This is a genomic window from Shewanella gelidii (assembly GCF_014647855.1).
GTDB lineage: Bacteria > Pseudomonadota > Gammaproteobacteria > Enterobacterales > Shewanellaceae > Shewanella > Shewanella gelidii.
The window spans coordinates 1-57,671 of the sequence record NZ_BMPZ01000006.1; the positions used below are offsets into that span (position 1 = coordinate 1).

Below are 57,671 nucleotides of genomic sequence, written 5' to 3' on the forward strand. Positions count from 1 at the left end.
ATCCGTAACTTGGTATTCACCGGCGTCAAAACGATTTCTCTTGCGATGGCCCAAATATAGGCAATCATCTCTCTAGCAATCGCAGTGACAACAACATTGTAATGTTTGCCTTTGTGCATGAGACGCTGATATCGGCGGCACAGCCTCAACTGTGCTTGCCACGCGATATCGACAATCTGTTTTGGTAGGCCTTCTTGTCGCTTTTGAAGCTCCGTTGAAATGTTGGCTGGGTATCGATAAGAATGAGCGCCTTCGACAAGTAACCTTCGCGCTCTCCCGTTACCGCATTTGGTAATCGGTCCAGTATTTCGTTTTCCGCCGCTCGAATGCTCTGAAGGCACCAAGCCTAAATAGGCGACTTCAACAAATTCTTTGTGAGTGTCTAAACCTATGAAAAGTATGCTATGTTTGCTCATGCTGATCTCCAATTTTTAGTTTCTTTAACAAAACTATTATGGCTCTGGCTTCAGCTAACCCACGATTGATTGGAGATCAGCATCTTTAGTGGGGAGTCATTATGTTTAAGTGCTATAGGGAGTTCGTTTGAAGTATTCGGCAAAATTGATCATTTTAATTTACTCATTAAGTTTCTCTGTTCTGGGACAAAACCAAATGACGGCTTCAGATGTTACTGGCTTCTTTTTGAATGAAATGAAAAACAAAGAATATTTTAATGCTTCTGAGTATGTGTCACAGGAAGAGCTTTCTTGGTTAAAAAACTCTACAATCCCATTGTTAAAAAACGATGAATTTCTAGATTCCTTTGAACTTGATAAATTGTCAGATCAAGGAATAAGTGACTTAACAGAGTCAGAAATTTTTGCTTTATGGTCAATGCTTGTTTGGGAGCGCAGAGATAAAAGTTTTGGTAGTTTCCAACCAGCAAATGTTCTCGGTGAAGTCTCAGAAAGTGAAAAAGTTTCACATGTGGTTGTACGAGATATTGTTAATCCTATATATGAAGCCGTAGTTTACACATTAGTAAATGAAAATGGATCTTGGAAAATTAAACTTCCGAGAATTATTCGAGGAACTGTTACAATTTACCAACGAGTAAGCACTTAACAAGACACAGCAGGCAGATTTCAAGCTGGCTCTTGGTCGTGCCTCGCAGATTGTAGCCAGCCAAGTTGCTCCCGCTTGGGGCGTTAGAAGTACAAGGATGCACATGAGCACTATTGATTATTCAAATTACACTCTTGATGAATTATTTGATGTAAAAGAAAATATTTCCCATGACTCTCCTAACTACCCATTGTTACTTGCTGAACTCGAAAACCGAAAGGAAGAAGTGACTGAAGCAGTAAAAAAGTCTGAAGAAGAGGCTTTTTCGTTAGCCGAAAATAGAGTGAAAATAATTGGTTGTTTTCAATTGATTGCCTCAATAGTAATTTTGTATTTTTTTATTGATTCATTATTAGATGGCGGTTCTTCTATTGAAGAATCACTGTACTATATATTTTTTATTACCTTAAACGCTATTGCAGGATTTAGTGCTGTTAAAGAAAAATATGAGTGGTATTGGATATCCATTTTTAACCAATGCATACAAATACCAAGTTTTGCTTTAGGTTCAATTTCTGCAAATTATTCCGGATTAGGTGGCGTACATATTGGTGTAGTTTGGGGTGAAACAGTTGAGTTTATTTTATCCGCACCATTTTCACCTGGTTTTTTATACCAAGAATATACTGGCACTTTGCCAACGCAATCATTTGCTATAGATCTCCTAGCATTTGTTTATATTGCAGCATTGCTAACGGTTGGCGAGGCTAAAAGTACTGCTAACAAGATGCTAAACAGTGACAAAAGTTAAATTACAGGTGAATGAACATCTATCGTCTATTAGTAATAGTTTTGGTACTACTAAACATCTCTTGTTCTGAGAATAATGTTGATTATGAAGAAGCGATCTACGAATCTCTTTTTCTTGAAATAATTGGTAATGCCTACGATAAAGCATTTCTAATTAATAGTACTGATCTAAAGTGGTTTGAAACCTACGATATTGAAAAAATAAAGAAACACAACGAAACAGTTGGCATTGATGCAGGCCTTCTAGAGAATCTCTACGCTGTAAATAGTAAGAGCTACCCAATTAAATGGCAGCCGATTATGACAACTATTGTAATGTTACCCAGTAGTACACATGAATCCCCGAATAGAGACGTACGGTGTGGCATAACTCAGAAAAATCGAATATATCGTAGCTATCATACAGTATCTAAAGTGGTTTTTTCAGATGATGGGCTCTCGGCTTTAGTGGCGCACGGCTATCATTGTGCGCCGTTAAGTGGCGCAACTGAGCAACTTATTCTTTTCAAAAAAAGTGGTAATAGGTGGCTAGTAGAAAAAGGTATTCGCTTGTGGGTATCTTAAAATTTAACAAGGCAATCTTGCCTCGTTCGCTTCGCTCAAGTATAGCCAAGCGTCGCTCACACCTTAATGCGGCGTTACCGTATATCCACTTGCCAAACATTCCCTAATGAGATTTATCACTTTAAGATCTTTAACTCTAGCAAGTTTTTGCCCAGTTCCTTGCAGACAGGGTGGGGCAACACCAAACGGCACGTTTCTGCGTTACCGTATTCACTCAAGTGCAGAACACTTCTTTCTTAGATTCGTCAAGGTACACAGCGACGGTATAGGTTGAAAAGTAAGATAGGAATTCGGGTATCTACTGGTCACTGTCGTTTTTGTTCAATCTTTCCTATCACGCTTTTCCTACTATTGTCGTCATAGAAAAGGGCACGTCATTCCTGATGTCGTTCCTTCTTACGTAATAACGCAGCACCAATAGTTAGGAAACTAGCCATGTTAGAAATCAAAACAATCAACACATTAGAAGAAATAAACGAACTAAAAAGACAGTACTTTGAACAAACTACAGCTCCGCTTGATGGGATGTGGCACTTTGGTTTTGTGCCTACGTCCTCTCATTTTGGTTTTTATGAGGACGATACTTTAATTGGATACTGTTGCATTAACGCTGACGGTTATATGTTGCAGTTCTATTTGTCACCGACAGCCGACATTCAGGCGAGAGAATTGTTTACTTTGATTGCAGAGCAAAACAGCTTAGTAGTTGATTCCATCCAAGGTGCGTTTGTGAGTACAGCCGAGCCCCACTATCTATCGCTTTGCTTAGATAACTCCACTTCATTTAAAGTGAATGCGCTAATGTATCAGCAAGTTGCTCCTTATGCTTCTGAAAGCGCATCAGGTTTAGACTTAACGCTTGCAAATCAAGATCAACTGGCTGAGTTCGTTGAATTTGCGGTGAGTAATATTGGTGCTTCCGCACAATGGTTGTCTGAGTACTTCAGTTATCTAATTAAACGAGAAGAGCTTTGGGGGTATTGGAAGGAAGATCAGTTAATGGCGACGGGAGAGTGCCGCTTATTTGATGAACACCAAACCGAATATGCAGACTTAGGGATGATTGTCGCTGAGTCAGAACGAGGACAAGGGATCGCCACGCGTGTACTCATCCGTTTGGTAAGCATAGCCAATGAACGTGGTTTAGTTCCGATTTGTTCGACTGAAAGTGGCAATCTGGGCGCTCAAAAAGCGATTCTCCGAGCAGGGCTAAAGCCTTTAAACCGTATTATCCAGATGGAATTTGACCACCAATAAGTGGTTAATTGATAAGTCATTGCACCGATCTGCTCAGGGCTTATTTGTTAAAATGCTAACCTGGCATATAGTGATAGTAGATGCCGCGAACATATTGAGCATATTATGATCCATTGGCTAAGGCCTTCAAAGATACCCGAAGTTGCAAAATACATTGAGTGTTACTGGCTTATCGAAAAGCACCCAGATGCCAAGAGCATCGATTACCCGAAATTAAACCCTGATCCATCCGCTCATCTGATCATTTCTCCCACCAAGCAGACTTACCACTACGATATGAACCCTGGGGCGGTTAACGGTAAAGGCAGCCACTGGTTGTTTCCCCATCATCAGACACTTCAACTCGATCACTCAAAACCTTTTGTCCACCTTGGAGTCAAGTTTCATATTGGAGCTTTCTATTCACTGAAACTATTCTCAGCTCAACGGCCAATACTTGATTGCGTTGAAGAAGTTCAGTTAAGTGCACTGTTTACTGATCTATTTGAGGATGAGGTGCAATTGGTTGAACTGGCACGAAATAATCCAGAACTGTGTTGTGAAAAACTAGATAGTCTTTTTTTGCCATTGGCTTTGAACAGCCATGAGGACCAACATAGTCAGATAACACGCAGAGCCCTTCAAACGCTGGGTTCGGGATCAATTTCTGAACTGGGCAACCAGCTATATTGTTCACAACGTACCTTAGAAAGAAGCTTCAACAGGGTGACAGGTTTAACGCTTAAACAGTGTCAGTCTATGAATAAACTTGAGGCGATGCTGGAGTACCTTTACCAACGCGAGTCAGATGATATCGATTGGGTTGATATTGCATTTCGGTTTGGTTTCAGTGATCAACCTCACCTCATCCGCTACTTAAAGAAACAAATTGGGCTAACACCTAAAACATACGAAAAAGAGCGTGGTTTAACGATTGATGTGTATGGCGGTGTTCGCTCTACGTAATTTGTCGGAAATGTTCAATCAAGTCGTTTGTCGTTCACCTATCATGCCCTGAACGATTTGATGAGACCGCAATATGAACCACTTAACCCCAACACTGCAACAACTTGGGTGGAAGCCTTTTTTTCAGCAGCAAGTTAATCTGGAAGAGTTAAGCAACCTAAGCATTGGCCGAGTTGTTGAACAGCACAGAGACCGCATTGTTGTCGTGTCCCCGAAGGGACAATCAAGTTTAAGACCTATGCCTTTTGATCAAAGTGTCTGCGTAGGCGATTGGGTACTATTCGATGACACATTGAGAATATGCCGAAGTCTGGAGCGACAGTCGATATTTAAACGAAAGGCTCCTGGCACTAAAGTGTCAGAACAGCTCATCGCTGCCAATATTGATACCGTCATGATTGTCTGTTCTCTGAATCATGATTTTAGCCTGAACAGAATAGAGCGGTATTTAGCCATCGCACGAGAAGCTATGGTTGAACCTGTGATCATTCTTACGAAAGCTGATTTATGTGAAGATGCTGATATTAAACGACTACAGGTTCAAGAACTCGATCCTACTCTTGTCGTTTACACCATAAATACGTTGGATAACAACGATATCAAGCAGCTTGAAAGTTACTGCTTTGACGGCAATACTCTGGCGTTTTTAGGTTCGTCTGGCGTAGGAAAGTCAACTTTGGTTAACGCCCTCGTCGGGTATGAATTTCATCAGACGGGAGGAGTCAGGGAAGAAGATAGTAAAGGAAGGCATACCACGACTCACAGAGCATTAAAAGTGCTTCCCCAAGGGGGGATTCTTATGGACACTCCTGGAATGCGGGAACTACAACTGAGTCGTTGCGAACAGGGAGTGAACCAGACTTTCAGTGAGATAACTGAACTTGCAGATAAATGCCGTTTCTCTGATTGTACGCATAGGTCTGAACCTGGCTGTGCGATACAACAAGCAATCAAAGGTGGACTCCTCTCAGAGCGACGCTTACTTAATTATCAGAAACTGAAGCGTGAGCAGGCTCTGAATGGAGCATCGTTGGCAGGAAAAAGAGCGAAAGATAAAGCATTAGGGAAGTTAATAAATAGTACCCAGAATGCGTCTCGACGATATAAAAAAGGCCATTAACAGTCATTTGCTTCAGTACAGCGTATTGAAGCGTCAAACTATGGGTTAGAGGTCGTTTAACTGCGTGGATATATACCACTTAGGAAACAACCTCACGCCCCTAAGATTTATTTATTGAGGAAAACATGATTCGTTCATTACGTTTAGACGATGTGGATAACGCTGTATCTATTTGGTTTTCTGCATCAATTAAAGCGCACGACTTCATTTCTGAAGCGTACTGGTCTTCCCAGAAGAGGAACATGCGAGATGTCTATTTACCCAATTGTGAATCATGGGTTTATGAATCAGCTGGAAGTATTCTTGGTTTTGTTTCTTATTATGAAGGGAGCATACCTGCTATTTTCGTTGATCCAAAGTCACAATCCTGTGGTATTGGCACGCAGTTACTCAATCATGTCAAAGATAAATACAGTGAACTAACGTTAACCGTTTACTCAGAAAATGAAAAAACACATCAGTTTTATCGTCATCATGGTTTCATTGATTTAAGTAAATGCATTTGTGAACATACAGGAAAAGAGCAGTTTAAAATGTGTTGGGCCAAATTTTAAATGGATAACTTCCACCAGTCAGTCATAGTGCCAACTTTGTTTGGCGCATTCAATTGTTGTTCCCATTGACCTAGGCCTTCTGAGACACGGTGGTCGTTGCCATTTGAGGAGACTAAAAAGTAATCTGAAGGATATTGATTGGCATTTTATGCTACAGGGCTTCGGCTGCTGATTTAGCGTATAAAACGCGTAAATGCCACATATTAGTTTTGAATAGATACCATGCTCTGGCTACTTTACAAAATCATGTGTAGAAGCCAGACGAAATTTCCTTTTGCCCAATCTATTTCTGATTCGCTTTTTGAATACCTAATACACAGTATTTTGTCTTTACCCTATCGCTTTATTTATATTCTCCAGTTTTTCATTCGGTTGCTATCTAAGCAGAAGCTCGACTTGGGTTTGATTTCATAGGATTGAATTCGTGTTTCATATTTGAGTTGGGCATACTTCACAAGAGTAAAGACCTACCCATAAGAATGAGGTGAACTGTGTTACGTGCCAATGTCAGTTTTTTGATGTCGATGTTTTTAGCAAGCCTACTATTTGGCTGTGCGGTAAAACCTTCTGAACCCCTCGATAAAGAATTTAACAATTCTGTTCTGAAGAAAACAGACAAAGATAATGCTCAGTTGATCTTATGGCGTAATTGGAGATTTGTATCGGGTGGCGTGTGGTCAGCATTTTATATTGATGAAAAGCGGATTGGTGAATTGAAGAGTGGTTTGTTTGTTCTGGAAGTGGAGCCTGGCATGCACATTCTATCCAATGTTTTTCCTTCAGAAATAATATTGCCAGAACAGCTGCCTTCAAAAGTTGCCAGATGTAATATTAAGATTGAAGTGAAGGCAAACAAAACATATAGCTTCTACCAAGACTCATCATTCAATAATACATCCCTGCCATCAGGATGCTATCGAATGAGTGGCTTGTTAGAAGGGGTGCATCCCGATGCTTATGGTCAAACCGTTTATAAGCCTCAAAATCGTCTGATAACAAAGCGCTCCGATGATGTTGATTCTCAGTCAAAAGCTCAAGTTACCAATAAAAAGAAACCAGCTAAAATTTCCAAGCCCACAAGCCAACATGTGCGTACGGTTCAGCCTGAACCAAGCAAACTGGCCAAGATTAATCCGGCCAAGTCTATAGCAAATCAACCTAAACCAGCTGTACCCGCGACGGTAGTAAAGAAGCCCGCGGTGATAAAGCCAACCCAACCGTCTGCATCGAAAAACGTCGCTCAACGACCAAAAGGGGAGCCAACAAGTTATGGTGTCGAAAATACACTTACTGATGGCGGTTACCAATGGAAGCAAACCAAGGCTGAGTTGGCGGTGTTGCCAGCGCAGTTACGCGGTGGTTATCAACTTTTTAACGAGGTTTATTTTTATGATGAGGGTTACTTTTTAAGATTGAGCTGGCGAGAAAACCCTAACTCAGGTCAACAGGAAAATGGCTCGATTAAAAATGGCGCATGGAAGAAGATAGGCAACAAAATTGTAACCCAAGAATATTTATGGTCGATGGGGAATCGCTATGCGTATCGTGAAGTGGAATATATGTTGTCTAAAGATAAGCTGACCCGGGTGAAAAATACGATTTACTATTTTAGAGATTCTCGTTACCACAAGAAAGGGGAGGTCGATGAACTTCCAATCGGCAAAAACGCTTGGCAAGCCACCAAAGGCCGTGGTCCACGAAAGTTTAACGAATATTTAAATGGCGAATTTAGTATGTATATTGGCCAGCAGACTAAAGATGATCTTAATATTAATTTGGCTAAGAAAAATGCGCTGCGTCCTACAAAGTGGAAACAAAACCAGTCGGTACAGCCTTGGCAAAACCGCGAATGAGTCGAGTTGAGTTCATTTAATCAATGGTAGTGAACGCAAGAATCAAAGAAAGCATTGATTGAGCCGTACGATTGATGAGTTTGTTGTTACCAGTAAGCTCTTTATTTTGAGTATCGACTATTGAACATTTTTAATAATATTCGTGTTGCAATTCATTTTTATACAGATTGTTGATGAATTGAGCATCTGAACTCAAAAAAAGGTTTTTATGCTTTACAGTGAAACGGCTTGGATATACTATGCGTCTCGTTCGGAGGGGTGGCAGAGTGGTCGAATGCACCGGTCTTGAAAACCGGCAACGGTTTACCCCGTTCCAGGGTTCAAATCCCTGCTCCTCCGCCACATTAAGGAAAAGGGCTACCAGAAATGGTAGCCCTTTTTTGTTGTTGAGAAAAAGCAGCATATACCTAAAAAGTACTAATTTACAATACTTTAAATTAACGGGTCTCAATATGCATGTATGCAGTTTTTCTTTTCAAATGCGTTATGATGCGATAAATTGACTGTTTACTGATGTCTTTCTTATCAGTGTATAGTGGTTTCGCTGTAAATTGAGGTGTAACAATTGGTTTCTGTATTTTTAGTTGATGATCATGAACTTGTGCGTACCGGTATTCGACGCATTCTTGAAGATGACAAAAATATCAAAGTGATTGGTGAAGCTGGTGATGGAGAAGCTGCCGTTCAGTGGTGCCGAAATAACGAAGCCGATGTTATTTTGATGGATATGAACATGCCGGGTATTGGTGGTTTAGAAGCGACGAGAAAAATTTTACGTTTCCAACCCCATGCCAAAATTATTGTGCTGACGATTCATACTGAAGATCCATTCCCAACCAAAGTTATGCAAGCGGGCGCCTCTGGATATTTAACTAAAGGTGCAACGCCACCAGAAGTGCTGCAGGCAATTCGACAAGTCGCTCATGGGCAGCGTTACCTATCGCCAGAAATTGCACAACAAATGGCTTTAAGTCAGTTTTCTCAAACGGAAGAAAATCCATTTAAAACACTTTCTGAAAGAGAGTTGCAGATCATGCTGATGATCACCAATGGTGAAAAAGTCAATGATATTTCTGAGCAACTAAATTTGAGCCCAAAAACAGTTAATAGTTACCGCTATCGTTTGTTCGCTAAGTTAGGTATTAGTGGCGATGTTGAGTTAACTCGTTTGGCGATACGTTATAAAATGCTGGATACGGGTGAGTTCTAACTCGTTAGTGATCAAACTGGAGCTGGATCCAAATAAATTTAGTCTGTAGAAACGGCTAACCAGCTTCTGTTTTTAGCCATGTTTATCAGCGATTAGCTTCAAAGTTTGTCTATACAAGAACGATAGGGAATCCAATGCCCAATTGCTTCAACCATAAAGCCTTTTTGAAATCAGTCTCGTCTTCACCCGGTGTTTATCGCATGTACGATAAACATGAAACGGTGATTTATGTAGGGAAAGCTAAAGATTTAAAGAAGCGTCTATCTTCCTATTTCAGAAAAAACTTAGATCATGTCAAAACACAGGCTTTGGTGTCTCATATACATCAAATTGACGTTACGCTGACCCATAGTGAAACCGATGCACTCATTCTTGAGCATGATTATATCAAGCAATATCAGCCTAAATATAACGTGCTCTTGCGTGATGATAAGTCATACCCTTATATATTGCTGAGCGGGCATAAACACCCTAGATTGGCATACCATCGGGGGCCACAAAGGGAAAAGGGGCGTTATTTTGGGCCGTATCCCAATGGTGGTGCCGTTCGTGAAAGCCTCCACCTATTACAACGTATTTTTCCTATTCGGCAGTGCACCGATATTTACTACAAAGCTCGTTCTCGACCCTGTTTACAATTTCAAATTGGTCGCTGCAGTGCGCCGTGTGTGGATAAGATTTCTGAAGCTGATTATCAGGAGCAGGTGCAACTTGCTTCTTTGTTTCTAAAGGGAAAAGATCAACAAGTTATCAGTTCATTAGTCGAAAAAATGGAAGTCGCAGCGCAGTCTCTACAATATGAGCAAGCCGCACGTTTTCGAGACCAAATTGTTGCGCTTCGCAAAGTTTCTGAGCAACAAGAAGTATCGAATACAAGTGGTGACATGGATGTGATCGGTGTTCATTACGCGTCTGGCGTAGCTTGTTTTCACTTACTCTTTATTCGCTGTGGTAAGGTGTTCGGTAGTCGAAGTTACTATCCTCAAATTCCGGAACAAACCGACTTAGGTGAACTACTGCATAGCTTTATGATGCAATTTTATTTAAATGCAGATATTCAAAGGACAATGCCGAAAGAAATTGTTCTTAGTGAAACATTTGAGGGACAGCAGCAGTTAGCGGAAGCAATATTGCAAGCATTGGGCAAAAAGGTCGTAATTAAAAACCAAGTGCGAGCTGAACGAGCGAACTTTTTACGCTTAGCTATCACCAATGCGCAAAACGCCGTGGAAACGCGCTTATCCCATAAAAATACAGTCGAGCAACGATTTTTATTGTTAGAAGAAGCGCTAGAAATGAGCACTCAAATACAACGAATGGAGTGTTTTGATATTAGCCACACCATGGGGGAAAGTACCGTTGCATCCTGTGTGGTGTTTAATCGCGAAGGACCCGATAAAGGAGAGTACCGCAAATACAATATCAATGGGATTACGGGTGGCGATGATTATGCGGCGATGAAACAAGCCGTTAGCCGTCGATTCGATAAAATTACATCCACAGGGAAAATTCCGGATGTTCTGTTTATTGATGGTGGCCTAGGCCAGCTTAGAGTTGCTCAAGAAATCATTGATACCCAGTTTGCCCAAATTGATAAAACCCCATTGGTTATTGGAGTCGCAAAAGGAGAGGGGAGAAAATCGGGCCTAGAAACATTGATATTAGGGGAAACTGAAAGCACTTTTACGCTCGCGGCTGACTCACCTGCATTTCACCTCATTCAACAAATTCGCGATGAATCACATCGCTTCGCAATTACAGGACACCGTGCAAAACGTCAGAAGTCACGTAATACCTCGTCCCTTGAAAGTATTGCCGGAGTTGGGCCGAAAAGGCGCAAGGCGCTTTTACAAAATTTTGGTGGCTTGCAAGAGGTTCGTAATGCCAGTGTCGCAGAGCTCAGCAAGGTGCCGGGGATCAGCGTTGAAATGGCGCAATTGATCCATGATCAACTCAGAAGTTAGTGATGATTATTATTCACGCAAACTCGCCAGTTTTGTTAGTAAAACCCCAGTCTTGATGTAAATTTTGACTATTCGAGTGAGATATATTGATAGGGCTCATGATTTAGGGCAAGATTGGCGCTGCTTTTTGACTAACTGGTTTTATCATGCCGTTTAATGTACCGATTGCATTGACTTTATTCAGGCTGCTACTTTTGCCTGTTTTCGTAGTTTTCTTTTACTTGCCGTATGAATGGGCACCGTTTTGGGCGGCCTTTGTATTTTGGCTAGCTGCGGTGACTGATGCACTTGATGGCTATGCGGCTCGAAAACTGAAGCAGTTGACTCGATTTGGCGCGTTTTTAGATCCAGTTGCAGATAAAGTGATGGTGACGACGGCGCTAGTCTTGTTAGTTGCCGATTACAATAGTTTGTGGATGACGTTGCCAGCTTTGCTCATGATTGGCCGTGAAATCGTTATTTCTGCGTTAAGAGAGTGGATGGCTGAAATTGGAAAGCGTGGCTCTGTAGCGGTTTCTTGGGTTGGTAAATTCAAGACCGCCGCGCAAATGGCTGCAATAACCGGTCTGATCTGGAAGCCGAATGAGTTTATTATCATTCTTGCGTATATCACTTTTTATATTGCTGCTGTATTAACATTTTGGTCGATGATGACCTACATTATGGCGGCGTGGAAAGACTTGATTGCCGAAGAATAATGCAATCAACGAACTGAGTTGCGCAATAATGGCGCAATGAGATCGATAATTGCGCAAACGGATATAAACCGTGTAAACAAGCGTTGACTCTGCCCATCAAATCGGTAGAATTCCATTCCGCAGTCAAGGGGGAGTCAGCAAACCGCTGATTTTACCGAGATAAAAGCCCGCAACATTCAAGCGTGCTTGATAAATGCAAAGGCGACATTAGCTCAGTTGGTAGAGCGATACCTTGCCAAGGTATAGGTCATCGGTTCGAACCCGATATGTCGCTCCAATTTTTTGATTGGAACAAAGGCGCGATGGCAGAATGGCTATGCTGCGGATTGCAAATCCGTCGATCTCGGTTCGACTCCGGGTCGCGCCTCCACAAATTACAATTTGGTGAGTGTTCTCGACACAGTATTAACTACCGATAATACGCATCACCAAGTTAACGAGTTTGCCCGAGTGGTGGAATCGGTAGACACAAGGGATTTAAAATCCCTCGCTGAATAAGCGTGACGGTTCAAGTCCGTCCTCGGGTACCATTCTTCCTATGAAGAACAAAATAGCCAGCTAAAAGCTGGCTTTTTTGTATCTTGAGCTCAAGTAAGCGACCTCCAGGTATCCAATCTCAAACGCCGCTCTTCGTCCTCTTCAAATTGTGAAACATTTTAGTTTAATCAATTTGAAGGGCATCAATATCAATCCTTCGTTACTTACAGCAGCGGCGTCGTTCTGTTATGAATAAAGCTTAATACTTAGCGGATGATTTTATCGGAATTAGGGTAGACAATTGTGTAATCAACGGCGGTTTGATGAAGTGTCACTCAAAATTCAAATATCTTTGCCATAATTAAGTGTGTGTGGATTGATTGAATTAGCACAAGGTGTCTTTTGGTTGGAGGAACAGCGTTAATGACAAATAGAGTGTTGGTGATATTGTTTGCGCTTATACTGTCTTGTCCAGCCCTTGCTAATGAGCAGCAGGCTCGGCAAACACTAATGCGCCAGCTTCAATTACTTGCGCTTGTCGATGATGATCAGTTTAACTTTGAACAGCAGCAAGCCCAATTGTCTCAAGCTCCTGACACCGAATGGCGTTCATTAAGCGTGAATATTGCCTTTGATATCGAGCGGTTCTGGTCTCGTCGTGGCGTGCCGATTTCAAATGAGAACAAATTTACTGATAATGAAGACGAAAATTTTGCGATTGCCAGTGAACCCAATGTAGAAGGGTACCTAGCAACAACGAATCACATCGCAAAATTATTGTGGATGCAGCAAAAAAATTCGTGGTTGCCCATTGAAGTGAACCGTTTATTGAGACTTGGAGATACGCACCCGCAATTAAATGTTTTAATTAAACGACTATGGTTGCTTGGTGATTTAGCTCAACTCCCTGTCGAACCTTCAAAAATTACCCTTCCTGTACACCAAGCTCTAATGCGATTCCAGCGGCGCCACGGGTTAAAAGTGGATGGTGTTGTAGGCCCAATGACGCTTAAGTGGCTGAATACAACCCCTTTTCAAAAGGCTAAACTGCTGGCCAATAATTTCGTAGAAAGTGCTACATATAGAACATCGATTGGCAGTCGCTACTTACTGGTCAATATTCCTGCTTTTGAAATGGTTCTCGTTGATGACAATGAAGAGCAGTTGAGATCTCGCGTTATTGTGGGGAAACCTTATCGGCCAACCCCAATTTTGAATAGTCAGATTTCTAACATCGTATTGAATCCCCCTTGGCGTGTTCCTCGTCGAATTATCTATAGAGACTTGCTGCCTCATATTCGAAAAGATGGCACCTATATAGAGAAGCGTCAGTTTCAGGTATTTGATTACCAAGGCAACCTGCAGGACAAAGGTGCAGAGGAGTGGCAGTCGCTCGCTTTAGGCAAGTTTCCCTATCGCCTTGTACAAAAGCCAGGCTCATTGAATGCTTTAGGGCGATATAAGTTCCACTTTGCCAATCGACATAGCGTGTATCTTCATGATACACCAAACCCTGAATTGTTTAATGAAGCGAATCGTGCGCTTTCGTCTGGCTGTATTCGTGTGGAGTCTGTGACTGCGCTTGCGAATTGGATGGCATCTAATCTAGTGAAAGACAAACAAACTTGGGTAGATCTGCAGTCCACAAATCAGACAACCCAATGGTTCTCGCTTAAAAGTAACTTACCGGTACATCTTGTATATTGGACTGCATGGGTTGATGAGGTGAATCAACCTCAGTTTCGTAATGATATCTACAATCTCGCCGAGAAGCGTCTAAATACCCAAAATGTGACACTAAACAAGCTCGCTTTAACTCACTGATAAATTGCGTTTTAATAATTTATTATTCGCTGTAGCTGAAATATTAATTTTCGTCCACTTGAAATTTTCTAACTATCGCGGTATTTTGCCTATCAAATTGGCTAAAAAAACAACTATAGGCTTGGATGCATTTTAGGGGTTTTAGACGAAAATGGTGTTCCAATGACTATAATTTGTCCTTCTCGCAGACAACTTTTGCTGGGCTTAAGCGGTGCTGCAATGTGTTCCATTATTCCCTCCAAAGCGATGGCAAGTCGATCGACGACTGGCGCACGTACACTAAGCTTTTATAATCGCCATACCGGTGAGCGTGGCGCTGGAACCTACTGGCTTGATGGTAACTATCAATCAGAAGCGTTAAATGATTTTAGTCACTTGTTAAGGGATCATCGTCAAAATCAAGCTGCACCGATGGATAAACGGTTGTTTGATATGCTGCATGCATTGCAAGACCACATGAGTATTCAAGAAGAAATTCACGTTATCTCTGGTTACCGTTCGCCAAAAACAAACCAAATGTTATCAAACGCTAGCTCTGGAGTTGCAAAAAAAAGTTACCATATGCGGGGTATGGCGATGGACATTGCAATTCCAAGTATCAAGCTTTCCTCCCTGAGAGACGCAGCGCTTAGTTTAAAACTCGGTGGTGTAGGCTATTATCCTAAGTCGGGCTTTATTCATGTGGACTGTGGCCCTGTACGCAGCTGGTAATATTCCGAGTCCTTTTTAAGTTTGGCCGACACTCTTTTTCGCTAAAGTTTTGCTTAAGCCTTTGACCACTTTAAGCTTGTAGTGGCTCTGGGGCTATGTTAGTATTCGCGCGCTTTAAGACGAGCCTGCATTGGTCGAGAATGCTGGCACCTATTTATTATTTTATGATTTAAGTGAGAAAAACATGTCTTACACTATTAACGCACAAGTCCGCACAGATCTAGGGAAAGGTTCGAGCCGCCGCCTACGTCATGCTGGTCAAGTTCCTGCAGTAATCTACGGTCCAGGAAAAGAAGCTGTATCTATCAGCATCATTCATAAAGATGTTATCAACCTTCAGTTAAACGAAGACTTCTACACGACTGACCTAACTTTGGTTATTGACGGTAAAGAAGTAAAAGTTCGCGTACAAGATGTTCAACGTCACGCGTTCAAGCCAATGGTTGAGCACTTCGATTTTAAATACGCTTAAATTGCGAATTTAACTCGATAAAAAAGCGCCTATTTGGCGCTTTTTTTGTAGCTAAAATTTATATTACTTAGAGATAAAAGCTGTAATAAAGGTCGAGAGATTGGCCTAGCGTCCCTGAGACTGCTTCTAAATAGAGCTGGGATAGAAGAAAGTATCTTGCTGTGATTTCATAGCCAGGAGTTAAAACACCAACGCCATATTTGACCATTAGTTTTTCACCCAAATATCCGCTGATCGCAAACCGACCATCATCGTTCGCATCAAGTTGAACATTGTTAAAACCGAACTTCTCTGCAAGCTCTGATGTATTACTGCCAAAGCTCTCAATTGCTTTGACACCTAATTGACTGGTTAATGCCTGCGCAGCGCTCAACATCAGCGCATCTGAATCTGTGCCTTGGTTGTTTAGTCCTTTGCCTTTGACTATATATGAGATGATCTCTGCTTGTTCTTTTGTTGGGTTAGAAAATAGTTGTACGATTGGCTTTCTGGGCGTTCCAGACACTCTCACACCCACGGTAATGTCTTCTTCTTTGATTTCTCGAGTTGCTTCTATATTAAGATTGGGTAGTTCACTTGGTCCAACAAATTGCAACTCGCCACGATCAATGTTGAGTGTTTGCCCCATAAATTTATACGTGCCATGAATCACTCGTATATCCCCAAAAACCAAAGGCGGGCGATTTATTTGTTGCTCAATACTTAACGTACCTTGAAGCCGTCCTTTGAGGCCAAGACCATTGATTGACACATTATCATTAACTATTAACTTCAGTTGTGCTTCAGTAGTCATTGCCTGAGTTTGCTGTTGTTCTTTGGCAATTGAATCATCAAAAATGACATCGCTCGAAACATCAACCGCTCCCTCTGGGAGTTGCTCAATTGTAATCGCTCCGGAGGGAACCATGACTTCTCCTTTCACGCTCAGGTGATCAGGGGTGAAGGAGAGTTCTATATTCGGGGAAATGGCTAATATCGCAGTAGGGGGCTGAATAATCGTAAGGTCTGTACCTTGGACACGCACATCACCTTTGAGTTTGCCATTTGGCCATTCAAATTGTGCTTGAACCTGACTTTGGCCGTCGCCCATTTGCCACTGACCCGATAGTTCTGCTCGCTTGCCAAGTAATAGGCCCTGGATTTCAATGTGATCGAGTAATGTTGGGTTTGCTCGACTGGCGATCATGCCTTTGTTTAACGAGAAATCTCCTTGAAGGATGGGTTGGCTAAGAGTGCCTGAAAGGTTAAGTTTGCTGGAGAGTTTACCCGCGAGTGTTTCAGCTCTTGGGACAAAAGCGCTTAACAGCGCGAGATCTACCCCTTGTAGATTGAGTATACCTTGCAACGTTTTTTCAGTGTTTACACCTATATCTATCTGGCTTTGAAAATTTTCAAAGTGATCGGATTGGACTTCGATGCTCGATCGTAGCCATTCGTCATCTAAATCAATTTTGGCGTTTAGCTGTTGGTATTTTAACGCGACCGGATTTTCTTCGTCATGATGAATGGATATCTGCCCTGGTTGAAGTTCAGTATTTAACTGAAACTGGGGGGCTTTGTTTGGCTGCCACAGCGCCAAAAGAGACATCTTACTGTGACCTTGCCATCGGACTGCTGCAGGGAGCAGAGGTTGAGATATCGCTCCAATCTCGCCATCAAAGGTAAGATTTAGTTTCCCTTGTTTTCCTAAAGCTGAAGCCGGCTGAAGGCAAAGTTGGCTTTTCGGGTGTACAAGGCAAAATGGATCAAAATTTAATTCTTGCTGCTCCGGCTTCCATGAAAGATGAAGTGGTTGCTCTATTTGCCATTGGCCTAACACGCTATTGACTGAAAAATTACGGACTTCAGTCTGCCATTGGCTAGTGCTTTCGGAATTGTTATAGATAGCGCTATCGATGCGAAGATCACCAAAACTATGGATGCCGACTTTCTGTTTAAAATCATCCCCTTTAGTTGCTAGCGTTAAAGAGCTCAATTCAATATCGCCAAGTTTGATTTGACGCGCATTGAATGAACCTGCAAATCGATTATTACTATTCGGTAAATAAAACCCTTTAATTTTAGTTTTTGCTAGGGAAGCTTCACCATAATTCAGCCCAGAGGCTTGTGCATTTAAAGTGAATTGTGGGTTTTCTTTGATGCCATCGATGTCAATTTTTGCTTGTAAAGAACCCTGTAGCTCTGGATGCCAATAATATAAATCAGGTACAGACAGCCAAGATTTGACCTGCCATTGTTCACTGGCTTGCCCTTCGATTCTTAATGTTGAACCTAAGGCTCGGGCATTGAAGGCTTTCGTTTTCAGGTTTAGAGCGTGATCAAGTGTAATATCACCGACCACAAGAAACGGGAGTTGCTTAATGTGGCCTTTTAGCCGGGCTTTATTAATTTCTACTTGCCATTGGTTTTCGAATGGCCTGTCGTTGTGCTGAGAACCGGCAATGTTTTGCATGTTTTCAGCAATAAGTAGTGTTCCATTTGAGTCTAGTGTGCCTGCAATATGTCCTGCAAACGCTTGTGTTTCGGCAGTAACTGTATCTGGCTGGATGCTGTTGATAAGTTGATAAAGCTCAGTTAATTGCAAATCCAGATTTGTGTTCTTTGTTTGCCATGTGAATGTTTGAGCTGTTGTCTGCTTTGAATGTTTAGGGGAGTGAGCGCCGAGCGATAGCTCGGCATCAAGTAAAATTTGGCTCTGGGAGGTTTGCAATTCAAGTGCTCGAATTGACAGCTCGGCTTTGCTGTCCTGTGGTGTTATTTGGTTTTCAAATTTGCAGCTAAAGTTGTGCCATATCGTGTTGGCAAACTTGCCTTGGCTGCTAAATTCTCCTGACTGCTGCAGAATGTCGCCGCTTATATTGGCTGAGAATTCACTCACTTCAATCGCAGAAGTTTTTAACTGGCCTTGATACTTGCTATCGCTGATCTCGAGGGAAAATGGATGCTTTGGATCAGATACATCAACCTTACCTTTAAATGAGGTGGTGTTTTCACCAGCTAAATGCCCAGAGAAATTTAAGTTGGACAAATCGTCTTGAGCAAAAATCGTTAGCTCGTGTTGGTTAAAAGCCTGAAACCATGTTGCTTCAGGTAACCAAGCGAGAAAACTTTTACTAAACTGGCCGTTAGATTTTATTTTCGTACCGTCAGTCTGAAGCGTACTTGAAATACGCAGTGGATAGTTGTGTTCAAAATTTACTTGCCCTTCGAGTGAAAGCTGCCCGATGACGTGGCTCAGCTCGAGGGAGGTGATTGACAATTGTTGTTGATGGAACTGACCTTGTAGCTCCAGACTCTCGAAATGATCGCGAATACCGAATAGATCAAGTTGGCTATTTCGCATGAAAGCCCGTTTTATTTTGAGCGGGAAGGGCATCGTTATTTTGGGTAATACGCTTGGTTTTGGGGTCAAGTTTTTAGTTTCGACTTTATTGACTCGGCGCGGCACTATTTGGTTTGAAGCGGTTTGCGATTCGACGTTTTCTCTTAGAGTCATACGAAATCCATCGCTTCTCAAAGCGTCGATGTTTAAACCTTTATGGTCCCAAATGGCTTTAAGTTTTAACTCGGTAGCATAGAACTGATGTTGTTGAACATTGACTCGAATGTTGCCGATGTTTGATTCATCGAGTGCGATGGCAAATGGAAGTTGTAAAGACTGCTCTTTGGGCTTGGTAGTTACTGGCTTGTCCGTGATGGCATCAGGTTTTGGATTTAAAGTCACTGAAATATTTGCCGCTGATGTTTTTAAGGAGCGGATGCATAGCTTATTTTGCAGGAGGCACAAAGGTTGCCAATGTAGCGCAAGGTCTTGAAGGCTGATATCAATTCCTTTTAGGTGAATCTGAACATCTTTTGCACGTAGCTGTTTGTTCAGTGTGCCACTCACTTGTTCAATATGTATTGAATGGGTTAAAGCGTTGACAATAAAGGCAGTACTTCGCGTACCAAACTCTGTTCCGACAGCGAGTGCAAGCACAACAACAAGAGTGATCGGGATGTAGATGAAGCCTCTTATACACCACTTCATTGCGCGCTTGAATCGCCTCGATTGACCCCCGGTGTTTTTAGCCTGTTTTGCTGGCTCCGAGGGCTTACTGGGTTTGACTATGGTCATATTTCCGCCCCCATGGTGAGGTGAATGCGCCAAGGTCGATCGAGCGTGTCGGTTTCTTCTAAACCTACGCCAACGTCGAGTTTAATGGGGCCAATCGGTGAAATCCAATGAACGCCAGCGCCTACCGATACAACGGGGTCAAACTCTTTCTTGTCAAAAGCATTACCACCGTCAATGAATGTTCCTACACGCCAATTTGGGGTGACATAGTATTGGTATTCAAGGCTTGCAACAGCCAAATAGCGGCCACCAATTACCTGTCTCGTTAAGGTGCCATTCTCATCGGTATAATCAATACTTGGTCCAAGTTCTTGATAGCTATAACCTCGAATGCTTTGATCGCCACCAGCGAAAAAGCGTAGGGAAGGAGCCAAATGTGCGAGTTGCTCGTCTTTAGCAAAGTTAATCCCTAAATCCATTCGAGAGACCAGTCGATGCTTTTCATAAAATGTATCAACCCACTTAAACTTAGAAAGTAATCGAGTTAGCCTGATGGAAGAGCCTAAAGCTGGATCTGCATATTCAATCGAATAATACTGCCGAAATCCTGATTTCGGATCTAAAGAGTTATCACCACGTACGACTTTAGAAATGCTAGTGCCAAAGAGTAGCATTTTAGGGTCATATTCAATATCTTGCTGAGTATAAAACTCCCGTATTGTTTCGACTGAGTATGCCCAAAGCCAACGGCTATCGAGGCGCTGCTGCCGCACGAGTGCGAGAAGCCTTTTGGATGATTCGAGTTCCCCTGTGTGCTCAAATGCTCGCTTAGTGGAATTATATTCTTGGGTTACGCCATACTTGTCTCTGAGCAGGCCCACTCTGAGTTTGAGTTGATCATCAATTGGGTGACTTAAAGGAATGGTGTAGGTGGTTAAAAATTTTGGTCGTTCTGGTGACCATTCTAACGTTGTCTCTTGGCTGTGGCCTTTTTTGTTTATTTGTGGCGTTCGCCATGTAAAGCGAACTCTCGGCTCAACCGTGTTTTCCGTGGTATTACCAATATCAGCGCCAAGGCCAATTTCAAACGCATGATCCGGTCTTGGCGATAATTCAACTCGCACAGGAAGTTGTTGATGTTGAGCTTGCTCTACTTGGGGTAACACTTTAATGCTACTGAAATAACCGGTATTTAATAGTCGGCTATTTAGGGTTGAGAGCTGGGATGAGCTATAGGGGGTATCTCTCGGGAATGGGACTAATTGTTGTAAGAAACCAGTCTCTAAATCTGAGCCCTTAAACGTCACGTTGCCAAAAACATAGCGTCTACCTGATTCAAATGCGAGATTGATTTGAGCGGTTTTGGTGTCTCGGTTAATTTTAATTTCCGAAGTTGTGTAAAGCCCATCAAAATACCCTTGAGATAGGGCAAGCCCGACAAGCTGTGATTTTAAAGCGTCATACTGCCCGTGATTAAGAATGTCTAATGGCTTGATTTGCAACTGATTGAGCCAGCGCTCAAATACCGGGTCTTGTTGCATTTCACCGTTTACAGCGATATCTACCCACTGCAAGCGAGTAGGCTCTCCCAATGCAATATCTAACGTGAGTTGCCAGTTAGTTGGTGATGTTTTCGAGATTTGTTGAGTAAGGTTTGCGTGGTAGTAGCCCAAAGCTTGGAGCGCCGCTTCGATTTTTTCTTCTGCGTTAAATAAAAATGCACGCCTTAAGACTTTAGAATCTGGAAGATCACCAAGATGTGCTCTTATGTTCCGTTCAATTTGACTATTCACACCAGAAATCTGGACTTCTAGCCAAGGTTTATCCGCAGCGCTAACTCCGCTAAATAGACTGGCGATTGTAAGAACCAATATGATAAGAATAGGTTGTTTTTTAAACACAAATAAAGAATATGATTGAATTTTTATTGATAGTTTCATGGTACTTGAATTGCGGTAACAGGCAAGTAATTGTCAAGAAGTTTGAGTTACTGGAATTGGAACTTGAACCGACCTCTATGAGGGCTTCATTTTTCGAGTTATTCCCCGTAAAGTAATCTTTTTATTGGGGAAAGGATTATAGTCAGTGAACAGACTTAATTTATGGTTCAAAACCTTGTTGTGCTTGCCCATTTTGGCGGTGCCTTTGCATGGAGCATGTGCAGATAAACCCTTTGCCATCGCGATTCATGGTGGTGCAGGAACGATATCGAAAGCAAATTTAACTGAAACACAAAAGCAAGAGTACAAAGCGAAATTACAACAAGCTGTGAATGCGGGGTACGATATTTTACAACAAGGCGGAACGAGCCTTGATGCAATTCAGGCCTCTATTAATCTGCTAGAGAACAGCCCATTATTTAATGCCGGACTCGGTGCGGTGTATACATTTGATGGGAAACACGAACTTGATGCATCTGTAATGGATGGTAAGAGCATGAATGCTGGTGCAGTTGCTGGCGTGAAGCATATTAAAAATCCAATTGACTTAGCATTAAGCGTTATGCGCAATTCTCCCCATGTGATGCTGGCTGGTGAAGGCGCTGAAGAGTTTGCGCTCACCCAAGGGTTTCAATTTGTGCCCGCAAACTATTTTGATACCCAGAAGCGCTATTTGAATCTTCAAGATGCCAAACAAAAGCTACACCGTGCCAAGGAAAGCGGGAATGATTATCAGGCTTCAGTGCAGCGGCTCGATCTCGATTACAAGTTTGGTACCGTTGGCGCGGTTGCTTTAGATCAGCTTGGAAACCTCGCGGCAGGTACGTCGACCGGTGGAATGACAGCGAAGCGATATGGCCGTGTTGGAGATTCACCAGTAATTGGAGCTGGAACATACGCTCAAAATGGTGTGTGCGCAGTTTCTGCTACGGGGCATGGCGAATACTTTATTCGTTATCAAGTTGCTGGGGATATCTGTGCGCGAATTAAATATAAGAAAGATTCGCTCATAAAAGCATCCAACACAGTGATCAAAGAAACATTGGTAGAAGCTGGAGGAACCGGTGGTGTCATCGCAGTTGATCATCACGGAAATATTGCCATGCCCTTTAATACGGAAGGGATGTACCGAGCATCACGAAAAAGTGGTGAGAAGGAAAACGTTTTGATTTGGCAATCAGAATAAGGTCAAAGGAATGGGTGGACTGGACACTTTGTCATGAGTCCACCGAGGTGACTCACTTTGAATGAAACAAATAATGGGTTAAATAGAGCCTGTTTTAAGGCGAATAACTTCTGTGTATTGGCGCTTATCGGCAGACTAGATTGAATTCATCGATTAAATTTAATCCAATTTTCTAAATAGTTAGCTAAACTAAATTTTGTAACAGCTACTTTAGGGAATAATTATGGACTCAATCAAAGTTAGTGATCATATGGATCGTCAACCCGTGTTACTTACTGAAGACATGTCACTCGCAACCGCAGTGGAACTGTTGCTAAAACAAGGAAAACTTGGTGCGCCAGTAGTGAATAGTAATGGTGAGTTAATCGGCTTCCTTTCGCAGCAAGATTGCCTAGCGGTGATGTTAAAGAGTAGTTATCACTGTGATTTGGTTGCTATTGTAAAAGATTGTATGCGTACGGATGTACTTTCAGTTCAACTTGGCGATAGTGTTTTACATTTGGCTGAGCAAATGTTGGGACAAAAGCCCAAGGTTTATCCTGTGATCAACCAAGGGAAGGTCGTTGGAACGATCAATAGAACAAATGTATTAGGTGCGATCAACACCTATATGCAGCAGTGTTACTTAACTCCAGCGTAAAGCTGCAATTAGTCATACCAAAGTGCCCAGTTCCTTGCTAGGATCGCTTCTTTTGATTCTGGCAACGGAATTTAGGTTTGAACGCAAAAATATCACCACTCTCAAAATCCTATCTAAAACAGTGTTATCAAGCGGATGCCGCGCGAATTAGACGTCGGTTGTATCGTTTAAACAAAGAACCTGAATCGGATAAGAAAGCGAAAACGATCACCTCACTTGAGGAGCAAGCTGTAGCCTCTTATCAAAAGGTACAGCAACGTTTGGCTTCGCGCCCGATCATTCGTTACCCCGATAGTTTACCTGTGTCTCAAAAGCGAGATGAAATTGCGGCTGCAATAAGAGACAGCCAAGTTGTGATTGTTGCTGGTGAAACTGGGTCAGGTAAAACCACACAGCTGCCTAAGATTTGTTTGGAACTTGGCCTAGGTAGTCGAGGTTTAATTGGCCATACGCAACCACGCCGACTTGCAGCACGAAGCGTTGCAACCCGTATTGCAGAGGAAATGCAATCGCCACTCGGTGAGGCGGTCGGTTTTAAAGTTCGGTTTGCCGATGCAATTCAACCGGAAAGTTACATCAAGTTGATGACCGATGGTATTTTACTCGCGGAATTGACCAGCGATAAATTTCTAGATCAGTACGACGCGCTCATTATCGATGAGGCCCATGAGAGAAGTTTAAATATCGACTTCATTTTGGGCTACCTGAAGCAAGTTCTTAAAAAGCGTCCTGATTTAAAAGTCATCATTACCTCTGCAACGATTGATGTAGAACGATTTTCGAAGCACTTTAATAGTGCACCTGTGATTGAAGTCTCTGGCCGAACATTCCCCGTCGAAACTCGCTATCGGCCGCTCGTGGTTGATAAAGAGGAAGGGGGAGAAAGCGATTTAGATCTTATTGACGGTATCTTTGCCGCAGTGGATGAACTGGTGTGCGAAGGGCCAGGTGACATCCTTATTTTTATGAATGGCGAGCGAGAAATCCGAGATGTCGCAGAGCAACTCAGCCGGCGTCAGTATCGGGATACGGAAGTGCTGCCGCTTTATGCTCGACTGTCTTATGGTGAGCAATCCAAAGTATTCAAAAGTCATGTCGGCCGTCGTATTGTTTTAGCAACCAACGTCGCTGAAACCTCATTAACTGTACCGGGTATTCGTTATGTGATCGATCCCGGTACCGCACGCATGAGTCGTTACAGCTATAGAACGAAGGTTCAACGCTTACCAATAGAAGCGATTTCACAGGCAAGTGCCAATCAGCGTCAAGGTCGCTGCGGCCGTGTAGGGCCGGGGATATGTATTCGTCTTTATGATGAAGCGGATTTCCAAGGTCGCCCGGAATTTACAGATCCTGAGATTCTGCGGACCAATTTGGCCTCCGTCATCTTGAAAATGTTAGCGATAGGATTGGGTGATATCGCTGCGTTTCCGTTTATTCAGCCGCCAGATTCTCGGCATATCCGTGATGGCTTTTTATTGCTTGAGGAATTACAGGCCGTAAAAAACAGTAGAGGTCGTTTACAACTGACTCAGCTCGGTCGTCAGCTCGCGCAAATTCCGGTTGACCCTCGATTAGCTCGTATGGTTGTTGAAGGCCACAAGCAAGGCTGTTTAAGAGAGACAATGGTTATCGCATCAGGTCTGTCTATCCAAGATCCTCGCGAACGTCCTATTGATAAAAAGCAGGCTGCCGATGAATACCACAAACGTTTTAACGACAAAGATTCAGACTTTGTTTCGTGGCTTAATTTGTGGGATCACCTTCAGATCACCAAAAAAGAAGAATCTGCGAGTCAATTTAGGAAATCATGCCGTAGAGAGTATCTTGCGTATTTGAGAGTGCGTGAGTGGCAGGATCTCTATACACAACTGCGGCAAGCAGTGCATGATATGAAATGGAAGCTATCTGAAGATCAAGCAAGCTATGAAACCCTCCATAAAGCAGTTCTTTCCGGGTTTTTGAGTCATATCGGCTTTAAAGATGCCAACAATGAATATTTGGGTGCTAGAAACCGTCGCTTTTTTGTATTTCCGGGTTCTCCTTTAGCGAAAAAAGGACCGAAGTGGCTTGTTGCAGCAGAGCTGACAGAGACATCTCGGTTATTTGCGCGTTGTTGTGCCAAAATCCAGCCGGAGTGGCTTGAGCCTTTAGCTGAGCATCTGGTTAAAGTGAACTATCTCGAACCGCATTTTGAAGCGAAGCAAGGCAGTGTCGTTGCACTTCAGAATCAAGTCTTATATGGCTTAACGATAGTGAATAAGCGCTGTGTTCAATATGGACCAGTTGATCCCGTAGAGGCACGACATATCTTTATTCGTAGTGCTTTGGCTGAAGGTGAGCTGAGAACCAAAGAGGCCTTTTTTAAGAAAAACCAAGTTTTGCTTGATGAAGTTGAGTCGCTTGAACATAAATCCCGCCGACGCGATATTCTCGTCGATGAACAAGTGCTTGTTGATTTTTATGAGCCAATAATCCCGCAAGGGATTTATAATGCGCCGCTGTTTCATCAATGGTGGAAAAAAACCAAACCAAAGCATCCTGATTTACTGGATTTTTCAGTCGACTTATTGATGCAGCGCAGTGGTAGCCATGTGTCTGCACTTGATTTCCCCGACACATGGCAAAACGGTAATTTAAAGTTAGCCCTAAGCTACAACTTTGAACCCAGTGCTGAAGATGACGGTGTATCAATCCACATTCCTGTGGCTTTGATCAATCAAATTCAAAATCAAGACTTTGATTGGTTAGTGCCAGGTTTAAGAGAAGAAAAATGTGTTGCTCTGATTAAGTCACTCCCAAAAAGTCTACGGCGAAATTTCGTTCCTGCGCCAGATTATGCTCGCGCTTGCGTGCAAGCAATGGAGCCAATGTCGATGCCTATGGTGGAAGCAATGTGTAAACAATTGCTGCGCATGAGTGGTGTACGCGTCACAGCCGACGATTTTGATTATTCCCAGTTAGCTGCCCATTTGCATGTGAACTATAAGATTGAGGATGATCGCCAGAAAATAGTGGCGCAAGGTCGTGACTTTGATACTTTGAAAGATCAAATGCAAGGTGTTGTCGCGAAAGCGATTCGTCATGTTGCTGACAAAGGAATTGAGCAAAAAGATATTACGGAATGGAGTTTTGGTGAGCTACCTAAGCTCTTTAAACAAAGTAAAGGTCGTTATGAAGTTAAGGCTTTTCCAGCTTTGGTCGATAATAAAAGTAATGTCGCCATCAAATTATTTGATGACGAACATGATGCAAATACCGCACACAGAGTCGGTGTTCGACGTTTGTTGTTACTGAATATTCCATCTCCGGTGAAACATCTTCAACAGAAGTTACCGAATAAAGCCAAGTTAGCGATGTATTTTAACCCATTTGGGCAAGTGCAAATTCTCATTGATGATGTGATTGCTGCTGCAGTAGAACAACTGTTGGATGAAAAAGGATTTGATATTCGCAATGAGATCCAATTCACGCAAGCAAAAGACTGGGTGCGGCAAGAGTTGAATGAAAAAGCTGAGCAGATCTCATTAAAAGTAGAGAGAGTACTGACACTGTATCAGGCAATTAAGAAGCGCCTGAAAGGCAAAATCAGTTTAGATGTTGCATTTGCAATGAGCGATATACAAAACCAACTTGATCAACTTGTGTATAAGGGGTTTGTAGAGCAAACCTCATGGCAGCGCTTGCCTGATCTCATTCGTTACTTATCTGCGATAGAAAAGCGCTTAGAAAAATTACCGGTTGATCCGAGCCGTGATCGTTTGCATATGCAAAGTATTAACAAGCTTCAAGACATCCTTAAAGCTGAGCAGGCAAAAGTTCCAAAGTCTCAGCCGATGCCAAAAGTGCTGATCGAGGTGCGCTGGATGATCGAAGAGTATCGCGTTTCTTGTTTTGCGCAAACATTGGGAACTGCTTATCCCATATCTGAAAAACGAATTTTGGCTCAGTTAAAGACATTATAAACTTTGACATTAAACCTTCGCTTTAATGGGATAGGTTTATTGTTGGCTAATGAATCCCTATTGATGATATTTCATTAGGGATTTTTTTGTACTCACTTTTATGTAGTCAGCAAAAATATGGGTATATATTTGCTTTTAATGCTTAAATTTGCTGCTTTTTTTTCCACATTTTCAACAATTAGACCGTCTCTTCATCATTTTTCTACCTATACTTCCATCAATACTGGCTCTTGATCACATTAAATTTGATTTAAGGGTGATCTAGATCAACTTAAACATGTGTTTACATCGTTCGGGGTATACAGCTTGCGATGTAAAGTCGCATAAGATCAATCTTGTAATCAAAGTGTGATGAACGCCTAAACGTTTGCACAAATGTATAGAGTATTTATCAGCTACACATGCTCATTCACGAACTGGAGGACATATGAGTTCCGCTTCAAGTGATGAAAAGAGTTTAGAGTTTAAGATTTTTATTTTCCTTACGGTATTTCTCGCCCCCTTACTGTCTGTATTACTGGTCAGTGGCCTTGGGTTTGCGATTTGGTTCGGCCAGATTTTAGTGGGCCCACCAGGCGCCGGATAAATACGGTTTAGAAAACAATAATAACAATATAAAACCAACACAGAGTCGATTTGTTAAATGAGCAAAGAACTGCACGTAACCAGCCTGATTGTCCAAGTCTTACCGGCAAAAATGGCATCTGTTAGACAGCATATTATGGCGATGGAGAACGCAGAGCTCTCCGTCAATAACGAAGTTAAATTGGTTGTGGTGCTAGAGGGTGATACACAAAAGTCACTCATGGCAGATATTGACGCAATCAGTGCAATTGATGGTGTGTTGTCTGCAGCCATGGTTTACCACCAAAGTGATGAGCTCGAAGAGGGTGAAATATAACATGAACAGACGAGAGTTTATGAAAGCCAATGCCGCCATAGCCGCGGCAAGTGCGGCAGGGTTAGCACTACCGGCTACAGCCAGCAATTTAATTACAAGCTCAGAGCAAACCAAGCTAGAGTGGAATAAGGCTCCATGCCGATTCTGTGGTACTGGTTGTTCTGTAATGGTGGCAACTAAAGAAGGTAAGGTGGTTGCGACACATGGTGATGCCAATAGTGAGGTTAACCGCGGCTTAAATTGTATTAAAGGTTATTTTCTGTCGAAGATTATGTACGGAAAAGATCGTCTACAGACCCCGTTGCTACGTATGACCAATGGTAAATACGATAAGCATGGTGAGTTTACGCCTGTTTCATGGGATATGGCATTTGATACCATGGCCGAGAAATGGAAAAAAACCATGAAAGAAAAGGGACCAACTGCTGTCGGCATGTTTGGTTCTGGCCAATGGACCGTCTGGGAAGGATATGCTGCCGTTAAGCTGATGAAAGCGGGATTTGGCTCAAACAATATAGATCCCAATGCACGCCATTGTATGGCATCAGCGGTGGGCGGGTTTATGCGCACCTTTGGTATTGATGAACCCATGGGTTGCTATGATGATATGGAGGCCGCAGATGCGTTTGTGCTATGGGGCTCAAACATGGCTGAGATGCACCCGATCCTCTGGAGCCGAGTGACCGATCGCCGCCTCAGCGCACCGCATGTAAAAGTATCGGTGCTATCAACATTTGAACATCGCAGCTTCGATCTCGCTGATTTGCCGATTATTTTCACGCCGCAAACCGATTTAGCAATGCTTAACTTTATTGCAAATTATATTATTGAAAATGATGCTGTAAATTGGGACTTTGTTAATAAGCACGTAAATTTCCGTGAAGGCAACACGGATATTGGCTATGGTTTACGACCAACACATCCGCTGCAACAGAAAGCGAAAAATGCCAAAAAAGCCGGCGGTTCAAAAGCCATTGATTTTGAAGCATTCAAAAAATTTGTCTCTGAATACACGGTTGAAAAAGTCAGTAAGCTTTCAGGTGTTTCTGAAGAAAAGCTGATTGAACTTGCGAAAACCTACGCAGACCCAAAAGTAAAAGTAACTTCGTTTTGGACAATGGGTGTAAACCAACATACCCGTGGCGTATGGTGTAACAACCTTCTGTATAACATCCACTTATTGACAGGGAAAATCTCTACGCCAGGCAATAGCCCGTTCTCGTTAACTGGCCAACCCTCAGCTTGTGGCACAGCCCGAGAGGTCGGAACATTTGCCCACCGCTTGCCGGCAGATATGGTCGTGAAAAACCCGAAACACCGTGCGATGGCAGAAGGCATATGGAAAATCCCCGCTGGAATTATTCCCGCGAAACCTGGCTATCATGCTGTTGAGCAAAACCGCCGTTTAAAAGATGGCGATCTCAATGTGTATTGGGTTCAAGTCAACAACAATATGCAAGCCGCGCCAAATATGAATGAAGAAGGGTTGCCTGGTTATCGTAATCCTGAAAACTTCATTGTCGTTTCAGATGCTTACCCGACAGTTACCACGCAAGCAGCTGACCTCATTTTGCCGACAGCGATGTGGGTAGAAAAAGAAGGGGCTTATGGTAACGCCGAACGACGCACGCAGTTCTGGCACCAAATGGTCAAAGCGCCGGGTGAGTCTCGTTCAGATCTCTGGCAATTGATAGAGTTTTCAAAACGTTTTACGACCGATGAAGTTTGGTCAAAAGAAGTATTAGCGGCAAATCCAGAATATAAGGGCAAGACACTTTATCAAGTTCTTTTCCAAAACGGTAATGTTGAGAAATTCCCATTATCGGATATGGATGACAAGTATTTGAACGATGAAGCAAAAGACTTTGGATTCTATGTTCAAAAAGGCTTGTTTGAAGAATATGCCACCTTTGGCCGCGATCATGGCCACGATTTGGCGGATTTCGATGTTTATCATAAAGAACATGGTCTGCGTTGGCCTGTCATTAATGGTAAAGAAACGAAGTGGCGTTTCCGTGAAGGTGCCGACCCATACGTTAAAGAAGGCAAGGGGTTCGAGTTTTATGGTAAACCAGATGGGAAGGCGATTATTTTTGCCCTTCCATATGAAGCGCCACCCGAGTCGCCTGATCAAGAATTCGATTTATGGCTATCAACGGGCCGAGTGTTAGAACATTGGCACTCTGGTTCGATGACTCAGCGTGTTCCTGAGCTATACAGAGCATTCCCTGATGCGGTGTGTTTTATGCACCCACAAGACGCGAAGCAGCGTGGACTCCGTCGCGGCGATGAAGTCAAAGTGGTATCCCGCCGTGGTGAGATTAAAACCCGAGTGGAAACCCGTGGTCGGAACAAGCCTCCTGTGGGTTTGGTATTTGTTCCATGGTTTGATGCAAGCCAGCTCATTAACAAAGTCACACTTGATGCGACAGATCCATTGTCGAAGCAGACTGACTTTAAGAAATGTGCCGTCAAGATCGTCAAAGCGTAAGGGGAATCAAGATGAAATTAATGCAACTCGTTTCGTTAGCTGCGGTGATGTCCTTGTCGCTAGGCGTGAATGCAGAAAGTGTACCTGAAGACAAAATAAGTACATTACGTCAGGCGCCACTGAATGTTGAATCTACGCCACCTCGAATGCAAAAGGTAATGAACACTGATGTGAAACAAACTCGTAATTACCCAATGCAGCCACCGGTGATCCCGCATAAGATTGATGGGTATCAAATCGATACAAAGGTGAACAAGTGTATGTCTTGCCATGCACGTAACCGAACGAAAGAATCGCAAGCACCGATGGTGAGTGTTACACACTACATGGATCGCCAGAATAATTTCCTAGCGAATTTGTCGCCAAGACGTTACTTCTGTACGCAATGCCATGTGTCGCAACTGGATGCGAAGCCTCAAGTTGAAAATGAGTTTGTTGATATTGACCAATTAATAAATTCAGAAGCTAAGCACTAGGAGCCTCTATGTTAGATAAGCTAAAAAAAGTCTGGCAGGTATTGAAGCGACCCAGTATCCATTACAGCTTGGGGTTTCTCACCCTTGGTGGTTTCGTGGCTGGCGTGATCTTCTGGGGTGGTTTTAACACTGCGTTAGAAGCCACCAACCAAGAAGCTTTCTGTATTAGCTGCCATGAAATGGAGAATAATGTTTATCAGGAATTGCAGAGCACCATTCACTTCTCAAACCGGAGTGGTGTCCGTGCAACTTGTCCTGATTGTCATGTTCCTCATGAGTGGACGGATAAAATTGCACGTAAAATGCAGGCATCAAAAGAAGTTTGGGGCAAAATATTTGGAACGATTAATACACGTGAAAAATTTGAAGCCAAACGTCGTGAACTTGCAGAGCATGAGTGGGATCGTTTAAAAGCGAACGATTCATTGGAGTGTCGAAATTGTCATAACTTTGATTATATGGACTTTACTCGTCAGTCGACTCGTGCTTCGAACATGCATTCAACATCACTGGCAAGTGGTGAGAAAACCTGTATTGATTGCCACAAAGGCATCGCCCATCAGTTACCTGATATGGAAGGTGTTGAAGGGTTCTAATCTCGATTCTGTGAAGTAATTGTGTGATATTTAGTGAAAACGCCAACTCCTATGAGTTGGCGTTTTTTATGTTGGCGCACAAAAAAACGCCTGTATTGGGCACCGCCTCTCAAACGTGCTTGTCATCTTTACGACACAAAAGCTTCAAACTGAAGTCACATCTTATTCATCTTTTATCGTTAACTTGCGTTTCGTTAGCGAGGTTGAGCCAGATCATGTTTGTGTCATTGCTCTGCCTAGGAGTTTTCATCAAGGAGAGAGCCCGTTGTCGCTAGCTTGTCCTTCTAGTATATAAGTGAAAGGTGAAATCATGTTGAAACAAAGCATTACATTGTGCAGCCTGCTGGTGGCAAGTATTTGCGGTTCAGCATCCGCCGCCGTGTTGCCTGAAGCGCAAACTCAGAGCAGCTGGTACAAGGATGCACAAACCCAACTGGCAAAAAAATTAGCACGAACTCAATCAACAAAAGCTAAGAATGTCATTCTGTTTGTTGGCGATGGTATGGGCGTATCTACGCTGACAGCCGCTCGAATTTTAGAAGGACAACTTCAAGGGAATATGGGAGAGGAAGGCTATCTAAGTTTTGAGACTTTTCCTTATACCGCTTTGGCCAAAACCTATAATGTCGATGCGCAAACACCTGACTCAGCAGGAACCATGACTGCGATGATTTCCGGTATTAAGACGGATGTTGGGGTTATCGGAGTGGATGAAGACATTGAGCGAGGTAAATGTGAAACCGTATTTGGTAATGAGGTTTCTACAGCGCTTGAGCTTGCGGAGCTTAAAGGTTTATCAACCGGGATTATTTCAACAGCGCGCATCACCCATGCTACGCCTGCTGCTACCTATGCCAAATCTGCCGATCGTAATTGGGAAGATATTTCAGATATGCCCGCTGAAGCTGTGGAAATGGGGTGTAAAGATATCGCGGATCAACTGATCAATTTTGAAACGAATTTAGAGTCGCGTGTCACGGGTGCTGATGTTGACGGGATTGATGTGGTGTTTGGTGGTGGTCGCCGTCATTTCTTGCCAAAAGATGCGGCATTTAATTCACCAGACGCTGTCAGCGAGAAAGAAGGGGATCGTACCGATGGAAGAGATCTTACTGCTGAGTGGCAAGCCGCTTACCCTCAAGGACAATATGTCTTCGACCAAGCTGGGTTTGACGCCATTAACACTGAGACCACATCAAGCGTGTTCGGTTTGTTTAATGAATCCCATATGCAGTACGAAGCAGACCGAAACAATGATATTGCCGGAGAACCATCATTATCTCAAATGACCAGCAAAGCCATTGATATTCTGGATAATAACCAAGACGGATTCTTCTTGATGGTTGAGTCAGGGCGTATCGATCATGGCCATCACGCAGGCAGTGCATATAACGCGCTGACTGACACGATTGAGTTTGCGAAGGCGGTTCAATCTGCAATTGATGCAACTGATCCACAAGAAACACTCATCATTGTCACCGCAGATCATAGTCATGTGTTTACGATTGCCGGTTATCCAAAACGTGGTAACCCGATTTTGGGTAAAGTCGTGGCGGTTGGGCAAACTGAACCAGCTTTAGCCAAAGATGGCCTGCCGTATACAACCTTAGGTTATACCAATGGCCGAGGCATGCAAAACCTGATGACTGAAACCAATGCAGATGCAACTTATGGCCAGGCAGTTAATGCGGGGCGCCATGATTTAAATGGCGTGGATACCACTTCATCAGGCTATCACCAAGAAGCTTTAGTTCCACTGAGTTCTGAGACCCATGCTGGTGAAGATGTTGCCATACATGCTCAGGGGCCTAGTGCACATTTGGCCCAAGGCGTTGTAGAACAAAATACGATTTTTCATCTTATCGATAGTGCGCTCGAATTGGTCGCTGATACAGAACTTTAAGGATTATCAAACATGAAAAAACTACTGATTAGCGTTGCTGTGTCAGCGGCCTTATTAAGCGGGTGCGATGGAGACGACGGAACCAATGGTTTAACAAGCCTTGTCGCGACTTCTACACTTGAAATTGGAAGTGAAGTTTGTCCGGCTGGTGGTATTCAAACGGACTCTGGCATAGATACAAATAGCAATGGTGTGTTGGATGCTGATGAAGTGACTCACACTGCTCATTTGTGCCAGCCAGATCAGACTCCGCCAGATTCAAGTATGGTAAATACCTTGCCAAATACAGTTGAGAATACTTGGTTTAAGCAAGCGCAAGGTAAATTAGGTGCTTCACAAGGTTATGCTACAGAAGCTGCCAAAGCTAAAAATGTAATTTTGTTTGTTGGGGATGGAATGGGTATTTCCACCGTGACCGCTGCACGTATTCTTGAAGGACAACTAAAAGGCATGATGGGTGAAGAAAATGCCTTAAGTTTTGGTGAGTTCCCTTTTGCTGGGTTGGCCAAGACATACAACGTAGATGCGCAGACACCTGATTCGGCAGGCACAATGACGGCAATCATGTCTGGAGTTAAAACCGATGTCGGTGTGATTGGTGTTGATGAAGACATTGTGCGTGGAGACTGTGCCACGGTCAGTGGCAATGAACTTGTGACTGCATTGGAGCTTGCCGAGATTGCTGGCAAATCGACGGGTATCGTTTCAACGGCGCGAATAACTCATGCGACACCAGCAGCGACTTATGCTAAATCAGCAGATCGTAATTGGGAAGATGTTTCTGATATGCCTGCGGATGCACTTACAGCGGGTTGTGAAGATATTGCTTCCCAGCTTGTTAATTTTGAGGCAAACCTAGAGTCTCGCTATGCAGGGCTGGATGTTAATGGTCTTGAAGTGGCTATGGGTGGGGGACGTCGTCATTTTCTTCCTAAAGATGCAGCGTTTAATTCAAGTGATGCCCAAAGTAGTACTGAAGGTGATCGCACTGATAACCGTGATCTTATTTCTGAGTGGAAAAGCTTATATCCGCAAGGAAGTTATGTCATGGATCAAGCTGGCTTTGATGGTATTAACACGGAAACAACAAGCCATTTGTTTGGACTCTTTAATGAGTCGCATATGCAATATGAAGCCGATCGAAATAATGACATTGCAGGCGAGCCATCGCTAAGAGAGATGACAAGCAAAGCCATTCAAGTTTTAGATAACAACCAAGAGGGTTATTTCCTCATGGTTGAGGCCGGCAGAATCGACCATGGGCATCACGCAGGCAGTGCATACTCAGCGCTCACCGATACCATAGAGTTTGCTGAAGCCGTTAAAGCGGCGGTTGATATGAGTAACGCTGAAGAAACGCTAATTATTGTGACTGCAGATCATGGTCATGTATTTACGATTGCGGGCTACCCTAAACGAGGCAATCCAATTCTGGGTAAAGTCGTTGCTGTCGGTAAAGATGCACCATCGTTGGCCAAAGATGACATGCCTTATACGACGCTGGGTTATACCAATGGTCGTGGAATGCGTGACTTTGGTCTTGAAACCAATGCGGATGCGACTTACGGCAAGGATAATAATAATGGCCGAAAAGATCTGTTATTGGTGAATACCGAACAACCGGGCTATCACCAAGAAGCGTTGATCCCAACGAGCTCTGAAACCCATGCGGGTGAAGACGTTGGAATATATGCATCAGGCCCAGGAGCATCACTTGTGACCGGAACGAATGAACAGAGTCTATTGTTCCATATCATGGATTATGCGGCGGGGTTGAGTGCTGCTGCAGATTCTGTTGTCGAGTAAATTGGCAGGCTTCAGTGTGGAATTGCTCCGCATTGAAGCCTAGAAGGATGGAAATGATGAACCGATTGGGTATGTATTGTCGGAGTATATTTTTTCTAGGTGTAGTTGTACTAACTACGTTTAGCCAAGCTGCGCCGCTTGTGACCTGTAAAGTAGACCCTCAATTACTCCATGCTGAATATCAGATTTCGAGGCATTGGGGTAACAAATTAGTCAGTGAGCAAACGATGCATTTATGGCGTAATGGTCGTCAGGTTGCTCAGCAGTTCTCTGAAATGGGTATTACTGAAGTTTGGCAAAAACAGAACGATGAGCGTGTTAGACCGATTCGCTACTTTGATCGTGAACAGCGGGCAATTGAATATACTGCGAGTGAAGTCAATCACCATGATAAGTCACTCTGGTCTATCAAAAACCAGTTAGTGACAGAAGAAAAACGTTTGCAAATGGAGCTTGTGAAAGTTGTTAGACGTGGCTGTTTACTTGAAGAGCACTATCAATATGAGCAAGCGCATACTTTGGAGTCTTTGGTATGGCTGCCAGAGCTTCAATTGGTGAAACGCTTTGAACAGCGAGATGAATCAAAACGTTATTTGTTAGAGCTGACAAATGATGCTGCTCAGGCTGAGTCCTTTGATGTCGCGACAATTCACAAATTTTTTGATGTTAGGGATCGTTACCAAAGCACGGATTATGCTGATATAGGTGACAATGAGAGTGACCCGTTCTTGATGAAAATGGTGAATCTTGGATTTGTTAAGGCAGGCCATTCCGGCTTTTATTCTGCGAACGGCGATAAAATATCGGGAAACAGTCACCACCATTAGACTTTCTTGCAACTTGACTCTGAGGAATCTTTTTCAAGTGAAGAGTGGCTAAAGTTCAATGGATACGTATGTAAATGGCCTCCTCATTTTGATGGAGGCTTTTTGTTTTTGGTTTTTTTAATCGAGTCAATCCCTGTCATAAACAATCTCGTATGAAGGGCTTCTATATCTGCTACTTGTTTTTGATATAAGTTATGCCTGCATTGAATGAAAAAATTTGCAATATAAATCACATTTGCCATTTCTTTTAAGATAACACCTGTGTGTTCACCAATGTTAATAGTTGTTTTTTATCAGGTGTTTAATTGTGGGTCTCTGTCATTATTCTTTATTGATTTAGATGTGGTTGAGGCAAATACGTATTTAAAGAGGAAATTGCGATGAAAAAATCAGTTGGCAAAGCAGCATGGGTTGGCGGTGTCTTATTGGCGATGATGAGTATGGGAGCCGTAGCAACCGGTGGTGGTGGCTCTGGTTATGCTGGAAGTTATTCTGTTACCCAAGACAATCTTGCTGCAAGTTGGAATGGTCAATCCGGGATTCAACAAGCCGCTGTGGGTGGTGTACAAGCTCAATGGCATGCAGATACATGTGGCCAGCTTACTGCTCAAGTCAATAATCTGAGTGGTTGGGGAGCAATAGGTAATGCTGAGCAATTTTCGGGAAAACGAGCGATACAATTGACTCAATCTGATCATTGTACAACTGGATATGCTGCAGTTTCCCATCGCTAGGTATCGGCATCATGCTAAATGAAAAGGGTTTTCGCGCTGATTTTTATATGTCTTTTTTATATTCGCAATTTAAAGAGTACTGTCTAGAATTGACGCGATTGTAGAAGCTGTTTGCCGGCAGCTTCTACGAATGATGCCGTTATTCCAGTGAAGCGTGGCGATTTACTTAGTGAATGTTCTTTATCTTTCAATCCTTATGCTTCTTATCTTTAAATCTCATCCCCCTCATATCCCTCACTCCTAGCTTCATCTCGCCGATATTGGATGCCGACAAATATAGCTGAACGCCAGTCTGTGGGATTGATTGAGGGGACTTTACGCTTTGCCGCAGTTCACGACAATAAAGTGAAGAGAGCCTGTAAAATTTCCTCGAGCAAAACTTGTCAAAACGAAGATTTTACATATACTGTGTTTTTATACAGTGTATTTGTGATTTAAATCTTTTGCACATGACATCTTGGGAGCAGGCAATGAGTGTTATTAAAGATCGACACCTTAAATTAGGTCAACGATCTACGGCAGAACAGGAAGAAGTGCATGGGCTAGAGAGCATATTACAACGTCAAGATATATGGCGTGGTGGACAAGAGCAGGCGTTATTATCAGCATCAGCCGGTTATCCAACGGGCTATGCTGAGCTTGATCAACATTTGGCAGAGCAAGGTTGGCCTAAAGTGGGAGTTTGCGAACTATTTCATCACCATTTTGGCCAAGGGGAAATGAGTATATTTTTACCATTGCTGCGTTCGCTTATTCCTCTCCAAACTGACAAAGGCTTAGGGTTGAGCTCTTCTTTGGCTGGTGGTTGTGACTTAGTAACTTTTATTGCCCCACCGATGGTTCCATATGCTGTGGAGCTGACAAACGAAGGGATTGATACTTCGCGATTATTGTTGGTTAATACACAAGATAGAAAAGAGCAGTTATGGGCTTTAGAACAATGTTTAACAAGTGGCTCATGTCCGCTTGTTGTGGTGTGGTTAAACCGTTTATCGACAATAGAGGCAAGACGCCTGCAACTTGCGTGTGAGAAGGGAAAGTCTTTAGCTATGATTCTGTTGCCTCGACGTTTAGCTGAACAATCTCATCCAGTGGCCTTAAAGATTGCGATCGATCCAATGCCTGCCCGCACCGAGGCTGATCTCACGCAGCACGCCCAGAACTTATTGAACTTTGGCCAATCGGTACAAATTTTGAAACGTCGCGGCGGCTGGCCAACGAAGGCATTCTCATTGCCTTTAGCATCAAAGCGGCTTTTGCTTAATTTAAAGTGGGCTGCTTCTACTCAAAAGTGCCATTCAGCTACCCACTTTCCTCAGGCAAATTCCTCTGCATCAGAGGTTACAAAAATCCTGCACATAAAGGCGCAACAGCCTTTTAAGAACACAAGGTTTGAGGGCTAAATATGCTGTGGATGGCGGCCTATTTTCCTAGTTGGACATTGCAATATGTTCATTATCAGTCACAGCTACAAGCTCATGCAGAAAGGGGCCAAGATGATGTTCATGCTGTACCTCATCAAAATGATGTGTCAAGGCTGCATGAAAGTAATGAAAGGGCGACCGAGCAAGTTGATGGCGTTCCTCCGTGCATGTCAAAGGCACTTTTTGATCCAGAGCGTTTGACTGTAGTGGCTTGTGATTCCCGAGCAAGGGCCAGCGGTGTTTGTAGTGGAATGAGTGTGGTGACAGCCGAGGCTCTTGAGTCCAATATCGTGCTTTATCCATATAGCCAGGATATGAGTCAGCAGGCAAGTGAGTGGTTATGTCAATGGAGCTACAATTACAGTGCGCGGATTGTACCTTTACGGTGCTCAGTACTGCCCCAACAAGAGTTAAAGCATGGGATCGAGGATTGTCTGCTATTAGAAGTTGGCTCTATGATCCGATTATTTGGTGATTTAGCCACTTTAGTGCGAGCCTATATGCTGCACAGTCAGCAGTTAGGTTTTGCTATGCAAGTGGCTTTTGGGCACACGCCGATGGCGGCTCAATTGCTCGCTATAAATGCCCCTGTCAATGTGGAATTGGGTTTAGATAAGACACAATTTTTCCTGCATATTGAGCAAGCGACCACTCTTGAACGTCAGCAGCAACAGCTAAAAAAATTGTCACTACAGGCGCTGCCGTTACCGCAAACATTGAAAGTCAGTTTGCAAGCAATGGGACTCGATTTTCTTGAGCAAGTATTGCATTTGCCTCGCCAGGCGTTGGGTCAAGGAGAGATGCAGCCGCTGCTTCCGTTACTCGCAAAAGTGCAGGGGGATTTACCTGATCCTCAACGTTTCTATGTATTTCAAGATACATATCAACGGCGCTGTGAACTGCTCTATGATGTTGAGCATCGAGAAGGCTTGATTTTTCCTTTGGTGCGCATGTTTGAAGAGCTCGCTGTATATTTGCGCTCTCGTCAAATGGCGGTATTGGCCCTGAGTTTAAAATTCTATTATCGAGAGTGCCACCATTTACCGTTGACTATTGATATTTGCTATCCATTTGCTGAATATCAATCCCAAGCATTGATGAAGCTATGTCGGTTACAGCTAGAGCGTTTGACCTTGTATGAAGCCGTCATTGCGATTGAGTTACAAGTACGGCAAAGCGTTTCACAGCAAGCCCAGACAGAAGGTTGCTTAGGTCATACGCACCAAGGGCATTCAAACCAAGGTCAAACAGATGTTAAGGCGCTCATTGCTACGCTACAAGCCCGACTTGGTCAAGATAAAGTTCAGCAAATTATCACTCATGAACAGCATTTACCCGAAAGTAGTTGGGGTTATGTTAGCCCGAATGAATCCTGTGTATTCGGCCCTCACCACGGGAGGCAAAAAGTGGCTGCTAGAGCTCAATTGCAGCAGCAACTATTGCGTTCACAGATTAAGGTCAGTGCTCATGCCTCTGCATTGTTAAATGAGTTAAAACCGTCTCAGCAAAATGATATTCGACCGTTATTCTTACCCGCTCGCCAGTGCCCAAATATGCCGCCGCTATTGCAGCGAGCCTCAGCAAGCCTTGCTCACATTGGGATGAGCCCTTATCCAAGAACTGTACCCTATGCAAATGCGGCCAATGATCAGTGGTTTCGGATGAGACCTTTTGCTTCAGATCCTGTGGTCGTTAAACCGCAAGATCCGTTTGTTTCTGATGTTGTGGATATACGTGAAAAATTACCAGAGCTGAGTTGTCGACCCAACTGGCTTTTGCCACAGCCACAACCTATTGAACCAACGAAGGTGCGTTTACTGAAAGGCCCTGAACGTATTGCTTTACCCTGGTGGGTTGAGGTAAAGAAATCGATTAGCAAAACTCAGTCAACGACGAGTCAGCTTCAAGAGGTGAGGTGTCGAGATTATTATATTGCAGCTCATCATGACGGGGGGCTTTGCTGGGTATTTAAGATCGATCAGGGGATGTTTATACAAGGATGGTTTGGTTGATGTATGCCGAATTACATGCGATTTCTAATTACAGTTTCTTACGAGGCGCTTCTCACCCCCAAGAGCTTGTAGAGCAAGCTGCATCTTTAGGTTACCAAGCGATAGCAATCACTGATGAGTGCTCGTTCGCTGGTGTTGTTAAGGCCCATGAAGCAGCGAAGGGCTGTGAAATTAAGCTTATTGTGGGGGCTGAATTTCATTTGCAGCAGGGAACGTTTGTGATCCTTGTACCTTGCCGTCGTGCTTATGCCGAATTAAGTCAGTTAATCACACAAAGTCGACGCAGAGCAAGCAAAGGGAAGTATGCTTTAGAGTTTAGTGAACTGGTAAAGCAGTTGAATCATTGCTTTGTGCTTTGGTGTCCCGCTCCTCTGGTTGCAAGTCGTGACGGGGAGGTTGAGTTGACACGCTATATTGAACATACAGAAGCTTTAGCAAAGGTCTTACAAAAATCTTTTCAACAGCGGTTATTTCTCTTAATTGAGCGCCGTTTATTGGCCGATGAAGGCTTGCAAATCCCGGTATGGCAAGCTTTATCTGACAGAGTCAATATTCGCTGTGTTGCTGCGGGTGATGTCTGTATGCATCATGCTGCACGAAAACCACTTCATGATATTTTGAGCTGTATTCGTCAAGGAATTTCAATCGATAAAGCGGGTGATAAGTTGCTTGCTAATGCCGAGAAATCTCTAAAACCGGTTCCTGCAATCGTTAAACGTTATCCAGCTTCCTGGCTTGAAACGGGTATAGAAATAGCCAATCGTTGTCACTTCAATTTGGATGAGTTGCGCTATGAGTACCCAAGTGAAATTTCCCCCCCTGGCATCAGTGCAATCGATTACCTTGCTCAAGAAGTCGAAAAGGGGGCTGCGAAGCGTTTTGCAAGTCTAGTTCCTCCTAAGGTTAAAGAGCAATATGTAAAAGAGCTCAAATTGATAGAAGAATTACAATATGAGTATTTCTTTCTAACCATTTATGACATTGTTTGCTTTGCTAAATCACAACAGATTTTACATCAAGGTAGAGGCTCTGCTGCCAATTCTGTCGTTTGCTATTGTCTTGGAATTACAGAGGTGGATCCGACGAAGATCAACATGTTGTTTGAGCGGTTTATTTCGAAAGAGCGCAATGAGCCTCCGGATATTGATGTTGATTTTGAGAACGAAAGACGAGAAGAGGTCATTCAATATATTTTTCGCAAATATGGCCGAGAACGGGCTGCATTAGCTGCGACGGTCATAACCTATCGTTTTAAGAGTGCGATGGCTGATGTCGGGAAAGCTTTAGGGATTGAACCTGCGTTATTACAGCGTATGGTTCATGGTGTCGATCGTCGCGATCCCGCCCAAGACTGGCAACAACAATTACAGCAGCAAGAGCTAATACCACAGCAAGGGGCTGGGCAATACTTATTGCCTTTGGTCAAAACGATCATTGGGTTTCCACGGCATTTATCTCAGCATGTAGGCGGTTTTATTATTTCTGCTGGACCTTTATCAGAGCTTGTTCCCATTGAAAACGCTAGCATGCCAGAACGAACAGTAATCCAATGGGATAAAGATGATTTGGAGGCTTTAGGCCTATTGAAAGTGGACGTTTTAGCATTAGGCATGTTAACCGCAATTCGTAAGTGTTTTCATTATTTAAGCACGAAAGATCGACCTTTTGAGATGGCACAGATTGAGTGGGAACAGGCTGAAGTTTATCAAATGCTTCAGCAAGCAGATGCCGTCGGGGTGTTTCAAGTTGAGTCTAGAGCACAGATGTCTATGCTGCCTAGGTTAAGGCCACAGAATTATTATGATTTAGTTGTACAAATAGCAATTGTACGACCAGGCCCCATTCAAGGGGATATGGTTCATCCTTATTTACGCCGGCGTCATGGAATTGAGCCTGTCAATTATCCAAGCCAAGAGGTTGAAGCTGTTTTAGCGAGAACATTAGGCGTACCGATTTTTCAAGAGCAGGTGATTCAATTAGCCATGGTCGCCGCAGGGTTTAGTGGCGGCGAGGCAGATCAATTACGACGAGCGATGGCAAGTTGGAAGCGAACAGGTGAACTCGAGCAATTTGAACGTAAGCTACTTGAAGGCATGGCTCACAGGGGATATACCGTAGATTTTGCAAAGCAAATTTACCAACAAATTAGAGGATTTGGAGAGTATGGCTTTCCTGAATCTCACTCGGCAAGTTTTGCACTTCTTGCATATGTTTCAGCTTATTTGAAGTACCACCATCCTGCTCAATTTTGTTGTGCTTTATTGAATAGTCAGCCAATGGGATTTTATAGTCCATCTCAGTTGGTTCAAGATGCGGCAAGGCATAAAGTACAAATATTGCCAGTCTGTATCAATCAGAGTGTATGGGAGCATACTTGTAACGCTCAGGATAACTGGGTCCAGCTGGGCTTTCGACTAATTAAAGGATTCAGTCAACAAAGTGTAGAAAAAATTATTGCAGCTCGGGGTGCACAAGGTTTCTGCTCCATGGATTCTCTGTATAAAGTCGGCATACCGGTTCATGAATTGAATTTATTGGCTAGTGCAAATGCGCTGACCGCAATCGCAGGGGATAGACATCAGGCGAGATGGAAGGTCTCTGCGTATCAACCGAGCTTGCCCTTATTTGACATGGTGTCAGAGCTACAGCCGAACTCTCATTCTCCTGTGGAAGTGAGTTTGCCCACTCCAAGTGGCGTTGCTGAAATGCAAGCTGATTACCGTACTTTAGGTTTGACTCTTGGGCAGCACCCCATAGCAATACTTCGCTGTAAATTGGGCTTAATCGCATCTCCAACATGGCAGCAAAGTTTATTTTTGAGCAGTACAACCGCGGCTCAATTACAGCAATGTCAGCATGGCCAGTTGGTGACAGTTGCTGGTGTGGTGGTTGGGCGTCAACGCCCAGGTACTGCAAGTGGTGTGACATTTGTGACTTTAGAGGATGAAACAGGCAATACTAATCTGGTGATTTGGTCAGCTACAGCAAGTGCGCAAAGAAAACCCTATTTGCTATCAAAAGTATTGATGGCAAAGGGGGTCGTTGAGCACGCGGACAATGTGGTGCATGTAGTTGCAGGTAAACTCTTTGACATGAGTGCTGAGATGAATCATTTAGATGTGAAATCTAGAGACTTTCAGTAGGCATTTATCTCATAAAATCAGATAGGCACAAACTGCTGTTTATATTGGGAACAGTTTGAATAAAAGTACATACTTATGAGCAATAAATGGCTTAAATACAAAGAATGATGCACATATGTTGGAGAGTATTCCTGTTATAATTCTGCCATTGCCTTAATGATGACTGAATTACAACGTTTGATATCGATGAAGATCATTCTACTAACCCATGAAAGAGAGCTCACCAGAAAAACCAATACCGGTCAGTTAGCTTTAAATCTTTTTCCTGAGATTTGCACAAGATTGATCTGGTCAAGGGTTGAGCCGGATAATGCGCTGTTAGCGTTAATCGCGAAAGGGCAGGCAAAGTTACTGTTTCCAAGTGCAAACTCTGCCGGTGATGTTCAGTATTTGGAGAGTCAGCGGGGAATGGCTGCTAAAGAGATCGTCGATGGTACTTTGCCAGACTGGATTATTATCTTAGATGCGACCTGGCAAGAAGCTAAAAAAATGTATCGGCAGAGTGACTATTTAAAAAATGCGCCGACCATTGCTTTAAAAGCGTCTAAGGCATCACAATATACCCTACGAAGAAATCAGCTTGATAATGGTTTATGTACAGCTGAATGTGTAGCGACGTTACTAGAGCAGAATAACCAACACGATCAAGCTGAATTACTCATGCAAAGTTTGATTGAGCATTGCCAATTTTGACGTCATTTCTTGATATGCAAAAGATCAACTTGCTACCAATAGAGTTCAAGTTATAGCACTGCAAGATAAATGCAAAAAAAGTGGCAAAAAGCGCCTCCGAGTACAAATAGGTGCCAAATTGCATGATTGTAGGGGATCTTTTTTCCAACGTAGAAAATAATACCAAGACTGTATAGTAATCCACCACTAAGTAATAAGTTAAACCCCAGTTGATTTAGTGATGTAACGAGATCATCCACCACGAACATACAAAGCCAACCCATCAACAGGTACAGACTTAAACTTAGCCATTGGAAACGACCAGTGAAAAATACCTTGAAGATGATTCCGCCTAGCGCGAGAAGCCAAATTGAAATTAATACCCAATTGACATCTGCATGTTGCAAGCTAATTAAAACGAGTGGCGTATAGGTTCCCGCGATGAGTAGGAAAATAGCGCAATGATCCGCAACTTTGAGTTGTTTTTTTAAATAGGGCGACTGAACACCATGGTAGAGCGTTGAACACAGAAATAGCAGAATTATACTTGCACCATAAAGGGTGACGCCTGTTATCTGAATGCTTGATAATTGAGGCCACCCTTTAGTGAGCATTGCGATTAAACCAATGACCCCCATTACAGTGCCAAGTGCATGGGTCAAGGTATTTGCCAGCTCTTCTTTTAGGCTGTATTTTGCGGTGTTATATACAGGCGCTTCTGTTTTTTCAGCTAGTTGCGCATTCATACTTGGATGCATTCAAATGCTCTTTATAAAAATTAGAGTAAGCATACTAACATCGTTTAAATACAAAAGCCATTCAGCGTACGCGTGTTAGCTGTTATTATTTTTGTTCTTCTGTTTTAAGTTTCGTCAAAGGCCAATTGATATTGTGTGCCATTACATTGGAGTCTTCTTGGGCTGGATGCTAAGGTTTTATTTGGTAGTACCCAAAGGTTTGGGATTCTCTGCTGCTGACTACGGCATGTTTATTTTGAAACTGCTTATTCAGGTATTAGAGCAAGAGTCAATATTCTTTGTTGCTGCGTCTATTTCGAAGCTATCGAGCTAAGCCTTGAAAGTTTGAGCTAATGTTAACATGCCGCTTCAAAGGGTTACGGTAACTGACAAACCTATTTAGCATTACTGTACTTTTTAGCACTTTTGTTCGATAATTAGCCTAAATGCATCCACATGTTTAGTGCAGGTGAGTTATGGAAATTTCAGGTTCGCAAGGCCTACAAAATGCTCAAGCAGGATTAACTCAAGCGACAGTTGATGTTGCTAGGCCAACCCAGGCACCACAAGGTCAAACACTTGAGGCAGAAAGCGGTAGACCTGTAGAGCAAGCTGATAAAACAGAGGCTTTGGTATCCGCTATTGAATCAAGTCAGCAAGGGCAGGCTGCCGCAGAAGTTGTTGAAGCTGGCTCAGAAGCGATTGGTAGTATTATCAATATTGAAGCTTAATGATTTTCAAGCTGATATAGCCTCCACCGTGTGAGGACTTTGATTTAAAAATCGCACTCAACCTTAAGAACAAGAGTCGCTCTCCGATAGGCTAGTGAGATTGACGCTGTAACCTAGATTTGATTGTGCGTACTTGATAGATAGGTAACAGTTAAAAGGTAATAGGTAGATTGGTGTTATGTTAATACAATCTTCTCAACATACGCCTTTAGCGGCAGATAAAGCTAAAACGAGTGTAACGCCGACAACGTCTTCTAATGGTGGCGTTGCGGCGCGGTCATTAGAAGCGGTGGTTGTACCGGTTTCTAACGCACCTTCAAGCCTTAATTCTGCAAAAATGTCGCCTGCGACGCCTCCAATTTCTTCCACATTTGATTCTCCGCCTTCGGGTACTCATCAACATTCTCAAGCACTGTTTAGCTTATCTACTGGGCCAATATCTGTGACTGGCCTTTTGAATTCATCCTCTCATATAGATTTAAGCGTTCCAGGAGTTTCTGGGCAGGTAAATATCATAGATTTTGCTGGGAGAGATGGTTTTTCCATTGATTCTGCTGATCGTACCAGTGTCTCTCATAGGATTGGGCCTCAGCCATATTTGGACCCACAAAGTCGAGTTCAATCCGTTGCTTCAATCGATGATGCTGCGCAGCAGAGCTCCGCTGTGTCCCAACAAGACCCCGAAGCTGTCGAACCATCAGAGCAACCTAATCCTGTGCTCGCAGAAGAACAAACTGCAGATCCCGATCAAGCTGAGCAAGCTCAACAATTCATTGAAACCAAAGCTCTCGATGCGCTAAAGCGCAGAGATACTCTCGTGCGGAGTCATGAACATGCCCATGCCACCGTTGGTGGGCAATATGCTCAGAGCCCGAGTTTTGAGTTCCAACTGGGGAGCGATGGCCAACGCTATGCTGTAAGTGGTGAAGTTCAAATTGATGTCAGTGAGGTTGCAGGAAATCCCTTGGCAACGATTGCCAAAATGAAACAAGTTTATGCCGCGGCGATGGCTCCGGTTGATCCTTCATCAGCTGATTTACAAGTCGCTGCTGAAGCACTGAATAAAATTAATGCTGCGAAACAACAACTCACTCAGGAACGATTGAACCAAGCGCCTGACATTGATGATTTCGATGTTTTTATTGATGCTCAAGCTATTATTGATGGGGTGCAACTTTCAAAAGTCCCTAGAAACGGCATTGAAGGGCAAGTCGACGAAGTGGGTCATGTATCGCCATATCAGCCTGATTCGGGATCTGTGATATCAACAACCATTGAGCGAATCAATAAGTCAGTCACGATATCTGATGCTATGGGTAATACATCGAATCAACTTAATCCAAATCGCCAATCTGATTTCGGTCAAAGTATAGATAAAGCTACACTTGCAAAGCGCTATATGCCTGAACAAACCAGCAGTCAATCATTAACATTTATGGTTTAGCGCCTTTTATTTTATGCTCCGCGAGAAAAAGTGACTCGAGCAGTTTTGCCGCTGGTCCTTGGTGGTCTCGGTCTGGCACAATCAAGTTAATGACACCTGAGCGCCGATCCCCTCCTTGCAGTTTTAAACGATGGAGCAACCCTGCATCTAACTCTTCGGTTATCAAATATTCGGGTATCCAGCAAAAGCCTAGATTTTTTGCTAAAAAGGCTTTCGCTTCATGAAAATTCGAAACGGTGAGTCGTTGTTCCGCCTTGAGCCAACCAATGTTTTCTTCAGGGTCATCTCCAGTATCTTTGATGACCAACTGCAGGTGTTGCGTTAAGGCATGCTCATCTTCGATTGATGAGGTGGAGGCGAGCTGGTGAGCAGGGTGGCAAACTAGCATGAAATCCACTTGGCAAAGCGGTTGACCGATAAATCCCTTGGGAGGTGCGCCAGCGCACAAAGCTAAATCGACGGCTTTGGACTCAATTAGCTCTCGAGTACCTGAAATAACGGAGTCAAGAATCGTTATTCTCGTGCCACGACTGCTTGGGTAGAACGCTTCGAATATGGCGATCATCTTCTCCATTGGATACACAAGATCTCTTGCTATGGTTAAGTGAGGCTCCCAGCCTTGCTCTAGATTATTTGCTAGACGTTCTAATTCAGAGACCGACTGAGTTATTTGGCGAGAACGCCTTAAAAGGACTTCGCCTTGTGGTGTCAAAAACGCTTTGCGTCCTTTCACTTCTAATAATGATACGCCAAGTTGATTTTGTAATTTGGCAACCGCATGGTTCAACGAGGATTGGCTTTTATTCAAGTGGCTCGCTGCTTGTGCATAGCCACCATAATCAACGACGGCTTGCAAAATTCGCCATTGTTCCAGAGTTGATTTCGCTCTTCCCATTTACGTTTGATTCCTTGTCGGCAAGTAACAAATGACGGTCATTATAAATTGTGGCAAGTAACGACAAATGGGCAAGGTACTGAGAATATCAAGCCTGCATAGCGTATTCAGTCGGTTGTCACTGTCACAAAAGTAGAGATTCACAAATTACAGATGGTCAATGACATCTTGTATTTTAAAGTTTTGGTCTTGCAAACTTTCAATATCTAGCAACGCAGGTAGACGTTTCTCTATTGGTATTTGATTGAGGTTAAGTACAAGTGTATCAAAAACAAACTTCTGCATTTTTGGAGCGTGCATGCTCTGATTGATGCGTTCTGCGATGGCTTGTTGCCAGACCTTTTTATAATACGTTGGCCCTTGCGTCACAATTCCCTTGAAGCTAAAAGGGTAGTCATTGCTTTGATGCCAATAATAGCCAAAACCGTTATTAAATTCTTGTGCGATGTCTGGATAAACAGATTTTGAGTTTGACCCTACGTATTGATTTAGAGCCACTTTGGCCCTAAAAACATTAAGTTGTTTTTGGTACCTATTTTTTAGCTTCACTCTTGGATGCAAATCCAGTGCTGGGAATAGTTGTGATTGTATGTACTGGGTGAGCCAAATCTCCCCTAACGCGGCCAGATCTTCATATTCATTAGAAACATTATTGATATAAAAGCTGCTGTTTTTTGTAAAGCTCACAATAGCTATCGCTAAAGCTCGGCTAAAAGCTGAAATATCCCGGTATGTATTCAGTGTTGCTTTATATGACAGCTGACCAAGGCCAAATTGCTGTCCGATCACCAGTTGTCTAATATTTTCGAAATGACTTTTCTGCGCTGGCCTTAATAGCAGTTCGCCCAGGTAACGATGGTTATGCCAGACTTTGAGCCTGTTTGTAGTTGTTTGTTCAAAGCGAAGTGATATAGCGGGTAGTCGTGACGACAGGTTGGTGAGAATGGTTTGGGTATTTTGGTGCTGAATTTTTATCTTTGGTAGTTGCGCTAAACGTATACCAATATCCCAAGGAGCGACATCTAGCTTTGTTGTTTGGCTGTCTAGAAAACGCTTTACTAAGTCGGTATTTGATAAGCTTTGATATTGAAGAGTAAAGTCAGTGTAGCTGTTAAACCCTAAAGTGTTTGCTTGTGTTTCTCTAATTTGGAGTATGCGCTCCATTGAGCGACTTAGTTTTTGCTTTGCTCTACCTTGGTAACTTTTCCATGCTGCTACTCGGCAAGGTCTGTCTGTTTGTTGCATCAAATACCAAGCAATGCCATTTTTATTGGTATTGTTCCCCTGTTGCGTTTCAGTCGATGCACTAGTATTTAGTTTGCATCTGCTATCTAAAGTTGTGATGGCAAGGTTTTTCTGGCTCAACGCTTGTTTAATCAGTGTTTCGTCGATGTGAAGAATTGACTTTTCACGCCTATTGAGCTGAGCATCTATCTCTTTGTTCATATTTTTTGCATACAACTTGGCACTATGCTCGAGCTTTTTGTTTTGCGGTGAGAGTAACCTCGCTGTAAGGCGCTTTAGTGAGTCGTGTTTAACTAGTCTGCCGTAATGGTCTGCAATTTTAATTTGGCACTGTAAGAGTTTTTCTTCAATTTCTGGTGATTGAGGTTGCCGGCGATAGTACTTTAACAAACGGTTAATATTGTGAAGGCCAAGGGTTTGCGCTTCTAATTGGTAAGCAAGTTGAAGAAGGTTTTGAGTGTCATTGTTCGGTCGAAATTCACTGGTTTTCCATGGCTTGGCTGCGTAGAGAAAACATTGCTCGACGAATAGCTCCGCAGGCTGGACTGCACTGGCAAATTTGCTCAGGACGAGACTAAAAATCAGCGTAATTAGAAAAATGCTTTTTTGCATAATCTACACGTTGTGCTACCGGTGGAGTGGGGCCCTTTAGTTGCTCAATCAGGCGTAAGCGAGGTAATAACCCTTGAGCATTAGCGATTTGAATGGCGAGTCCTGGACGAGCATTCAATTCGAGCAACAGTGGTCCTTTTTCTCTATCTAAAACCATGTCGGTCCCGAGATAACCCATGTTAGCCATTTCGTATGCCATAGAAGCCGTATGCAACAACTGATCCCAGTCAGGGACTTGGATATCAATAAGGTTTTTACCGGTATCAGGGTGATGTTCAATTGGCTTGTCAAATTGAACGGCATGTAAGCCTTTGCCATTGGTAATGTTTAAACCGACGCCGACAGCACCTTGATGCAGGTTAGCTTTGCCATCGGAGGCATGTGTTGACAGCCGTAGCATTCCCATAATGGGATAGCCTTTAAAGACGATTAAGCGGATGTCGGGGACACCTTCGTGGCTGTAGCCGTCAAATACTGGATCAAATAGGATAAGCCCTTCGATAATTGCAACATCCGGTTTGCCTCCTAAAGAAAACAAACCACTTAGGATATTGGAGACGTGCCGAGCAATTTCGTTACCCGTAATTTCATCACCACTGGCTTTAAAATAGCGCCCTTGATCTACGTTGGTGATGACCAAAATACCCTTGCCACCAGAGCCTTTCGCGGGCTTAATTACAAAACCACTTTGTTGACTAATGATCACGGGAATATCTGCAATTTGATGTTGTTCAGCGATAATACCAATGAGCTCAGGGACAGCGATATTGTGCTCTAAAGCCAACTGTTTGGTCGTGAGTTTATCGTCTACACGTTGATAATATTTACGCGCATTGTACCGTGCAATGTAATCAATATTGCGCTTGTTCATGCTCAAAACGCCTTTTTGGCGAAGTGCTGTTGGATGCGCAAACATCATTGCTTATCTCCGGCCAAAGGTTTGAAGCGTTTTAGTTCGAGTAAACGATATCCCGTATATTGCCCCATTAGCAGTACCAACCCTAAGATGACCGCGTGCATGCCTAAGAAGTTAAATACCCAATGTTGTACCCAAACAGAGCTCATTGCTAAATAGGCAATTGTTGCTACGAATAAGCTACCGCCACCTTGAACGACGACTTCTTTCACTCCTTCTTCTTCCCACAGAATTGACATTCTTTCAATGGTCCATGCCAAAATGATCATCGGAAAAAACGTAATGGTTAAGCCTTCGCTCAATCCAAATTTGTATGACAGCAATGTAAAAACACCAATGATGCCGATCACAACAATGATGACCGCAGATATTCGTGAAATTAATAATAGGTTGAGATGGGAAAGGTAAGAGCGGATCATTAAGCCACAGGCGACAATCAGTAAGAAGCCGACTAAACCGGTTACTAAGCTCGTTTGAATAAATGCAAGGGCGATTAAAACCGGCATGAATGTGCCAGAGGTTTTAATGCCAATAATGACTCGGAGAAATACAACGACAAGAACACCAATAGGGATGAGTAAGATCCCCTTAAACAAGCTTTGTTCCTCTAAAGGCAATTGATATAAAGAGAAATCAAAACTTTTGGGGTCCATCATATCAATTGCTGTTGAAAGCGCGGAGCGCGACTCTTGCAGCATTGAAAAGTTAACTTGAGATTTACTGCCACCAACAACGTCAAGTACGGAGCTGTCTTCACGCTCCCAGAGTAGAAGATCGTTAGGTCTTGTTTGCTTGTTTCTTTTTACGTCGAAAAAGTGCCAATGCCCCTGACTGAATACTTCTACATATGGCTCTAATTGCTGACGTCTCCTTTGATCTTCTAGGTGTAGCCCATGCACGATTCGCGCAGGGATCTTTTGCTCTTTTAGCAATTTAATGAATAGCGAGTTGGGAGAATAATTGGAGAGCAATAAAGAGATATTTTGACTTCTGTTTTGCTCACTAATCAGTTGCATTAATTGATTGGCAAATGAAAGGTTATTTGCACTGCGCTCCCAAGCATCGGCAAGCACTTGCTGTGCGACATCAGCTTCGGTATCAGGCCAACTTACCGGGCGTACTTTAGGTGCTTCTTGTTCAGTAGGGTTACGTTGCAGTCCGGTTGGAATTAATGTGACTTTATAATAGAGCTGCTGATTCCCATAGGCTTCACGAACGGACCACACAGCACGGCGACCTTGATCGGTGTCCTGAATGGAAAGGCCATAACCGGGTGAGGTCGTATTTTCGACCAAAATCTCAAATGCAGGGTCGCTGGGCAATGAAAAGGACACCTCAACAGGCTCCCCTTTGGCGCGAAAGCTGACTTTAGCATCGATAGACCAGCTTTTTAGCTGCTCCCCTGGGACGAAGGGCACATCATGTTCAATTCCCCGGTAAATACTGGCACCGATCCCGAGAATAATGAGTGCAGCAACGAGTGCATAAAATGGAGTACGTGTTTGCATGACGACTCCTATTGAGTCAGTTTAAAACGGGCAGTAGATGAAGAGCCATGAATAAACTTCTGGCTAACGTCTACGACGGCGATATCTTTCATGAATTTTCGTCCTAGAAGTAACGGGTACTCTAGGTGACTACGGTTACTTAGGTTGAGGTCTGTTTCTGCGGCATATTGACCAATTCTAAGGTGCGCATGAATTACAGGGCGGCGATCACTCTTGTTTTGGGCATCTTGTTTAATCCGTACAAATCGTTCGACTTTGGATTCAAATGTTTGTGCTGGCCCGCTTTCGCCAAGGGTAAAGACATCAAATCGTACCCAGTCATCGCCATCTCGTTCAAATAGAATAATGTTGCGCGCATCTAACGATGATGATTCTGCGCCCGTATCAATTCGGGTATCAAAACTGGCTTTGAGTTCATCTATAAAGACGTGTTCTACTTCACCTAGGACATATTTTTCGCCAATGATAGAGTTGGCATCACAGTCTTCAATAACGGCTACACTTGGGGTTTGTGGATTAGGCTTGCAGTGTTCGACGGATGATTTGAGTGACGTAATCGCGTGGGTTAAATCGATGATTTCAGATTGCTGTTCGACACTGACCTTTTCAATCATATCGATTAGTCTGCTCTCTTGTTGCGAGAGCTCATGATTGAGCGTGGACGCATCAACAGGAATAATGGGAGGTGTTTTTACCGTATTCGTCGCACATCCAATGACTAGCGTTGAAACCGTTGCGAGGATAAAAACTTTGCGTAACATAATGCTTCCTTGTCAATTTCTCTTTTTAAGTCTGGCAATCCTATAGTCCACAGTCGGATTGCCAGATTCGCAGACTATTTTAAGTCCAAGTTAGGCTCATTCTTGGTGGCGATAAATGTCGCTCTTTTCGGGGCGGGGTAACCCTCTACGGTTAAGCTGACATCATTAGGGTCAAGATACTCGACGAGAGATTCGTTGCGCATCCAACTGGTTGAACGCTGCTCAGCTAAAGAGGTTACGTCGACATCTACACAACGCACATCAATGAAATCACATTTTTCTAGCCATAGTTTCAATGCGTCTACAGAAGGAAGAAACCATACATTATTCATCTTGCCGTATCTATCTTTTGGCATGAGTACAGTGTTTTCGTCACCATCTACGATCAAAGTTTCTAAAACCAGTTCACCACCTGTTCGCAATTGATCGCGAAGTTGTAACAAATGATCGATGGGGGAGCGGCGATGATAAAGTACACCCATTGAAAAGACCGTGTCGAAAGCATCAAGTGGTGGGAGTTCTTGAATGCCTAAAGGCAACATGTGAATGGGTTGGTTTTGCCCAGCAATTCGTTTAATGGCTTCAAATTGGCACAGAAACAACGGAGAAGGATCAATTCCGACCACATGGCGAGCATCTTCGCCCAGCATGCGCCACATGTGATATCCACTGCCACATCCAACATCAAGAACGGTTCTATTCTTTAACGGTGAGATATGATCTTTTACTCGCTCCCATTTCCAGTCAGAGCGCCACTCTGTATCAATATGAATGCCATGGACATGATACGGGCCTTTACGCCATGGGTGAAACAGCTGCAATAGGTTTTCAAGTTTTTCCGTTTGTCCTGAGGTAAGTTGCTCACCACTACCAATTGTCACGCTGTTTTTTAATTCGAGTCGATCGGGCTCAGGGTAGTTAAGCTTATTGAGAACCTTTTCCCACTTCGGCAAGTTGCCGTGTTTGTGCTCGCGTTGCCATTGACCAAGTATAGAAGGCAATGTCTCTAACCAATGCTGAAGTTGAGAGTCTGCGATTTGTTTATAGAAGGAGCTAAAGCTAATCACTTGATTGCCACCATTGATGCAAAATTAAAACACTGGAACCAAAGACTTACATGGCGAAATCCTTGCGCTTTTAATCTTTGTTCATGAGTCGGGTATGTGTCCGGCTTCATCACATTTTCAAGTGCCGAACGTTTTTGGCTAATTTCTAATTCACTGTAGCCGTTTGCACGCTTGAAGTTGAGATGTAGGCCATCCAATAGATCTTGAATGGGTTCATCTTCAAAGCGTAGTTTTTCTGAGAGAACTAGAATACCACCGGGATTGAGTCCGCGATATATTTTTGCCATCAACTGTTCACGATCTTGTGGTGATAAAAATTGTAGCGTGAAATTCAAAACCACCATGGATGCATTGTTGATTTCAATATCTCGAATATCTGCACAGACGAGATTAACTTGGGTTTCGCTCACATAAGCATCAATGTTTTGCTGGCACCGTTCAATCATTGACTGGCTATTATCCACAGCGACAATTTGGCATTGGCGATCATCAATTTGTCGTCTGATGCTCAGTGTTGCAGCGCCTAAAGAACAACCTAAGTCATAAACTTGGGTATGCGGTTGCACATATTGCTTTGCAATATCACCTAAAGTGTTGATAATTTGGGCGTACCCAGGTACCGAGCGTCGGATCATATCGTTAAAAACGCCAGCTACTTGCGCGTCAAATTTAAAGTCTTGGATATGTTCGCTCGCTTGTGCGTATATTGTGTCTTGTGATGGATTCATCTGCGGGTAATAATTAAAAACGTAATCAGCCATTTTAACGGTTCACAAGTCACAACGGCAAGCTTAGACAAGGGTTTTAAAGCAAATAAAGCCTTTAACTTTTATATAAATGTGCAATTTTTTAGGGATCACCATTGAAAGTAACAAACGGGTTAGTTGGTATTCTGATTGGCTTTTGTCTGTGGGCGACGACAAGCCTTGTCCAAGTCCATGCTGCTCCTGAACCGATCATCATTGTACTTGGTGAAGATAGTTACCCCTTTCAGTATTTAAATGAACACGGTGAACCCGCTGGTTTGATGGTTGACCTTTGGCGAGAGTGGTCTCGACAGGTTCATAAACCCGTTGTTTTTGTTGCACGTCATTGGCGGGACTCTTTGGTGCAGCTCCAAGAGGGGCGCGCACAAATTCATATGGGAATGGCTAAAACCAAACCAAGGTTAAAACACTTTGAGTTTGCAGAGTCGATTTCTGAAGTAAACACTCATCTGTATTTACACCATGAATTGGGGAAGAAGACCAGTGTTCATGAGCTTGTTCCATATCATATCGGCGTCGTCAGTGGTTCTTCTCATGAAGCGATTTTAATTAAAGAAGAGCCAAAACTTTCATTTAAATACTATGAAACACGGGAAGCATTGTTTGATGCAATTGTTCGAGATGAAATCAAAATATTTGCTGGGATGGAAGGATACATTCGCAGTCAAGAGCGCCAAAAAATGCTTTCGAAGCTGTTCCCAGCGACGAATCGAATCCAGATCACTCGAACTTTATTCTATCCCGCGGTACGCAAGGGCGATAAAGAGACACTAGCCCTCGTCAATAAAGGCTTTGCCGAAATTGGCGAGGACTTTGTTGAGCATGTTGAGCGACGTTGGCTCGGTTACAAGTCAGAGAATGCAGGAATTTCGATTTCCATGCAATTAGGCGTCGAACCTTATATTGATATGGGGAGAGATGGTGTGCCCCACGGTTTGTTCGTTGATTTTTGGAAGCTTTGGTCAGAAAAGACGGGGATTAGTATCAGTTTTATTCCCGGCAGCATGGATGGCTCGTTACAGAACGTGAAAACAGGCTTTGCCGATGTGCATATTGGTTACCCAGAAAGTGAGCAATTAAAGTCGGGTCTGGTGCGTGCTTGGCATATATATACCATTCGAAGTCGTTTATTTACTTATGGCCAACAGATGAGTTCGCTTGATGATTTGGAAGGCAAGCGTATCGGTGTTTTTCCAACATCGCCCTACATTACCAAGCTAAAGAAAGCGTTGCCAAAATCTCAAATTCGCTTTTATGACAGCATGGAAGCAATGACGCGAGGCGCTAAAAATGGCGATATAGCAGCTTTTGTGGCGGCGGGAGCATGGACACAAAGCTATTTACTTGAGCATCAAGCATGGGGAGATTTTTTCCAGTTTGACTCTTTAGAGTTTCCAACAGAAATTTATGCATTAACACGCAATGTTGAGCTTGGTTTAGTTAATCGAATTCGCTCTGGTTTTAATTTAATTACCTATCCAGAGCTAGCAAAAATTGAGCAAAAATGGATGCTCAATATTAATGACCACAATTTCACCAATGAAGAACAGCAGCTCATCCTTAGTCAGCACCAAAAACAGCTACTCAGTGAAGTGAAAACGTTAAAGCTAGGCTACCTTGCAAATTCATCACCAATGGAATTTACCGACTCTAAAAATCAATTTGCGGGAATTAACGCTGATCTAGTGGCCTTAATCGAAAAAGAATTAGGGATTCGCATTGAATCGAAACCATTTTTACAATGGAATCAGCTCGTAGAAGCGCTTCGTAAAGGTGATATTGACCTTGCGTCGGGGCTAAATAAAGTGCCATTCCTTGAAAGCCATGTGAAATTTAGTGAGCCCTATTGGGCTTCGCCTTGGGCGGTTGCTTCCAAACGCGAGCATTTATCGGTTTATTCACTTGAACAACTTCTCGATAAAAAACTAGCGGTTGTTGAAGGTAGTCAAGTGCTATCGGGGTTGATGGCCTATGCACCAGGATTGAAAATTGTTTTGGTCCCTCATTCTGCAGCAGGTTTGGATGCCATCAACCGGGGGCATGCAGACTTTTTTATTGGCAATATGATGTCACTCCAACAAGCGTTTGCAGTGAGGCACTATGAGCAGCTTGGTATCTCTATTTTGACTGATTTTTCTAGCCGTAAAAGCCACTTTGTCACGAGCCTAAAACACCAAGGTTTATTGCCATTAATCAATTTGGCGTTAATCCACATAAGTAAAACACAGAAGCAGCAAATCACGGCAAAATGGCTCGATGTCCAACTCCTAAAGAACCAACAAGGGCAGTATGGAATGCTATTGTTGTTCATAGTTTCGATTTTGATTTTGGGTTTAAGTTTCGCTTTGTTTTTTAAGCGGGGTGTTGGTGTTAGCTTTTTGCCTCTCTCGAGCTCTTTAGCTCATGCAGAGTCGATGGATATTAGTCATCAAGCCAACAAGGTGCTTCTGGATGACCGCATCCAGCAGTCCGCATTAATCGCACAACGATCGCAAACGCAATTTGCAGTGATGTTTGTAGAACTCGATAATTTGAGTTCAATGAAGGCGAATTCAAAAGCGAAGTTTGCACCCAAAGTGATTCAAGAACTTACGACGATTATGCAGCAATCTATTCGCAAGTCAGATACCTTAGCGAGATATTCAAGTACAGAGTTCGTGATTATTCTCAACAATATGCATCATAAAGATGCTGCCAATCAAGTCGCTGAAAATCTAGTGAAGCTCATTTCTGTCCCACTAAATATTGCAA

43 protein-coding genes, 4 tRNA genes and 2 pseudogenes (1 of these 49 running past the window's edge) are annotated in these 57,671 nt (G+C 43.1%); 38 read left to right on the plus strand and 11 right to left on the minus strand.

The window, feature by feature from the left end; all coding sequences use genetic code 11:
- A pseudogene (locus IEY18_RS11450) lies at nucleotides 1–359 on the minus strand (transposase); the annotation flags it as partial.
- Nucleotides 360–543: 184 nt separating this feature from the next.
- On the opposite strand from IEY18_RS11450, the gene IEY18_RS11455 reads away from it, so the two are divergent.
- From IEY18_RS11455 to rplY, 18 genes are all read left to right on the plus strand, one after another.
- Nucleotides 544–1,065: a hypothetical protein gene (locus tag IEY18_RS11455; protein WP_188920956.1), complete on the plus strand. Its 522-nt coding sequence runs from the start codon at nucleotides 544–546 to the stop codon at nucleotides 1,063–1,065.
- A 103-nt stretch (nucleotides 1,066–1,168) separates the two neighbouring features.
- Nucleotides 1,169–1,816, plus strand: coding sequence for a hypothetical protein (locus tag IEY18_RS11460; RefSeq protein WP_188920958.1), 648 nt, complete (start codon nucleotides 1,169–1,171; stop codon nucleotides 1,814–1,816).
- A gap of 11 nt (nucleotides 1,817–1,827) precedes the next feature.
- Nucleotides 1,828–2,379: a hypothetical protein gene (locus tag IEY18_RS11465; RefSeq protein WP_188920960.1), complete on the plus strand. Its 552-nt coding sequence runs from the start codon at nucleotides 1,828–1,830 to the stop codon at nucleotides 2,377–2,379.
- A 435-nt stretch (nucleotides 2,380–2,814) separates the two neighbouring features.
- Nucleotides 2,815–3,636: a GNAT family N-acetyltransferase gene (locus tag IEY18_RS11470; protein WP_188920962.1), complete on the plus strand. Its 822-nt coding sequence runs from the start codon at nucleotides 2,815–2,817 to the stop codon at nucleotides 3,634–3,636.
- A 105-nt stretch (nucleotides 3,637–3,741) separates the two neighbouring features.
- Nucleotides 3,742–4,581: a helix-turn-helix domain-containing protein gene (locus IEY18_RS11475; protein ID WP_188920964.1), complete on the plus strand. Its 840-nt coding sequence runs from the start codon at nucleotides 3,742–3,744 to the stop codon at nucleotides 4,579–4,581.
- A 73-nt stretch (nucleotides 4,582–4,654) separates the two neighbouring features.
- On the plus strand, nucleotides 4,655–5,701 hold the full coding sequence (gene rsgA, locus IEY18_RS11480) for a ribosome small subunit-dependent GTPase A (protein ID WP_188920966.1): 1,047 nt from the start codon (nucleotides 4,655–4,657) through the stop codon (nucleotides 5,699–5,701).
- Between the two features lie 125 nt (nucleotides 5,702–5,826).
- Nucleotides 5,827–6,255 carry an N-acetyltransferase gene (locus tag IEY18_RS11485; RefSeq protein WP_188920968.1) on the plus strand — a complete coding sequence of 143 codons (429 nt, stop codon included), beginning with the start codon at nucleotides 5,827–5,829 and terminating at the stop codon, nucleotides 6,253–6,255.
- Nucleotides 6,256–6,746: 491 nt separating this feature from the next.
- A complete protein-coding gene (locus IEY18_RS11490; protein ID WP_188920970.1) occupies nucleotides 6,747–8,108 on the plus strand; it encodes a hypothetical protein in 1,362 nt (453 codons plus the stop codon).
- Nucleotides 8,109–8,360: 252 nt separating this feature from the next.
- Nucleotides 8,361–8,450, plus strand: a tRNA-Ser gene (locus IEY18_RS11495).
- 223 nt (nucleotides 8,451–8,673) lie between these two features.
- Entirely contained in the window at nucleotides 8,674–9,318 is a 645-nt protein-coding gene (uvrY, locus tag IEY18_RS11500) for a UvrY/SirA/GacA family response regulator transcription factor (protein ID WP_188920972.1), read from the plus strand.
- Between the two features lie 134 nt (nucleotides 9,319–9,452).
- Complete coding sequence (gene uvrC, locus IEY18_RS11505) at nucleotides 9,453–11,282, plus strand: excinuclease ABC subunit UvrC (protein WP_188920974.1); 1,830 nt, start codon at nucleotides 9,453–9,455, stop codon at nucleotides 11,280–11,282.
- A gap of 146 nt (nucleotides 11,283–11,428) precedes the next feature.
- Nucleotides 11,429–11,980, plus strand: coding sequence for a CDP-diacylglycerol--glycerol-3-phosphate 3-phosphatidyltransferase (gene pgsA / locus IEY18_RS11510; protein ID WP_188920976.1), 552 nt, complete (start codon nucleotides 11,429–11,431; stop codon nucleotides 11,978–11,980).
- 201 nt (nucleotides 11,981–12,181) lie between these two features.
- Nucleotides 12,182–12,257 (plus strand) — tRNA-Gly (locus IEY18_RS11515).
- 19 nt (nucleotides 12,258–12,276) lie between these two features.
- Nucleotides 12,277–12,350, plus strand: a tRNA-Cys gene (locus IEY18_RS11520).
- Between the two features lie 74 nt (nucleotides 12,351–12,424).
- Nucleotides 12,425–12,510: transfer RNA gene (locus IEY18_RS11525), tRNA-Leu, on the plus strand.
- A gap of 370 nt (nucleotides 12,511–12,880) precedes the next feature.
- A complete protein-coding gene (locus IEY18_RS11530; RefSeq protein ID WP_188920978.1) occupies nucleotides 12,881–14,281 on the plus strand; it encodes a L,D-transpeptidase family protein in 1,401 nt (466 codons plus the stop codon).
- A 162-nt stretch (nucleotides 14,282–14,443) separates the two neighbouring features.
- Nucleotides 14,444–14,992: a peptidoglycan L,D-endopeptidase MepK gene (gene mepK, locus IEY18_RS11535; RefSeq protein WP_188920980.1), complete on the plus strand. Its 549-nt coding sequence runs from the start codon at nucleotides 14,444–14,446 to the stop codon at nucleotides 14,990–14,992.
- A 184-nt stretch (nucleotides 14,993–15,176) separates the two neighbouring features.
- Nucleotides 15,177–15,464, plus strand: coding sequence for a 50S ribosomal protein L25 (rplY, locus tag IEY18_RS11540; RefSeq protein ID WP_188920982.1), 288 nt, complete (start codon nucleotides 15,177–15,179; stop codon nucleotides 15,462–15,464).
- 67 nt (nucleotides 15,465–15,531) lie between these two features.
- Here rplY and IEY18_RS11545 read toward each other — a convergent pair whose 3' ends face one another.
- The gene (locus tag IEY18_RS11545; RefSeq protein ID WP_188920984.1) at nucleotides 15,532–19,581 is read right to left on the minus strand and encodes a translocation/assembly module TamB domain-containing protein; all 4,050 of its coding nucleotides are present in this window, start codon (nucleotides 19,579–19,581) and stop codon (nucleotides 15,532–15,534) included.
- Complete coding sequence (locus tag IEY18_RS11550; RefSeq protein WP_188920986.1) at nucleotides 19,578–21,461, minus strand: autotransporter assembly complex protein TamA; 1,884 nt, start codon at nucleotides 21,459–21,461, stop codon at nucleotides 19,578–19,580. Before IEY18_RS11550 ends, IEY18_RS11545 begins: the two co-directional genes overlap by 4 nt.
- Before the next feature lie 175 nt (nucleotides 21,462–21,636).
- Between IEY18_RS11550 and IEY18_RS11555 the strand changes: the two genes are divergently transcribed.
- The 16 genes and pseudogenes from IEY18_RS11555 to IEY18_RS11630 all read left to right on the plus strand — a co-directional run.
- On the plus strand, nucleotides 21,637–22,647 hold the full coding sequence (locus IEY18_RS11555; protein WP_188921251.1) for an isoaspartyl peptidase/L-asparaginase family protein: 1,011 nt from the start codon (nucleotides 21,637–21,639) through the stop codon (nucleotides 22,645–22,647).
- Nucleotides 22,648–22,870: 223 nt separating this feature from the next.
- Nucleotides 22,871–23,287 (plus strand): CBS domain-containing protein, encoded by a 417-nt coding sequence (locus IEY18_RS11560; protein ID WP_188920988.1) that lies wholly within the window; start codon nucleotides 22,871–22,873, stop codon nucleotides 23,285–23,287.
- Nucleotides 23,288–23,364: 77 nt separating this feature from the next.
- Entirely contained in the window at nucleotides 23,365–27,252 is a 3,888-nt protein-coding gene (gene hrpA, locus IEY18_RS11565) for an ATP-dependent RNA helicase HrpA (protein ID WP_188920990.1), read from the plus strand.
- 427 nt (nucleotides 27,253–27,679) lie between these two features.
- Nucleotides 27,680–27,838: a nitrate reductase gene (locus IEY18_RS11570; protein WP_188920992.1), complete on the plus strand. Its 159-nt coding sequence runs from the start codon at nucleotides 27,680–27,682 to the stop codon at nucleotides 27,836–27,838.
- A 57-nt stretch (nucleotides 27,839–27,895) separates the two neighbouring features.
- Nucleotides 27,896–28,153, plus strand: coding sequence for a chaperone NapD (locus IEY18_RS11575; RefSeq protein WP_188920994.1), 258 nt, complete (start codon nucleotides 27,896–27,898; stop codon nucleotides 28,151–28,153).
- Nucleotide 28,154: 1 nt separating this feature from the next.
- Entirely contained in the window at nucleotides 28,155–30,644 is a 2,490-nt protein-coding gene (napA, locus tag IEY18_RS11580; protein ID WP_188920996.1) for a nitrate reductase catalytic subunit NapA, read from the plus strand.
- An 11-nt stretch (nucleotides 30,645–30,655) separates the two neighbouring features.
- Nucleotides 30,656–31,120 carry a nitrate reductase cytochrome c-type subunit gene (locus IEY18_RS11585; protein WP_188920998.1) on the plus strand — a complete coding sequence of 155 codons (465 nt, stop codon included), beginning with the start codon at nucleotides 30,656–30,658 and terminating at the stop codon, nucleotides 31,118–31,120.
- 8 nt (nucleotides 31,121–31,128) lie between these two features.
- A complete protein-coding gene (locus IEY18_RS11590) occupies nucleotides 31,129–31,716 on the plus strand; it encodes a cytochrome c3 family protein (protein WP_188921000.1) in 588 nt (195 codons plus the stop codon).
- 310 nt (nucleotides 31,717–32,026) lie between these two features.
- Nucleotides 32,027–33,619, plus strand: a complete 1,593-nt coding sequence (locus IEY18_RS11595) for an alkaline phosphatase family protein (RefSeq protein ID WP_188921002.1) — start codon at nucleotides 32,027–32,029, stop codon at nucleotides 33,617–33,619.
- 12 nt (nucleotides 33,620–33,631) lie between these two features.
- Nucleotides 33,632–35,425, plus strand: coding sequence for an alkaline phosphatase family protein (locus tag IEY18_RS11600; RefSeq protein WP_188921004.1), 1,794 nt, complete (start codon nucleotides 33,632–33,634; stop codon nucleotides 35,423–35,425).
- Between the two features lie 53 nt (nucleotides 35,426–35,478).
- On the plus strand, nucleotides 35,479–36,252 hold the full coding sequence (locus IEY18_RS11605; protein WP_188921006.1) for a hypothetical protein: 774 nt from the start codon (nucleotides 35,479–35,481) through the stop codon (nucleotides 36,250–36,252).
- Between the two features lie 380 nt (nucleotides 36,253–36,632).
- On the plus strand, nucleotides 36,633–36,986 hold the full coding sequence (locus tag IEY18_RS11610) for a hypothetical protein (protein ID WP_188921008.1): 354 nt from the start codon (nucleotides 36,633–36,635) through the stop codon (nucleotides 36,984–36,986).
- Between the two features lie 470 nt (nucleotides 36,987–37,456).
- Complete coding sequence (gene imuA, locus IEY18_RS11615) at nucleotides 37,457–38,389, plus strand: translesion DNA synthesis-associated protein ImuA (protein WP_188921010.1); 933 nt, start codon at nucleotides 37,457–37,459, stop codon at nucleotides 38,387–38,389.
- Nucleotides 38,390–38,391: 2 nt separating this feature from the next.
- Nucleotides 38,392–40,422 carry a Y-family DNA polymerase gene (locus tag IEY18_RS11620; protein ID WP_188921012.1) on the plus strand — a complete coding sequence of 677 codons (2,031 nt, stop codon included), beginning with the start codon at nucleotides 38,392–38,394 and terminating at the stop codon, nucleotides 40,420–40,422.
- The gene (locus IEY18_RS11625) at nucleotides 40,410–43,565 is read left to right on the plus strand and encodes an error-prone DNA polymerase (RefSeq protein ID WP_229779842.1); all 3,156 of its coding nucleotides are present in this window, start codon (nucleotides 40,410–40,412) and stop codon (nucleotides 43,563–43,565) included. Before IEY18_RS11620 ends, IEY18_RS11625 begins: the two co-directional genes overlap by 13 nt.
- 138 nt (nucleotides 43,566–43,703) lie before the next feature.
- Nucleotides 43,704–44,258, plus strand: a pseudogene (locus IEY18_RS11630) (tRNA-uridine aminocarboxypropyltransferase); the annotation flags it as partial.
- A gap of 50 nt (nucleotides 44,259–44,308) precedes the next feature.
- On the opposite strand, the gene trhA reads toward IEY18_RS11630, so the two are convergent.
- Entirely contained in the window at nucleotides 44,309–44,983 is a 675-nt protein-coding gene (gene trhA, locus IEY18_RS11635) for a PAQR family membrane homeostasis protein TrhA (protein ID WP_188921254.1), read from the minus strand.
- Nucleotides 44,984–45,152: 169 nt separating this feature from the next.
- Here trhA and IEY18_RS11640 point away from each other — a divergent pair, with 169 nt between their 5' ends.
- The 3 genes from IEY18_RS11640 (at nucleotide 45,153) to IEY18_RS11650 (ending at nucleotide 47,149) form a co-directional block, all read left to right on the plus strand.
- Complete coding sequence (locus tag IEY18_RS11640) at nucleotides 45,153–45,308, plus strand: hypothetical protein (RefSeq protein WP_188921016.1); 156 nt, start codon at nucleotides 45,153–45,155, stop codon at nucleotides 45,306–45,308.
- A 142-nt stretch (nucleotides 45,309–45,450) separates the two neighbouring features.
- Nucleotides 45,451–45,705, plus strand: a complete 255-nt coding sequence (locus tag IEY18_RS11645) for a chemotaxis protein (protein WP_188921018.1) — start codon at nucleotides 45,451–45,453, stop codon at nucleotides 45,703–45,705.
- A gap of 178 nt (nucleotides 45,706–45,883) precedes the next feature.
- Nucleotides 45,884–47,149: a putative metalloprotease CJM1_0395 family protein gene (locus tag IEY18_RS11650; RefSeq protein WP_188921019.1), complete on the plus strand. Its 1,266-nt coding sequence runs from the start codon at nucleotides 45,884–45,886 to the stop codon at nucleotides 47,147–47,149.
- Here IEY18_RS11650 and IEY18_RS11655 read toward each other — a convergent pair.
- The 7 genes from IEY18_RS11655 to cmoA all read right to left on the minus strand — a co-directional run bounded on the left by IEY18_RS11655 (nucleotide 47,139) and on the right by cmoA (nucleotide 54,881).
- The gene (locus IEY18_RS11655; RefSeq protein WP_188921021.1) at nucleotides 47,139–48,044 is read right to left on the minus strand and encodes a LysR family transcriptional regulator; all 906 of its coding nucleotides are present in this window, start codon (nucleotides 48,042–48,044) and stop codon (nucleotides 47,139–47,141) included. The genes IEY18_RS11650 and IEY18_RS11655 overlap by 11 nt on opposite strands.
- 147 nt (nucleotides 48,045–48,191) lie before the next feature.
- The gene (locus IEY18_RS11660) at nucleotides 48,192–49,901 is read right to left on the minus strand and encodes a M3 family metallopeptidase (RefSeq protein ID WP_188921024.1); all 1,710 of its coding nucleotides are present in this window, start codon (nucleotides 49,899–49,901) and stop codon (nucleotides 48,192–48,194) included.
- The gene (locus IEY18_RS11665) at nucleotides 49,864–50,820 is read right to left on the minus strand and encodes an alpha-L-glutamate ligase-like protein (RefSeq protein ID WP_188921026.1); all 957 of its coding nucleotides are present in this window, start codon (nucleotides 50,818–50,820) and stop codon (nucleotides 49,864–49,866) included. The genes IEY18_RS11660 and IEY18_RS11665 overlap by 38 nt, the downstream gene beginning before the upstream one ends.
- Nucleotides 50,817–52,325, minus strand: a complete 1,509-nt coding sequence (locus IEY18_RS11670; RefSeq protein WP_188921028.1) for an inactive transglutaminase family protein — start codon at nucleotides 52,323–52,325, stop codon at nucleotides 50,817–50,819. The genes IEY18_RS11665 and IEY18_RS11670 overlap by 4 nt, the downstream gene beginning before the upstream one ends.
- Nucleotides 52,326–52,333: 8 nt before the next feature.
- On the minus strand, nucleotides 52,334–53,086 hold the full coding sequence (locus tag IEY18_RS11675) for an ATP-dependent zinc protease family protein (protein WP_188921030.1): 753 nt from the start codon (nucleotides 53,084–53,086) through the stop codon (nucleotides 52,334–52,336).
- Nucleotides 53,087–53,160: 74 nt separating this feature from the next.
- Nucleotides 53,161–54,153 (minus strand): tRNA 5-methoxyuridine(34)/uridine 5-oxyacetic acid(34) synthase CmoB, encoded by a 993-nt coding sequence (gene cmoB, locus IEY18_RS11680; RefSeq protein WP_188921032.1) that lies wholly within the window; start codon nucleotides 54,151–54,153, stop codon nucleotides 53,161–53,163.
- Nucleotides 54,150–54,881 carry a carboxy-S-adenosyl-L-methionine synthase CmoA gene (gene cmoA / locus IEY18_RS11685; RefSeq protein WP_188921257.1) on the minus strand — a complete coding sequence of 244 codons (732 nt, stop codon included), beginning with the start codon at nucleotides 54,879–54,881 and terminating at the stop codon, nucleotides 54,150–54,152. Before cmoA ends, cmoB begins: the two co-directional genes overlap by 4 nt.
- Nucleotides 54,882–55,015: 134 nt before the next feature.
- Between cmoA and IEY18_RS11690 the strand changes: the two genes are divergently transcribed.
- Nucleotides 55,016–57,671: the 5' portion of a transporter substrate-binding domain-containing protein gene (locus tag IEY18_RS11690; RefSeq protein ID WP_188921034.1), read on the plus strand. It continues 146 nt past the right edge of the window; 2,656 of the gene's 2,802 nt are visible here — the first part of the coding sequence; the start codon lies at nucleotides 55,016–55,018; the stop codon falls past the right edge of the window.

Excerpts from the sequence above, each read along its gene's own strand:
- IEY18_RS11460 (WP_188920958.1), top strand. The coding sequence starts at position 1,169 with ATGAGCACTATTGATTATTCAAATTACACTCTTGATGAATTATTTGAT.
- IEY18_RS11465 (WP_188920960.1), top strand. The coding sequence starts at position 1,828 with ATGAACATCTATCGTCTATTAGTAATAGTTTTGGTACTACTAAACATC.
- IEY18_RS11470 (WP_188920962.1), top strand. The coding sequence starts at position 2,815 with ATGTTAGAAATCAAAACAATCAACACATTAGAAGAAATAAACGAACTA.
- IEY18_RS11475 (WP_188920964.1), top strand. The coding sequence starts at position 3,742 with ATGATCCATTGGCTAAGGCCTTCAAAGATACCCGAAGTTGCAAAATAC.
- rsgA (WP_188920966.1), top strand. The coding sequence starts at position 4,655 with ATGAACCACTTAACCCCAACACTGCAACAACTTGGGTGGAAGCCTTTT.
- IEY18_RS11485 (WP_188920968.1), top strand. The coding sequence starts at position 5,827 with ATGATTCGTTCATTACGTTTAGACGATGTGGATAACGCTGTATCTATT.
- uvrC (WP_188920974.1), top strand. The coding sequence starts at position 9,453 with ATGCCCAATTGCTTCAACCATAAAGCCTTTTTGAAATCAGTCTCGTCT.
- pgsA (WP_188920976.1), top strand. The coding sequence starts at position 11,429 with ATGCCGTTTAATGTACCGATTGCATTGACTTTATTCAGGCTGCTACTT.
- IEY18_RS11530 (WP_188920978.1), top strand. The coding sequence starts at position 12,881 with ATGACAAATAGAGTGTTGGTGATATTGTTTGCGCTTATACTGTCTTGT.
- mepK (WP_188920980.1), top strand. The coding sequence starts at position 14,444 with ATGACTATAATTTGTCCTTCTCGCAGACAACTTTTGCTGGGCTTAAGC.
- rplY (WP_188920982.1), top strand. The coding sequence starts at position 15,177 with ATGTCTTACACTATTAACGCACAAGTCCGCACAGATCTAGGGAAAGGT.
- IEY18_RS11545 (WP_188920984.1), bottom strand. The coding sequence starts at position 19,581 with ATGACCATAGTCAAACCCAGTAAGCCCTCGGAGCCAGCAAAACAGGCT.
- IEY18_RS11550 (WP_188920986.1), bottom strand. The coding sequence starts at position 21,461 with ATGAAACTATCAATAAAAATTCAATCATATTCTTTATTTGTGTTTAAA.
- IEY18_RS11560 (WP_188920988.1), top strand. The coding sequence starts at position 22,871 with ATGGACTCAATCAAAGTTAGTGATCATATGGATCGTCAACCCGTGTTA.
- IEY18_RS11570 (WP_188920992.1), top strand. The coding sequence starts at position 27,680 with ATGAGTTCCGCTTCAAGTGATGAAAAGAGTTTAGAGTTTAAGATTTTT.
- IEY18_RS11575 (WP_188920994.1), top strand. The coding sequence starts at position 27,896 with ATGAGCAAAGAACTGCACGTAACCAGCCTGATTGTCCAAGTCTTACCG.
- napA (WP_188920996.1), top strand. The coding sequence starts at position 28,155 with ATGAACAGACGAGAGTTTATGAAAGCCAATGCCGCCATAGCCGCGGCA.
- IEY18_RS11585 (WP_188920998.1), top strand. The coding sequence starts at position 30,656 with ATGAAATTAATGCAACTCGTTTCGTTAGCTGCGGTGATGTCCTTGTCG.
- IEY18_RS11590 (WP_188921000.1), top strand. The coding sequence starts at position 31,129 with ATGTTAGATAAGCTAAAAAAAGTCTGGCAGGTATTGAAGCGACCCAGT.
- IEY18_RS11595 (WP_188921002.1), top strand. The coding sequence starts at position 32,027 with ATGTTGAAACAAAGCATTACATTGTGCAGCCTGCTGGTGGCAAGTATT.
- IEY18_RS11600 (WP_188921004.1), top strand. The coding sequence starts at position 33,632 with ATGAAAAAACTACTGATTAGCGTTGCTGTGTCAGCGGCCTTATTAAGC.
- IEY18_RS11605 (WP_188921006.1), top strand. The coding sequence starts at position 35,479 with ATGATGAACCGATTGGGTATGTATTGTCGGAGTATATTTTTTCTAGGT.
- IEY18_RS11610 (WP_188921008.1), top strand. The coding sequence starts at position 36,633 with ATGAAAAAATCAGTTGGCAAAGCAGCATGGGTTGGCGGTGTCTTATTG.
- imuA (WP_188921010.1), top strand. The coding sequence starts at position 37,457 with ATGAGTGTTATTAAAGATCGACACCTTAAATTAGGTCAACGATCTACG.
- IEY18_RS11620 (WP_188921012.1), top strand. The coding sequence starts at position 38,392 with ATGCTGTGGATGGCGGCCTATTTTCCTAGTTGGACATTGCAATATGTT.
- IEY18_RS11625 (WP_229779842.1), top strand. The coding sequence starts at position 40,410 with ATGGTTTGGTTGATGTATGCCGAATTACATGCGATTTCTAATTACAGT.
- trhA (WP_188921254.1), bottom strand. The coding sequence starts at position 44,983 with ATGAATGCGCAACTAGCTGAAAAAACAGAAGCGCCTGTATATAACACC.
- IEY18_RS11645 (WP_188921018.1), top strand. The coding sequence starts at position 45,451 with ATGGAAATTTCAGGTTCGCAAGGCCTACAAAATGCTCAAGCAGGATTA.
- IEY18_RS11650 (WP_188921019.1), top strand. The coding sequence starts at position 45,884 with ATGTTAATACAATCTTCTCAACATACGCCTTTAGCGGCAGATAAAGCT.
- IEY18_RS11655 (WP_188921021.1), bottom strand. The coding sequence starts at position 48,044 with ATGGGAAGAGCGAAATCAACTCTGGAACAATGGCGAATTTTGCAAGCC.
- IEY18_RS11660 (WP_188921024.1), bottom strand. The coding sequence starts at position 49,901 with ATGCAAAAAAGCATTTTTCTAATTACGCTGATTTTTAGTCTCGTCCTG.
- IEY18_RS11665 (WP_188921026.1), bottom strand. The coding sequence starts at position 50,820 with ATGATGTTTGCGCATCCAACAGCACTTCGCCAAAAAGGCGTTTTGAGC.
- IEY18_RS11670 (WP_188921028.1), bottom strand. The coding sequence starts at position 52,325 with ATGCAAACACGTACTCCATTTTATGCACTCGTTGCTGCACTCATTATT.
- IEY18_RS11675 (WP_188921030.1), bottom strand. The coding sequence starts at position 53,086 with ATGTTACGCAAAGTTTTTATCCTCGCAACGGTTTCAACGCTAGTCATT.
- cmoA (WP_188921257.1), bottom strand. The coding sequence starts at position 54,881 with ATGAATCCATCACAAGACACAATATACGCACAAGCGAGCGAACATATC.